At 37.5% G+C, this 53,459-nt stretch carries 44 protein-coding genes, 16 tRNA genes, 3 rRNA genes and 1 pseudogene; 12 read left to right on the forward strand and 52 right to left on the reverse strand.

Features of this window, described 5'->3' with window-relative positions; translation table 11 throughout:
• The 3 genes from ACVBAX_RS23770 to ACVBAX_RS23780 form a co-directional block, all read right to left on the reverse strand.
• Positions 1–590: ribosomal RNA gene (locus ACVBAX_RS23770) — 16S ribosomal RNA — on the reverse strand; the annotation flags it as partial.
• Positions 591–921: 331 nt separating this feature from the next.
• Positions 922–1,698 carry a TerC family protein gene (locus ACVBAX_RS23775; RefSeq protein WP_447119311.1) on the reverse strand — a complete coding sequence of 259 codons (777 nt, stop codon included), beginning with the start codon at positions 1,696–1,698 and terminating at the stop codon, positions 922–924.
• A 343-nt stretch (positions 1,699–2,041) separates the two neighbouring features.
• Positions 2,042–2,407 (reverse strand): DUF2294 domain-containing protein, encoded by a 366-nt coding sequence (locus ACVBAX_RS23780; protein WP_447119313.1) that lies wholly within the window; start codon positions 2,405–2,407, stop codon positions 2,042–2,044.
• 129 nt (positions 2,408–2,536) lie between these two features.
• Between ACVBAX_RS23780 and ACVBAX_RS23785 the strand changes: the two genes are divergently transcribed.
• Positions 2,537–3,322 carry a C39 family peptidase gene (locus ACVBAX_RS23785; protein WP_447119315.1) on the forward strand — a complete coding sequence of 262 codons (786 nt, stop codon included), beginning with the start codon at positions 2,537–2,539 and terminating at the stop codon, positions 3,320–3,322.
• Between the two features lie 90 nt (positions 3,323–3,412).
• Here the strand turns inward: ACVBAX_RS23785 and ACVBAX_RS23790 are convergent, their stop codons facing one another.
• From ACVBAX_RS23790 to ACVBAX_RS23800, 3 genes are all read right to left on the reverse strand, one after another.
• Positions 3,413–4,825 carry a SpoVR family protein gene (locus tag ACVBAX_RS23790; protein ID WP_447119317.1) on the reverse strand — a complete coding sequence of 471 codons (1,413 nt, stop codon included), beginning with the start codon at positions 4,823–4,825 and terminating at the stop codon, positions 3,413–3,415.
• Between the two features lie 111 nt (positions 4,826–4,936).
• Complete coding sequence (locus ACVBAX_RS23795) at positions 4,937–5,254, reverse strand: DUF3889 domain-containing protein (protein ID WP_447119319.1); 318 nt, start codon at positions 5,252–5,254, stop codon at positions 4,937–4,939.
• Positions 5,255–5,279: 25 nt separating this feature from the next.
• The gene (locus ACVBAX_RS23800) at positions 5,280–6,266 is read right to left on the reverse strand and encodes a M14 family zinc carboxypeptidase (protein WP_447119321.1); all 987 of its coding nucleotides are present in this window, start codon (positions 6,264–6,266) and stop codon (positions 5,280–5,282) included.
• Positions 6,267–6,438: 172 nt separating this feature from the next.
• Here ACVBAX_RS23800 and ACVBAX_RS23805 point away from each other — a divergent pair, with 172 nt between their 5' ends.
• Positions 6,439–6,696 carry a YhdB family protein gene (locus tag ACVBAX_RS23805; protein ID WP_119707080.1) on the forward strand — a complete coding sequence of 86 codons (258 nt, stop codon included), beginning with the start codon at positions 6,439–6,441 and terminating at the stop codon, positions 6,694–6,696.
• 53 nt (positions 6,697–6,749) lie between these two features.
• Here the strand turns inward: ACVBAX_RS23805 and ACVBAX_RS23810 are convergent, their stop codons facing one another.
• Positions 6,750–8,483, reverse strand: coding sequence for a phospho-sugar mutase (locus tag ACVBAX_RS23810; RefSeq protein ID WP_447119323.1), 1,734 nt, complete (start codon positions 8,481–8,483; stop codon positions 6,750–6,752).
• A 208-nt stretch (positions 8,484–8,691) separates the two neighbouring features.
• Between ACVBAX_RS23810 and ACVBAX_RS23815 the strand changes: the two genes are divergently transcribed.
• The 3 genes from ACVBAX_RS23815 (at position 8,692) to ACVBAX_RS23825 (ending at position 10,274) form a co-directional block, all read left to right on the forward strand.
• Complete coding sequence (locus tag ACVBAX_RS23815) at positions 8,692–9,294, forward strand: TetR/AcrR family transcriptional regulator (protein ID WP_447119325.1); 603 nt, start codon at positions 8,692–8,694, stop codon at positions 9,292–9,294.
• Between the two features lie 73 nt (positions 9,295–9,367).
• Positions 9,368–9,799: a disulfide oxidoreductase gene (locus tag ACVBAX_RS23820; protein WP_430776889.1), complete on the forward strand. Its 432-nt coding sequence runs from the start codon at positions 9,368–9,370 to the stop codon at positions 9,797–9,799.
• A gap of 4 nt (positions 9,800–9,803) precedes the next feature.
• Positions 9,804–10,274 carry a thioredoxin family protein gene (locus ACVBAX_RS23825; RefSeq protein WP_447119327.1) on the forward strand — a complete coding sequence of 157 codons (471 nt, stop codon included), beginning with the start codon at positions 9,804–9,806 and terminating at the stop codon, positions 10,272–10,274.
• A 36-nt stretch (positions 10,275–10,310) separates the two neighbouring features.
• Here ACVBAX_RS23825 and ACVBAX_RS23830 read toward each other — a convergent pair whose 3' ends face one another.
• The gene (locus tag ACVBAX_RS23830; RefSeq protein WP_447119329.1) at positions 10,311–10,703 is read right to left on the reverse strand and encodes a DUF5365 family protein; all 393 of its coding nucleotides are present in this window, start codon (positions 10,701–10,703) and stop codon (positions 10,311–10,313) included.
• A gap of 128 nt (positions 10,704–10,831) precedes the next feature.
• On the opposite strand from ACVBAX_RS23830, the gene ACVBAX_RS23835 reads away from it, so the two are divergent.
• Positions 10,832–11,743: an RluA family pseudouridine synthase gene (locus tag ACVBAX_RS23835; RefSeq protein ID WP_447119331.1), complete on the forward strand. Its 912-nt coding sequence runs from the start codon at positions 10,832–10,834 to the stop codon at positions 11,741–11,743.
• Positions 11,744–11,942: 199 nt separating this feature from the next.
• Here ACVBAX_RS23835 and ACVBAX_RS23840 read toward each other — a convergent pair whose 3' ends face one another.
• From ACVBAX_RS23840 to ACVBAX_RS23890, 11 genes are all read right to left on the reverse strand, one after another.
• On the reverse strand, positions 11,943–14,840 hold the full coding sequence (locus tag ACVBAX_RS23840) for an ATP-binding protein (RefSeq protein WP_447119333.1): 2,898 nt from the start codon (positions 14,838–14,840) through the stop codon (positions 11,943–11,945).
• Positions 14,830–15,192: a response regulator transcription factor gene (locus ACVBAX_RS23845; protein ID WP_447119335.1), complete on the reverse strand. Its 363-nt coding sequence runs from the start codon at positions 15,190–15,192 to the stop codon at positions 14,830–14,832. The genes ACVBAX_RS23840 and ACVBAX_RS23845 overlap by 11 nt, the downstream gene beginning before the upstream one ends.
• Positions 15,189–18,437 (reverse strand): hypothetical protein, encoded by a 3,249-nt coding sequence (locus ACVBAX_RS23850; protein WP_447119337.1) that lies wholly within the window; start codon positions 18,435–18,437, stop codon positions 15,189–15,191. Before ACVBAX_RS23850 ends, ACVBAX_RS23845 begins: the two co-directional genes overlap by 4 nt.
• Positions 18,434–19,846 carry a glycosyltransferase family 2 protein gene (locus ACVBAX_RS23855; protein WP_447119339.1) on the reverse strand — a complete coding sequence of 471 codons (1,413 nt, stop codon included), beginning with the start codon at positions 19,844–19,846 and terminating at the stop codon, positions 18,434–18,436. The genes ACVBAX_RS23850 and ACVBAX_RS23855 overlap by 4 nt, the downstream gene beginning before the upstream one ends.
• Position 19,847: 1 nt before the next feature.
• Positions 19,848–20,891, reverse strand: a complete 1,044-nt coding sequence (locus tag ACVBAX_RS23860) for a HEAT repeat domain-containing protein (protein ID WP_447119341.1) — start codon at positions 20,889–20,891, stop codon at positions 19,848–19,850.
• Positions 20,888–22,513 (reverse strand): diguanylate cyclase, encoded by a 1,626-nt coding sequence (locus tag ACVBAX_RS23865; RefSeq protein WP_447119343.1) that lies wholly within the window; start codon positions 22,511–22,513, stop codon positions 20,888–20,890. Before ACVBAX_RS23865 ends, ACVBAX_RS23860 begins: the two co-directional genes overlap by 4 nt.
• A 103-nt stretch (positions 22,514–22,616) precedes the next feature.
• On the reverse strand, positions 22,617–23,411 hold the full coding sequence (gene proC / locus ACVBAX_RS23870) for a pyrroline-5-carboxylate reductase (RefSeq protein WP_447119345.1): 795 nt from the start codon (positions 23,409–23,411) through the stop codon (positions 22,617–22,619).
• Positions 23,412–23,557: 146 nt separating this feature from the next.
• A complete protein-coding gene (locus tag ACVBAX_RS23875; protein ID WP_447119347.1) occupies positions 23,558–23,881 on the reverse strand; it encodes a hypothetical protein in 324 nt (107 codons plus the stop codon).
• Positions 23,882–24,004: 123 nt separating this feature from the next.
• Positions 24,005–24,328: an STAS domain-containing protein gene (locus ACVBAX_RS23880; protein WP_447119349.1), complete on the reverse strand. Its 324-nt coding sequence runs from the start codon at positions 24,326–24,328 to the stop codon at positions 24,005–24,007.
• A gap of 248 nt (positions 24,329–24,576) precedes the next feature.
• The gene (locus tag ACVBAX_RS23885) at positions 24,577–26,157 is read right to left on the reverse strand and encodes a response regulator transcription factor (protein WP_447119351.1); all 1,581 of its coding nucleotides are present in this window, start codon (positions 26,155–26,157) and stop codon (positions 24,577–24,579) included.
• A gap of 122 nt (positions 26,158–26,279) precedes the next feature.
• Entirely contained in the window at positions 26,280–26,897 is a 618-nt protein-coding gene (locus ACVBAX_RS23890) for an NUDIX hydrolase (protein WP_447119353.1), read from the reverse strand.
• Positions 26,898–27,068: 171 nt separating this feature from the next.
• On the opposite strand from ACVBAX_RS23890, the gene ACVBAX_RS23895 reads away from it, so the two are divergent.
• A complete protein-coding gene (locus tag ACVBAX_RS23895) occupies positions 27,069–27,878 on the forward strand; it encodes a uroporphyrinogen-III synthase (protein WP_447119355.1) in 810 nt (269 codons plus the stop codon).
• A 77-nt stretch (positions 27,879–27,955) separates the two neighbouring features.
• Positions 27,956–28,702, forward strand: coding sequence for a sirohydrochlorin chelatase (locus ACVBAX_RS23900; RefSeq protein ID WP_447119357.1), 747 nt, complete (start codon positions 27,956–27,958; stop codon positions 28,700–28,702).
• Between the two features lie 29 nt (positions 28,703–28,731).
• Here ACVBAX_RS23900 and ACVBAX_RS23905 read toward each other — a convergent pair whose 3' ends face one another.
• The 13 genes and pseudogenes from ACVBAX_RS23905 to queG all read right to left on the reverse strand — a co-directional run bounded on the left by ACVBAX_RS23905 (position 28,732) and on the right by queG (position 45,433).
• A complete protein-coding gene (locus tag ACVBAX_RS23905) occupies positions 28,732–29,817 on the reverse strand; it encodes a metallophosphoesterase (protein WP_447119359.1) in 1,086 nt (361 codons plus the stop codon).
• A 16-nt stretch (positions 29,818–29,833) separates the two neighbouring features.
• Entirely contained in the window at positions 29,834–30,499 is a 666-nt protein-coding gene (locus ACVBAX_RS23910; RefSeq protein ID WP_447119361.1) for an NAD(P)H-binding protein, read from the reverse strand.
• A 324-nt stretch (positions 30,500–30,823) separates the two neighbouring features.
• Positions 30,824–31,062 (reverse strand): annotated as a pseudogene (locus tag ACVBAX_RS23915) (transposase); the annotation flags it as partial.
• Positions 31,063–31,358: 296 nt separating this feature from the next.
• Positions 31,359–33,935: a diguanylate cyclase gene (locus ACVBAX_RS23920; RefSeq protein ID WP_447119363.1), complete on the reverse strand. Its 2,577-nt coding sequence runs from the start codon at positions 33,933–33,935 to the stop codon at positions 31,359–31,361.
• 162 nt (positions 33,936–34,097) lie between these two features.
• On the reverse strand, positions 34,098–35,510 hold the full coding sequence (locus ACVBAX_RS23925) for a 6-phospho-beta-glucosidase (protein WP_447119365.1): 1,413 nt from the start codon (positions 35,508–35,510) through the stop codon (positions 34,098–34,100).
• A gap of 30 nt (positions 35,511–35,540) precedes the next feature.
• Complete coding sequence (locus ACVBAX_RS23930; RefSeq protein WP_447119390.1) at positions 35,541–37,481, reverse strand: beta-glucoside-specific PTS transporter subunit IIABC; 1,941 nt, start codon at positions 37,479–37,481, stop codon at positions 35,541–35,543.
• A 137-nt stretch (positions 37,482–37,618) separates the two neighbouring features.
• Complete coding sequence (gene yhbH / locus ACVBAX_RS23935; RefSeq protein ID WP_447119370.1) at positions 37,619–38,788, reverse strand: sporulation protein YhbH; 1,170 nt, start codon at positions 38,786–38,788, stop codon at positions 37,619–37,621.
• A 681-nt stretch (positions 38,789–39,469) separates the two neighbouring features.
• A complete protein-coding gene (locus tag ACVBAX_RS23940; protein WP_447119371.1) occupies positions 39,470–39,772 on the reverse strand; it encodes a hypothetical protein in 303 nt (100 codons plus the stop codon).
• 19 nt (positions 39,773–39,791) lie between these two features.
• Positions 39,792–41,687, reverse strand: coding sequence for a PrkA family serine protein kinase (locus tag ACVBAX_RS23945; RefSeq protein ID WP_119707055.1), 1,896 nt, complete (start codon positions 41,685–41,687; stop codon positions 39,792–39,794).
• Positions 41,688–42,032: 345 nt separating this feature from the next.
• Positions 42,033–42,776, reverse strand: coding sequence for an oxygen-insensitive NADPH nitroreductase (gene nfsA, locus ACVBAX_RS23950; RefSeq protein WP_447119373.1), 744 nt, complete (start codon positions 42,774–42,776; stop codon positions 42,033–42,035).
• Between the two features lie 47 nt (positions 42,777–42,823).
• The gene (gene trmL, locus ACVBAX_RS23955; protein WP_447119375.1) at positions 42,824–43,300 is read right to left on the reverse strand and encodes a tRNA (uridine(34)/cytosine(34)/5-carboxymethylaminomethyluridine(34)-2'-O)-methyltransferase TrmL; all 477 of its coding nucleotides are present in this window, start codon (positions 43,298–43,300) and stop codon (positions 42,824–42,826) included.
• A 65-nt stretch (positions 43,301–43,365) separates the two neighbouring features.
• On the reverse strand, positions 43,366–44,235 hold the full coding sequence (locus ACVBAX_RS23960; protein ID WP_447119377.1) for an amidase domain-containing protein: 870 nt from the start codon (positions 44,233–44,235) through the stop codon (positions 43,366–43,368).
• A 67-nt stretch (positions 44,236–44,302) separates the two neighbouring features.
• Positions 44,303–45,433: a tRNA epoxyqueuosine(34) reductase QueG gene (gene queG / locus ACVBAX_RS23965; RefSeq protein ID WP_447119379.1), complete on the reverse strand. Its 1,131-nt coding sequence runs from the start codon at positions 45,431–45,433 to the stop codon at positions 44,303–44,305.
• 88 nt (positions 45,434–45,521) lie between these two features.
• Here queG and ACVBAX_RS23970 point away from each other — a divergent pair, with 88 nt between their 5' ends.
• Positions 45,522–46,190 (forward strand): B3/B4 domain-containing protein, encoded by a 669-nt coding sequence (locus ACVBAX_RS23970; RefSeq protein ID WP_447119381.1) that lies wholly within the window; start codon positions 45,522–45,524, stop codon positions 46,188–46,190.
• Between the two features lie 42 nt (positions 46,191–46,232).
• Here the strand turns inward: ACVBAX_RS23970 and ACVBAX_RS23975 are convergent, their stop codons facing one another.
• Positions 46,233–47,075 carry an aldo/keto reductase gene (locus tag ACVBAX_RS23975; protein ID WP_447119392.1) on the reverse strand — a complete coding sequence of 281 codons (843 nt, stop codon included), beginning with the start codon at positions 47,073–47,075 and terminating at the stop codon, positions 46,233–46,235.
• Positions 47,076–47,081: 6 nt separating this feature from the next.
• On the reverse strand, positions 47,082–48,272 hold the full coding sequence (locus tag ACVBAX_RS23980) for an MFS transporter (protein ID WP_447119383.1): 1,191 nt from the start codon (positions 48,270–48,272) through the stop codon (positions 47,082–47,084).
• A 166-nt stretch (positions 48,273–48,438) separates the two neighbouring features.
• On the opposite strand from ACVBAX_RS23980, the gene ACVBAX_RS23985 reads away from it, so the two are divergent.
• A complete protein-coding gene (locus tag ACVBAX_RS23985) occupies positions 48,439–48,801 on the forward strand; it encodes a winged helix-turn-helix transcriptional regulator (RefSeq protein WP_430776918.1) in 363 nt (120 codons plus the stop codon).
• 87 nt (positions 48,802–48,888) lie between these two features.
• On the opposite strand, the gene ACVBAX_RS23990 is transcribed toward ACVBAX_RS23985, so the two are convergent.
• Positions 48,889–48,962 (reverse strand) — tRNA-Gly (locus tag ACVBAX_RS23990).
• A gap of 182 nt (positions 48,963–49,144) precedes the next feature.
• On the opposite strand from ACVBAX_RS23990, the gene ACVBAX_RS23995 reads away from it, so the two are divergent.
• Together ACVBAX_RS23995 and ACVBAX_RS24000 are read left to right on the forward strand one after the other, a co-directional pair.
• A complete protein-coding gene (locus tag ACVBAX_RS23995; RefSeq protein ID WP_447119386.1) occupies positions 49,145–50,410 on the forward strand; it encodes an ATP-binding protein in 1,266 nt (421 codons plus the stop codon).
• A gap of 584 nt (positions 50,411–50,994) precedes the next feature.
• Positions 50,995–51,393, forward strand: a complete 399-nt coding sequence (locus tag ACVBAX_RS24000; protein WP_447119388.1) for a nuclear transport factor 2 family protein — start codon at positions 50,995–50,997, stop codon at positions 51,391–51,393.
• A gap of 61 nt (positions 51,394–51,454) precedes the next feature.
• On the opposite strand, the gene ACVBAX_RS24005 is transcribed toward ACVBAX_RS24000, so the two are convergent.
• The 17 genes from ACVBAX_RS24005 to ACVBAX_RS24085 form a co-directional block, all read right to left on the reverse strand.
• Positions 51,455–51,535, reverse strand: a tRNA-Leu gene (locus ACVBAX_RS24005).
• Between the two features lie 43 nt (positions 51,536–51,578).
• Positions 51,579–51,667, reverse strand: a tRNA-Leu gene (locus ACVBAX_RS24010).
• A 42-nt stretch (positions 51,668–51,709) separates the two neighbouring features.
• Positions 51,710–51,783 (reverse strand) — tRNA-Cys (locus ACVBAX_RS24015).
• Positions 51,784–51,789: 6 nt separating this feature from the next.
• Positions 51,790–51,864: transfer RNA gene (locus ACVBAX_RS24020), tRNA-Gly, on the reverse strand.
• Between the two features lie 3 nt (positions 51,865–51,867).
• Positions 51,868–51,942: transfer RNA gene (locus tag ACVBAX_RS24025), tRNA-Gln, on the reverse strand.
• Between the two features lie 20 nt (positions 51,943–51,962).
• Positions 51,963–52,038 (reverse strand) — tRNA-His (locus tag ACVBAX_RS24030).
• Between the two features lie 13 nt (positions 52,039–52,051).
• Positions 52,052–52,125 (reverse strand) — tRNA-Trp (locus ACVBAX_RS24035).
• 4 nt (positions 52,126–52,129) lie between these two features.
• Positions 52,130–52,213 (reverse strand) — tRNA-Tyr (locus ACVBAX_RS24040).
• Positions 52,214–52,259: 46 nt separating this feature from the next.
• A tRNA-Phe gene (locus ACVBAX_RS24045) sits at positions 52,260–52,335 on the reverse strand.
• Between the two features lie 6 nt (positions 52,336–52,341).
• Positions 52,342–52,417, reverse strand: a tRNA-Asp gene (locus ACVBAX_RS24050).
• A 32-nt stretch (positions 52,418–52,449) separates the two neighbouring features.
• A tRNA-Met gene (locus tag ACVBAX_RS24055) sits at positions 52,450–52,523 on the reverse strand.
• Between the two features lie 58 nt (positions 52,524–52,581).
• Positions 52,582–52,657 (reverse strand) — tRNA-Val (locus ACVBAX_RS24060).
• 35 nt (positions 52,658–52,692) lie between these two features.
• Positions 52,693–52,767 (reverse strand) — tRNA-Glu (locus ACVBAX_RS24065).
• Positions 52,768–52,780: 13 nt separating this feature from the next.
• Positions 52,781–52,873: transfer RNA gene (locus ACVBAX_RS24070), tRNA-Ser, on the reverse strand.
• A gap of 3 nt (positions 52,874–52,876) precedes the next feature.
• A tRNA-Asn gene (locus ACVBAX_RS24075) sits at positions 52,877–52,952 on the reverse strand.
• Between the two features lie 23 nt (positions 52,953–52,975).
• Positions 52,976–53,091 (reverse strand): 5S ribosomal RNA (rrf, locus tag ACVBAX_RS24080).
• A gap of 239 nt (positions 53,092–53,330) precedes the next feature.
• Positions 53,331–53,459: ribosomal RNA gene (locus ACVBAX_RS24085) — 23S ribosomal RNA — on the reverse strand; the annotation flags it as partial.

Genomic DNA, 53,459 nt, shown 5'->3' on the forward strand with positions numbered 1-53,459 from the left:
CTGCGCGCGCTTTACGCCCAATAATTCCGGACAACGCTTGCCACCTACGTATTACCGCGGCTGCTGGCACGTAGTTAGCCGTGGCTTTCTGGTTAGGTACCGTCAAGGTACCGGCAGTTACTCCGGTACTTGTTCTTCCCTAACAACAGAGTTTTACGATCCGAAAACCTTCATCACTCACGCGGCGTTGCTCCGTCAGACTTTCGTCCATTGCGGAAGATTCCCTACTGCTGCCTCCCGTAGGAGTCTGGGCCGTGTCTCAGTCCCAGTGTGGCCGATCACCCTCTCAGGTCGGCTACGCATCGTCGCCTTGGTGAGCCGTTACCTCACCAACTAGCTAATGCGCCGCGGGCCCATCTATGAGTGATAGCCGAAACCATCTTTCAGCTTTTCTACATGAGTAGAAAAGAATTATCCGGTATTAGCCCCGGTTTCCCGGAGTTATCCCAGTCTCATAGGCAGGTTGCCCACGTGTTACTCACCCGTCCGCCGCTAATCTTGGGGAGCAAGCTCCCCAAGATCCGCTCGACTTGCATGTATTAGGCACGCCGCCAGCGTTCGTCCTGAGCCAGGATCAAACTCTCCAATAAAGAGTAAGATTTAGCTCTTAAAGTTAAAACGTTGGCTAGTGTATTTTTCAACACTAATCATTTTTGTTGATGTATGATTTGTTTAGTTTTCAAAGAACAAAATTCAGTTCCATTCTCGTTTCATCGCTCGGAAGCAACTATATTAGAATAACATTTTCCACTTAACTCGTCAACAACTTTTTTTAAAAAAAGTTTGTGTATCAACTTTTAAATTATGTTGTTTCGTAAGCAGATTCTTATAATACCATCCGTCTTTTTTATCGTCAATAGATTTTTATCATTTTTTGTCGAAAAAGCGTTCATTAGAAAATTCTAATGAACGCTCTTTAAATTATGCTGCATTTTCTACTTCCTTCACTTCTTTTGAGAAAAACCAACCAGCTAATGCAATCAGAACTAATACTATATAGAAAGTAATTTTCCACTCAGGTGATTTCGCAAATGTACTAGGAAGCACGGATAGTGAAGGGTGTGATAATGTGTATACTGCAAGTTTCACCCCTACCCAACCTACTATAGCAAAGGCCGCGATTTCTAATCCAGGGCGCTTGGCAAGAAGTGTTACAAAGAAATTTGCAGCAAAACGCATGATAATTAACCCAATTAAACCACCAGCAAAGATGACTAAGAACTTACCTCCATCCAAACCACCGATAGGAGGAAGTGGAGTATCCGGTAAAGCTACGGCTAATGCAACTGCAGCTAAAATTGAATCTACTGCAAAAGCTATGTCTGCTAACTCAACTTTGATAACAGTTGTCCAGAAACCCGAATTCTTTTCTTTCTTTTCTTTTTCATTTGACTTCTCTTCAAGTTTCTTCTTAAAAAGTTTCCTCGCAATATGGTTAATTGCGATAAATAAAAGATAGATCGCACCTATTGCCTGTACTTGCCATACATCCACTAAGAATGAAATAATAAATAAGGAAGCAAATCTAAAAATAAATGCACCTGCTAAACCATAAAATAATGCTCTTTTTCTTTCTTCTTCAGGTAAATGCTTTACCATAATAGCTAATACAAGGGCATTATCTGCCGCAAGTAAACCCTCTAATGCAATAAGTACTAATAATACCCAACCATATTCTAATAATAAACTAATATCCAAATTCCGTTTCCCCTTTCAATTGAGAACTCTCCACCCAGCACTCTTTTCACGTTCCATATATCTATAACAATTAAATCGGATGTAATTATTTACTTGTTCATATACTCGCCCCTTCCCAAATACTATATTTTGGTAAAGGTTTGAGACGCAAAAAAGACCTTTACCATTGTAGGTAAAGGTCTTGCTAACAACTAGTACCGTTGCCAACAAAGCCGAGAGCGCGTGTCTCCGAAATGACGACTTTGTTGTAAAAGCTACTCCCCTTTAAAGGAATATCTTATTAAATTCTTATCATTATCATATGATGTTATTGAATAAACGTCAATAAAAAAATACTTATTGTTCAAATAAACTCTTTTTCAAGATCACCCTTTAGTCGGAAAACCATCATTCTTTCTCCAGTCCGAGTACTAATATCTGTATGAAAATTAAGGACATTTTGACCTGTTATATTAGAAATTAATTGTTTTAAATCACCCGTACCAGACTCAACTAAATCAGCACGCGTACGTTTTATGGATAACATCCCGTCTTTTGTTTCACACACTGAATACTCAGCAGGAGTTAGGATTCCTTTTAAAGATACAATGATCATGTCTCTTAGAATATCAGCCTTTACAGATATTGACCCTCTACCTAAGTAGTCCTTTTCCCATTGAGTAATAGCTTTACTTATTTCTGCTTCGATTGAACCCTTTGTTTTCTTCATAATTCACCTCTTACCACATTATAATTGTTCCTTAAACATTCCTCAATTCTTCCTACCCTAGTAATAGTTTGTTCATAATTTGATTCTATCATTATGAAATCTATTACTATATTAAGAAGGAAGGTTTCCATGAGCTATAAAATCCCTGCAATCATATTATCTACCACTTTATTTGCAACAGCATTGTTTCTCTCTAACGATGAACATGCTCAATCTACCACGAACAAGGAATCAACAACGGCAGATGTTCAAACTACATCTAGCACTTTTACTGAAGGGACTGCTTCCACAGCAACTATTGTTGAAGAGACTGTGGATGTGGAAAAAGAGCAAGAAATTACAGAGATTCTACTTGATGTTCCTTTATTGAACCAAATGGATAGTCCGAGATTATACAATGGTTGTGAAGTAACAAGCTTAGCAATGATTTTACAATACAATGGTCTTGATGTAACAAAAAATCAATTAGCAGAGGAAGTAGTTCGCACACCACTTCAATATTCTAGTGGTCAATATGGAAATCCTAATATTGGGTTTGTTGGTAATATGGAAGACGGGCCTGGACTTGGAGTATATCATGGTCCCATTTATGATCTTGCAACAAATTATTCGGATCATGTTATTGACTTAACCAATCAATCATTTGATGAGCTATTAAAACAAGTAGCTCAAGGTCATCCTGTTTGGATTATTACCACCTCAACCTTTTCTCCTATTGACGAATTCGAGACGTGGGAAACACCACAAGGAGAAGTTACTATCACATATAAAATGCATAGTGTCGTCATAACAGGATTTGATAATGAATCTATCTATATTAACAATCCTTACGGAGAGAAAAATCAGCAACTTGACCGAGAATCGTTTATTCAAGCATGGGAGCAAATGGGAAGCCAAGCAATCGTCGTTTTATAACCTCAAATACAAATTACATTTGAGGTTATAAGATTAAATAAATTTAGAAATTAACAAACCCCATTCGATTTTGAATGGGGTTGCTTCACTCTATAAATACTTTCTGTGTATACTTTTACCGTCATACGTGTATAGCATATTTTTCCCTTCAATCACGGTTTCCATATGAATACTTCTTCCCCATAACTGATGAATATACGGCATAACTTTTTCCAAATACTTAATATCAAGTTCAATTCCTTCGTATCCATGCTGGATATAAAGCTCACCGTTTTTCAAATAATCGCCATCCGTTACCGTTAAGTATGGGAAACCACCGTTTACCCTCATACTTACTAACTGATCTCGAACATTTTCCCATGCTTTATCAACAATCTTATAATCCTTCCCTTGCTTTTGGAATAAATACATATCCTCTCGCATAACAAGATCTTTCGTTAAATAGTTGCGGAGGAAGGAGATATCTGATTCTATTTCACGTACCTCAAACATCTTTTCTCGACCTGATCCAGGCTGAACTCCTCGACGTTTCATTTCCTCGGTCGGATTATTATAACGTTCTTCAATATCCTCAAATATCTTCAACCCAAGGTAATATGGGTTTATTCCTGTTCGCGAAGGTTGAACCACACCAGCATTCAGTTTAGCAAACTCTAATGCTTCACCACTCGTTAAATCCATCTCACGGAGTATTCTTTGATGCCAGAACGACGCCCAGCCTTCGTTCATAATCTTTGTTTCTAACTGTGGCCAGAAATAGAGCATTTCCTCGCGCATCATCGTTAAAATATCACGTTGCCAGTCTGATAATTCGCGACTGTAACTTTCAATAAATAACAAAAGATCTTTCTCAGGCTGTGGAGGGAATTTCTTTTTTCTTTTTACTGGTTCTAGTTTCTTTTTATTCTTTTCATCCAAATCCCACAAATCATCATAAGGACTTAACGCAACAACTTCCTCTTCGTATTCCACATCCTCCATGCTCCAAGCAAGTTTAGGCCTCATTAACGAGGGATCAATATGTTCTTCAATGGCAAGAACGGCATCAAGAAACGTTTCAACCTCATGTTTCCCATATTGTATCTCATACTTTCTGATTCTCTCAGCTGTTGCGGCCATGCTTTCTACCATGTCTCTTTTTGTATTTTGGAATCGAACATTATTTTTAAAAAAGTCACAATGAGCTAAAACGTGGGCAACAATTAGTTTGTTTTGTATAAGAGAATTAGAATCCAGTAAAAACGCATAACAAGGGTCAGAGTTAATAACAAGTTCATAAATTTTAGACAACCCCAGATCATAGTGAAGCTTCATTTTATGAAACTGTTTCCCGAAGCTCCAATGGGAAAATCTTGTTGGCATGCCATATGCACCAAAGGTATAAATTATTTCGGATGGACAAATTTCATAACGCATTGGATAAAAATCGAGTCCAAAGCCAACCGCTATCTCCGTTATCTCTTCAATGGCATACTGTAAATCTTTCTGTTCTTGTTCACGCATTAGCTTTCTCCCCCTTTTTGCTCTTATCACAATGTATGAAACGAGAGAGAGAATGATGTACTTAGAAATAGAAAAAAGCAGAACCCTATTGTTTTAGAGTCCTGCTTTTCCTTATTTTTCTTCTACTAATGTAATCGTTAATTCTTTTCCTGCACTATTGTCATGCGTAATCTTGACTGTCACAAACTGTTCCTTGCCATTCACCATCACTTCAAAACGAAAGGAATCCAATACCTTATTTTCAGCTAATTTTTCTCTACCGACATACTTATATTCTACTACTTGCTGTCCAGGATAGTCTTCAGTTACAACTGCAGTTGCAATTCTCCCAAACTTTTTATAATCCAGACCAGGCTGTTCAGCATAAGTAGAAGAAAGTGAACCAAAAATGCATAAAAGAGTTATGATTGGAACAAGTATCTTTTTCAAACTTTTCCCTCCTTGTTTGTGGTTATTATTTTTCCATATGCCCATCCCTTTTATGTAACTCTATGACCTCATTAACTAATTTCATCCCAACATATTGATTCCTTTTCCACACCTCTGGAAAGCTTGACAAAGGCGGTGCACGATTGATCATTGGTGGACATATTTCTATGGTTAATGCTGGGCGATGGTAAGTGGTAATAAACCAATCAGTAAATCCACCACCAGTTGCCTTTTTAGGGGGCTTTCCTAATTTATATCCGGTTGATTGAGCGATTTTTTCAGCGATTGAATAATCCCTTTGTTCATTCTTCCCATTTTTATACTTCCAATAAATCTCCTGACCCGTTGAGTGATAGGCTACGGAAATAGAGGGTTGGATTTTATCAATAAAAGCAGCTAATGCTTGAGTTTCCAATGCCTCAAATGGTCTTTTTCCTTTATAAAATTGGTAAGTAGGTGTACTGGGCCCCTTTAACTCTCTCCAACCTGCTGGATATTGGCGATTTAAATCAATCCCAATCCCATTTGCCTTCCAACGTGAAAAATTGGAGTCTCCTTCATTCATTAAAAATAGTTGATCAACAAAAAATACAGGGATGTCCCGCTGTTGAATTTTGACTCCATCCGGATTAAGCATCGGAACAATCCAGATGGACACATCATTCAGCATGTTAGGATAAAACGGTCCAACTTTTGCACCGGTTGTTAAAGCTCTAGCATAATTTTCAAGCATGACCATTAGAAGAGAGCTTGTTAGCCACTCTCTACCATGGTGGGCACCAATGAGTACGACGTTTTTCTCACCTTTTCCAATTTTTATTGCTGGAATATCATTTCCATAATAAGATTGACCAATTACTGTTACTTCTAATACTCCATCATAGGTTTCCTTTAGTTTTTGTATATCAAATTGCATTTGTTCGTATGTGTAGATTTGGTCTGAGTTAACAATATTTGCAAAAGCAGATGGGCAATACAGTAAAAAGCATATAAGAAATATCAATGTTTTCATTTCATCCATTCCTAAAATTAAAATTTCCATCTTTAATGTGTCTTGAATGTCATAAACCTATTCAGGAAAAAGATGAAAACATTGATATATCAACAGTGACAAGTTTTTCTGAGATTGTTTTTAAAAGAACATCATACACTATACTCAACTCCTTAAGAGGAGGAGAGAGAAAATGAATCATGTTGATTATGATCGAGCCTTGTACTATACGCATCGCTCTGAATGGGATAACTTATTAATACTGATGGTACGAACGAAGGACCAATTTTTAGCCAAAAAAATTGAACACTTCCTTCATGCGTACAATTTTGAAAAAGACTACCAAGTGATTGAGAAACATTTATATTCTTTACTTCGTTACATCGACCATGCAAACGATCTTGTTGAAGCAAATGACGGCTTGCTTGATACAGTGATAACCATGGGGTAACTACCAGAATTCCACCAAAAAAACACGGTCAAATTGACCGTGTTTTTTATGATTTATTTAGATAGTGCATTCATTTTATTTTCAACCGCTTGCATAAATGCATCTTCAATTGATTTTAATTTCCCTTTGCTTTCAGTCAAACTTGATCCCTTTACGCCAAAATAAAACTTAATTTTCGGCTCCGTTCCTGATGGTCGAAGGCAGACCCATGATCCATCTTCAAAAAAGTACTTTAATACGTTTGAGGCAGGAAGATCAATTGATTCTTCCGATCCATCCTCATATCTTTTACTTGTCAGGTAATCCTCTGTTTTTGTTACCTTTAGATCAATGAGTTCTTCAAGCGGTTCAGCCCGGAAAGATTCTAGTGTTTTATTTATCGTTTCTGCACCTGATTTTCCTTTTAATGTTAATGAACGTAATCCTTCTTGATAATATCCATACTTATCAAATATCATTAACATTGCCTCATATAGAGACTTGCCTTGCTTTTTGTAGTACGCACACACTTCAGTTGCTAAAAGAGAAGCTTGAATAGCATCCTTGTCTCTAGCAAAGTCTCCAATTAAATAACCGTAGCTCTCTTCATATCCAAATAAGAAGCTATGTTCATTTGTGGAATCATATTCGTTAATCTTTTCTGCAATAAACTTAAATCCTGTTAATACATCAAGTGTTGGAACACCATAAGAAGCAGCAATAGTTGCACCTAATTCAGAGGTAACAATTGTCTTTAAAACAACTGCATTTTCTTGTAAGGTTCCCTTTTCCTTTTTATTTTCTAGTAAGTAATGGAGTAGTAAAGCACCTGTTTGATTTCCTGTTAGGATTTCATACTCCCCTTTTTCATTTTTTACAGCAATCCCAAGACGGTCTGCATCAGGGTCAGTGGCAATCAATAAATCAGCGTTTACCTTTTTACCCGCTTCTATTGCCAATTCAAACGCAGCATGTTCTTCTGGATTTGGACTTTTCACAGTAGAGAACTGAGGATCAGGTAATTCCTGCTCCTTTACAATCGTTACATTTTCGTATCCAAACGCCTTAAGTCCAGAACGCACTGGTTTATTAGCTGTCCCGTGCAGCGGTGTAAAAACTACCTGTAAATCCGTTTCTTTGGCTAATGTTGGATTCTCAGAAATCGTTACAAGCTTCTCCAGATACGCTTGATCCACCTCTGCACCAATCATCTTAATTAGCCCTTGTTCTTTTAACTCCTGTTCGTCACTAACCTCTATAGTTAACTCATTTGAAATCGCATCTACTTTTTCAATAACCTTATCTGCCCCTTCTAAAGGAAGCTGCCCACCATCTGGACCATACACCTTATAACCATTATATTCAGGCGGATTATGGCTTGCTGTAATCACAATTCCAGAGAAAGCATTTAGATGTCTTACTGCAAAAGATAATTCTGGAGTTGGACGAAGCTCATTAAAGACATATGCTTGAATTCCCTTTGTAGCTAATGTTTTGGCTGCCTCCATTGCAAACTCACTTGATTTATGGCGAGAATCATATGCAATGACCACACCTCTATCCTTTGCTTCCTGACCAAATTCTTCTATATATGTTGCAAGGCCTGCGGATGCCTTCCTAACCGTGAAGATGTTCATACGATTTGTACCAACACCTATTTCCCCACGCATCCCACCTGTACCAAACTCTAAATTTTTATAAAAAGCATCCTCTAATTCCACATCGGATAGCTTTTGTAGTTGCCCCTTTAACTCTTCTGGGAGCTTATCAAATTGATTCCATGTATGTACTTTTTCTTTCCAGCTCATTTCGTCTCCTCCTGAAAGTGTTTTCTAACTTTTATTATTCAAGCCAGACTGTGCGTTTCCCTCTTTTTCGTCGTTAGTTTTTGTGACAACTTAAGAAACCATTTTCATTATATATGTTTTTTGTAAAAAATACACATCTCTCCAAATTTTAAAATGTTACATTTGTATTATTTCATCATTTTTTTTAAAATTGGAAAGAGGTGAAGATATGAACGGATTTGAACGAAGAAGGCTTCAAAAAATGGAACAGATTCGCCAGGCAGCTTTTTCTTTATTCACAAAGTACGGAATTCAAAAGGTAAACATTCATGAAATAGCAAAAAAAGCGAATGTTTCGCAAGTAACGATATATAATTATTTTGGAAGTAAGGACGAGCTCGTCTATGATGTGCTAAAGGATTATCTTGAAGGGCAAATTAACTCGTTTCAACAATTAATTTATAGTGAACTTCCTTTTCAAGACAAGCTAATCAAATTGATTGAATTGAAGCTTTCATCCACAAATGACCTTAGTACAGATTTTATTGAAGCGATTGTTTCAGAGAATAGTGTTATTGCGAATTTATTTCAAGAATTCGCAAACGAAAAATCTATGCCTCTCATTGTTACATTTATTGAAGAAGGACGAAAAAGCGGGGATATATCCAGCAGTCTATCAATGAATACGATTCTTTTTATCCTCCAAGCAATGACAGACGCCATTCAAAAGCATTCAGAAATCTTCCAATCTAGATCAAACAAGGATCAATTCATAAATGAATTCATTCATTTCTTTTTTTATGGAATTGTAGGAAAAAAGGAAGACTTGTGAGTAGATTATTATACATTTTTGTCCTTTGTAATTATAATAAATTCACGGTCAATACGCTTAAGGAGAATATTGTATGAAAAAAAATGACAAGCGCGAAAACTTGCTTTTCCTTGCTTTCGCTGCAGCACTGCTAGCCATGTTTGGCAGTTTATATTTTTCGGAGATACGCCAGTACGAGCCTTGTGAACTTTGCTGGTATCAACGCATCGTTATGTACCCATTTGTTGTATTATTAGGTATTGCAACTGTGAAAAAGGATTATGGGATTGCCTTTTATACGATGATTCTTTCGGCTGTTGGTGGGATGATCTCCCTTTACCATTATGGACTACAGAAGGTTTCCTTTTTAGCGGATACAGCTCCAGCATGTGGGCGTGTCCCTTGTACGGGGCAATACATTAATTGGCTTGGATTTATCACGATCCCTTTTCTGGCCCTCACCGCGTTTATTATTGTTTTTGTTTGTAGCTTTCTAGTATGGAAGCAAACGAAGGAGGAAAAATAATTTCATGAAAAAAGTTCTAATTTTTATTGGTATTATCGTCCTATTATTTGGTGCATTAGCTATTGTTACAAAAATGCAAAATGAAGAAAAAGTCAGTGAAGACAACCCTTATAAGAAGGATAGTCTGGATCAAGCAACTATTGATCAGTTAGACGATCCTAATTACCAAAACCTCGTTCTTCCAGAGGATTTACAATCAAAACTGGACAATGGTGAAGACGTGACCGTGTATTTTTACAGTCCAACTTGTTCACACTGTCAACGAACAACTCCAATCGTTGCTCCTCTTTCTGAAGAAATGAATATTGATCTACTTCAGTATAACTTACTTGAGTTTGAGCAAGGATGGGATGATTACTTAATCGAAAGTACTCCTACCATTGTTCAATACAAGGACGGGAAAGAAGTAGCAAGAATCGTAGGATATCACGAAGAGCCTGATTTTGAGAGCTGGTTTAACGAAAATACAAAATAAGTTTTGAAAAAAGCCGACTACATATGTAGCCGGCTTTTATACTAATAATTGATTAGCAGCTTGGGTGTATGTGCTGAAAAAGGTAGTTTTGTTTTCTCTAGCATAGATAAATTCATCATAAGAAAAAGGGAAAATAAATCCATACTCATGCAATGTTTCCACATTTTTATCATACAGCGCTTGGTGATTGTATGATAAGATGCGTGATTCTAGAATAGATAGCAAAGTTTGAAGTGAAGCAATCACATGATACGCTTCCTTTAACGTTCCATCAAGCTGTGCTGTTTCATTATTCAGTACATTTTGATCCTCAAAATTCTTTATGTCTTTATCAGAGAAATACATAGGGAAAATATCTCGATAAAACCTTTTGACAAGCTCCTTTATTTTCTCTTCTTGGTCTGGTGTCGACGCAAAAACAATCTTCACTTATAACCCACCTTTAAATATCCTTTAGTTCTAATGTAAAATATAAATTAAGAATACCATAAAAAAACCTGTCTCTATGGTGGTAATTATCACCACGATTAAAATGATAACTAAGAACGGAGAGTACAATGTTACAAACAAAAACAGTTGGAAAACAGTACAATATTTGTATTCCAAAAGATTGGGAGAAATACACAATCGAAAGCTTATTTAAAGATTATTGGAAGGCCCCAAAAAAACTAGTCCATGAATTGAGAATGGAAAAAAGTGTGTTAATAAATGGACAAGAAGCAAACTGGACTTCTCCTTTCCAATTGGGGGATACTTTATCTATTCCATTTTTTCAACCTGAGCCCCCAATAGTCCCACCTACTTATATGGAGATTGACATCCTTTTTGAAGATGACCACCTTCTTATCGCTAATAAGCCCGCCGGGATGGATACTCATCCAAATTCATTAAATGACCATTTAAGCCTCTTAAATGGCGTAGCATTTCATCTTCAATCAAAAGGAGAACTTCATTATATCAAGCATATCCATCGTCTTGATCGGGATACTACGGGTGCCGTTATTTTTGCTAAGCATCGAATGTGCGGGGCAATCTTAGATAGACTCCTTGAGGAAAGAAAGATTAAAAGGACATACTTCGCTTTAGTCGAAGGGAAAATGAAAACAAACTCAGGATCGATTTCAAAGCCCATAGGAAGAGATCGTCACCATCCAACGAGAAGAAGAGTATCTTCTACTGGTCAATCCGCTGTTACACACTATAAAGTAGAAGCTTACAATGCAAAAAAAAATACAACGCTAATCAGCTGCCAGCTTGATACAGGAAGAACACATCAAATTCGAGTACATTTAAGTTCAATTGGTCACCCTCTTATTGGTGATACGCTTTATGGAAGTCGTGTTAAGCAGAAAAGACAAGCACTGCATGCTTTAAAGGTAGAGTTTTTTCATCCTTTTACCGAAGTAAATATTGTATGTAAGGCTCCTTTTCTTGATAATCCATCTATTTTTCCTGAAATGGATATTTAATTAATGTAATCATAGAAGCGCCTACCCATTAGGTAGACGCTCCCTTTATATAAACGGCAACCCATGCCGATATTTTCTTTGTACTCTTTCCTTTCCCGAAACATTTTTGTCCAAAACAAATGATCAAGCCTAAGTTTAAAAAATAAATATAGAAAAGGACTAGAGCGAATGTCCTAGTCCTTTTCTGCACAATCAATCATTATTCTTTTGTTTTTTCATTATCATGCTCTTCAACAAAGGGCACAATCACTTGCCCTTCTTTTCCAATCTTGAGTAATAATTGCATCACAATTTTAGATAAGTGGCTTGTTTTGTATGGTTTAACAAAGTACTCCTCGGCTCCATTCGCTAAACCTTTGTCTCTCTCATCTAGTGCACTGGAGATTATGACTGGTATTTCCTTCAATTCCTCTTTCTCTTTCATAAATCGCATAATATTCCAGCCATCAACGTTTCCTTTATCTAACATGATATCTAGAATAACTGCATCTGGTACCTCTTCCTTTAAGGCATCCATTGCATGGTCACCATTTGTAAATTGAGTAACTGTAAATCCGTTATCAAGTAACTCTTGTGATATTAGATCTAGCAAACTTTCGTCATCCTCAATGACAAAAACTTTATAAGTGGAAGCTTCTTCATCTCTCCTATCTGTAATCCTGGTTGCCTCTTTTTTAACCATTGGGAAAGAAATGGTGAAGGTACTTCCCTTTCCATAAACAGATGTAAAAGTAACATCCCCTTCATGGGCGTTCATTATTTCCTTTACAATGGCAAGACCTAGTCCAGTCCCACCAATTTTTCGTCGATCTGAATTGTCAACTCGATAAAACTTTGTAAAGATGGAGCCCCCTACATTTTCAGGGATACCTAAGCCTTCATCTGAAATATCCAACTTCAATATTCCCTTTGCTTCAAATAGATTGAGTGTAATATTCCCTCCATTCGGAGAGTATTTAATTGAATTTCCAACCAGATTGGTAAGTACTTGCTCAATCTTTTCACGGTCTCCTAAAATCCAATCGTTTTCAGCATGGGAGGTAATAGTAATTTCATGTATTGATGTTGTACTTCTTAATGTATTTGTCACTGACTCAATAACGGGCAATAGTTCAAAATATTTTTTTTCATACGTATGTTTCCCCGCCTCCATGCGTTGGACATCAAGAAAATCATTAATTAATGCGGTAAGTCTCTTTGCTTCATTGTATACAGTGGTTAAATACTTTAATCTTCGGTCTGGCTTTAGCTCACGGTGTAACATGAGCTCTGTAAATCCTAAAATACTAGCTAATGGAGTTCGCAACTCATGACTAACAGTACTAACAAACTCAGACTTCATTTGGTCCACTTCAAATTCTTTTGTAATATCTCGATGAACAATTATCGTACCAATGCGTATTTCATCCTGAAATAGTGCTTCACTATATACCTTGATCACTTGATGCTTATCTAGTCGTTTATATATAATTGAATTTGAATTATTTATATGGTTGGTTTCTATTGCAGATTGGACAAATTGTAAAAACTCATCCTTTTCCTCCATATCTTTTTGCATAAAGGATGTCCAATCCTGAAGGTCAAGTCCTACTAAATCTCTTCCATCCACTACGCATTCGAACATCTCGCAAAGAGCCTTATTTACTAGCAGAACCACTCCGTCCTGATTAATAAGCTGAATTCCCTCATGAGTTGTATTTAATATAGACTGATTCCTTAGTCGTTCCGTTTCAGTTAACTCATGAATATATACCTTCTCTAATGAATTACTCATTTGTTTTGTGATCGATTGTAATTCTTCAATCTCTGACTCTTGAAATGCATTTCCAAACCTGCTAAACACCATTATTGCGGTTACCACATCATTTGAGGAAATGACTGGCAAGTATAAATCAAAAGAATACAATTTCCCCTCATGGTACCCCTTCTCAGATTCCACTATCTCCCTCTTAATCGTGTATGGTTGCTTATGTTTAATAAGGATGCTATTCAAGCCATTGTATATGTTCTTTTTAAACTGTTCTACACCAGAAGTAGAAATTCCATATGAACTATACGCTTGGTCCTCAAGCAATATGATTAACCCTCGATCCGCCTTAATAATTCGTGTCATGTGTAAGACAATGCTATCAAGTAGCGTATGCTTTTCAAGAGTGTTTGTTAATTTATTTGTTAATTCATTACGATTTTCAATTTTGTTCTTACTTTCTTTTACCACATAAAGGGCATTTTCTAGCTCCGATTGTTGCGCGTAAAGCTCATCTTGCTGTGCTAATAACTCCTCATTCTGTGCTAATAGATTCTGTTCTTTTTCTTGTATAGAATGGAGCATCTTCTTTAACGCGAAAGAAAGAATACCAATTTCATCTTTACGATGTGGATCAATAAAAATTTCTGAATCCTTTCCCTCTGTTATATCTGTTGCTGTCTTTGCTAGTTGGGAAAGTGGTGCACCAATATTTGTTAGCATTACCCTGATAATTCTAAAAAGGAATACCAAAAGAAATATGATAAAGGCAAGAAATACATTTTGATAAATGGTTTGAGTTTTCCTCATATCATTTATGGCTGTATTTAATTCGCTATCAATTACATCCATGTATTCGTGAGTCAAATCCAAAAATTCATTGGTTCTTGTTGTAGCGCCAAGCTGAGCCAAATTGATTAAATCATCCTGTCGCCCAGCCTCATAATACTGGATTGCTTGAGGAAGAGTCTCAACAAAATAATAATCCACAAAGCTGTTAATCTCTCTAACATACTCCGTATCATCATCATTAGTCGCACTCGCCTCTAATTTTTTCGCTAGTTTTCTAATCTCAGGCTGTTGTGAGTGTGCTCTTTTTTTTAACTCTTCATTTCCGTAAGCAAAATATCCCCTAACATCGAATAAAGCCGTATTCAGTGTGTAATACAAATCTCTCGTAATTTTCTCTTTCTCCACAATAAGGGCTCTTTTTTCAACATAGTCATTGCTTCGCTTGTACTGAAAATAGAGATTTAAAGACATACCGATAAGAATTAAAGAGAGAAAAATGATCATTAACTGAATAAATTGTTTTAATATGCTTTGCTTTTTATTCGAGCTATCTTTCATTTAAGATATCCTCAATCTTACCTTTTAGCTCCATTGGACTAAAAGGTTTGGCCATAAAGTAGTTAGCTCCTGCCTCAATTACCTTTTCCTGTTCATATTGTTGACTCTTAGCTGAGAGCATTAAGATTTTTACTTCCTTATCTTTTAGTCTTACATATTCAATCACTTCTAGCCCTGTTAATCCTGGCATCATATAATCAAGAACCAGTAAATCATAGCTATTCTCCTCAAATAGCTGAACCGCCTCAGTTCCATCTGCCGCTTCATCCACTTCATATTCCTCTTCTTCAAGAGTGTCTACAACAAGCATTCTTAATACTTCTTCATCCTCAGCTAATAATATCCTTTTCACTCTTTTGTCCCCCCGTATGTTTCCTTCATAATATAATAAGAATCCTTAAGTCGTTCACTGTATACTGGCTGCTCCCATTTATTCCATTTATAAACTACCGTTTTAGATATCGTATCAGTTATCCCTTCCATTTCTGGTAAAACTGACAGACCATTTTCTGTTGGTACAAAAGCAGATAGATAAATACCTTCAATATTTCTTGTACCCTCTAATCCACTTTCCCACATATCCCCAATAATTTCTTTTTCACTCGGATCCTTAATATTTAACATTAACCATGGAATACGTAACTCGACCATCTTTCCATCCTCGCTAATGCTTACATCTGTCAATGAGTTATAATTTTCTTCATCAGGGTTACCCATGCCATATAGAAGTTTTCCCGTTTCATATGCTTCAAAAGGATAGGTTTTCCCTGTCGAAGGAATCGTTAATGGTTTATTTAGCGCCAAGCGAATCGGATGGAACACACCATTTTCCTTTTCTGAAGGATACGTTTCTTTTGGTATCAGCTTTAACCGCTCACCATATTGATAATAAAAAGAATCATAGTAGCTATCGACTGTCATCCGCGATTCCTCTTTGCCCGCCAATGTGACTAAGAAATCCACACCAGAGGTTGTTGACAGTGATTGACCAGTACGAAGCGGAATCTTTTTTTGCCCCTGATCTCCTATCGTATCAAATGTGATATATGTCGGTGTTTCTTCTAAATTTATAGATTGTTGGTAATCGAGACGCACATAGATATTTGCTGCATCAGAAGTTACATACATACCTGTCAATAAATTATCTTCATCCTTCGATTGTGTTAAAGGTTCAATCAACGACTTTCTCCAGTCATTGTCTTTTCCGTCTAAAGTCATTTCTTTTCCCAATAAAGAAGGGGAAAACCCTAGCATCCCAAACATTTGTTCATTCGTCTGTAAATTAGACCAATACGGCCTGCGGTCTGGATTATCAAAGTCCATTGTATTCCATGTTCGTTTAAACCACTCATCCTGCCAAGAAAATACCATACCTCCAGCAAAATTCTCTGAAACTATAGTCTGGAAAAGCTTCTGATTAATTCCACCTTGATCCTGTTCGCTATGATTACCTTGATCCATTCCATGAACATTTTCATGAGTTAATCCCCTTGACGAAGGCACCCCGTACTCAGCAATCACGACTGGCATTTCATGTGCATTTTTCAAATCATGAAGATACCCGGCATAGTTATTTTTCTCTCCACTGCTATCTACATAATTCACATAATCTTCCTCAAAATTTAGGAAGTCTGGAAAATACGGATAGACGTGATAAGAGGCGAATAAACCCGCATGAAATTGATGCGTTTTTTTAATATGATTGGGATCAACACTCACCATATCCTCTTCTTCAGCAGGCTCAGCCGGATGAGATAATAGGTCGGTTGTTACCCAGTTGGTAAAGCTCATGGAATGTTGCCAATTATACGTTTCTGCCTCATAGCTCGCCATGTCATTCATTCGGACCGCTAACCATGCTTCAAATGGCGTCGCATTCTCAGTAAAGAAGTAGTCTCCTTTATACTGCTCCATTCCACTATGAACAGCGTCAGTATTTAATACCATACTTGGATCCCACTCAATTCCAATAATATACCCTAGTACATAAGGGGAAATATCGTGAGTGTAGGAACCTGAGGCATGCCCTGGCTTTTCTGGTATGAGAGCATTGCCATGAACGATGTCAACGATGTCTCTCATTTCTTTTTGAAACTCTTCCACAACGGACGGATCATAGGCATCCTGTTTTTCTAGCAACGTTTCTTCTGTCACCCAAGCACCGTGAAATAAATATAAAGGCTTCTTGGCTTGTTTATTATATTCGTAGAAAGCTTCATAAAATTGTGGAGGGTGAATGGTATAAATACGAAGGGCATTCGCATTCATGGCGCCAATCATTTTAAACCATCTAAAGTATTCATCTTTAGAGATGGCCGTCTCACCCGGGAAGTAACCTGGTTTAGCAATCCCCATGTTAACCCCTTTAATAAGAAGATCCTGCCACTTACCATCCTTTTGGATTTGAATAGACTCTTCATCTGTTTTACTATTAATAGAGTTCCCATTTTCCGTAACAAGCTCTACCACTTCCTGCTCATCGGATGGCTCTAAGCCGTGACGGAGAATTTGCTTCATCATCGGAACGTACACACGCCAGTAAAAAGAATCTGACTGAGCGATTTCTCTCCAATTCGATATTCCCCTTGTCTGATAAATCGAAGGAACATCTCCCTCATCGGCATAATCACCAGCAAAATAATAGGCAGAATAACTCGCATTTTTATGGCTGATAACTGCGGGGAAAGTAACTGGAATCCCATTTTCTGCAAGCTTTGATTCAGCTTCCTTTGTTACAGATAAATGGTATGTTGCTAAGATTTCATCTGAATCTCTTGCGGAAATAATATCAAACCAATAAGAATAATCAGTATCCGTTTTCTTATTATTTAAGAGCTTCTCACCTAGTTCAGTATATTGGAAACTTGGTCCCTCACCCTTAAACTCATTTTTTTCAATGACCACAATATAGTCATTGCTATCCACAAATACTAACCCTTCACCTGAAAAATTCCATGCTCCGTTCAATTTTTCGTAATTTTCTTTCACCCAAGTTGGAACCTCTTCCCCCTCAAGCTTAGGAAAATACCTACCAATCCAGCCTGTCCAATCGACATTTAACAGGTTAGAAATTTTTCCACGAGCTAAAGCTGAAGTGGGACTAGCAAATGTATTAAATTCAGCGATAAGGGTCTTCCCCTTATTTGAAAGTAATTCCTGATGAATGGCCTCCACTTCTTCCTCTTGTAATCCACCATACAAGTGCTCAGACCGTTCTCCCTGTTGGTTTTCACCATAGAATTCCTTTTCATTGACCCCATATGAATCCGCCAAGTAATAGACATCATACTGTTCTAATTCTTTTGGAAGATTGCGAATTTCATACTCTTCCCCCTCTTTAGGAACAAATCCATTATAGCTAGTTTCAATACTGTACCTTTCACGATCGCTAGTGACATATTTCTCATTATTCAATAGCCAAGTTAGTCCGCTATGTTCTCGGTACGTTTGGTCAGGAACAGTCTTATCGAGAATTAATACATTTAACTCTTTATTTGATTTTACTGCCCATAGCCAGAAAGGACTTGTTATCCCTACTACTAGGATTGCAATAAATGCAAAAACAAGCATTTGTTGTTTCGAAAACCAACTCTTCATTCCGATACACCTTTTCTTTTCATTTCTCCCCAGCCCTTTTCACCAACAATAATTTGCCAAATCCCCTCGCAACGCCAAAAGACGGTTAATGGGCGGTACCATAATGTCTCTGTCATAGAGTAAAAAAATAACTTTACGATATGTGATACTTTTGGATATTTGCGTAAACTCCACTCTTCTAATAAAACAGAGGCCATGGAGAACAATGATCCATACAAACAAGAGAGAAGAAAAATGATAATAGAAAACTCTAAATAAATTCCGCCAATAAACAAGGAACATAAAACATAAATATATCCAGAGAGCTCAATGATAGGACCAAAAAACTCAACAATCCAAAAATAAGGAAAGGAAATCATACCGATCGAACCGTATTTCGGATTAAACGCTAACTTCCTATGTGCCCAAAGACTTTCAAACAAACCTCGATGCCATCTTCTTCTCTGTCTACGAAGAAACTTAGTTTCTTCCGGAACTTCAGTCCAACATACAGGGTCTGGTACATATACTATTTTTTTCTTTACACCCTTCTCTTTAATAAGTCGGTGCAAACGAACCACTAACTCCATATCTTCACCTACGGTCGTGGTCTTATATCCCCCCGCTTCAGCGACCCAGCTTTTTGAAAATACGCCAAATGCTCCTGATACAATCAAAAGAAGATTATGACGACTTAAACCAATTCTCCCCATTAAAAAGGCACGGAGATATTCAATGATCTGCATAATCACAAGGGGATGTTTTGATAATCCTACTTCAAGTAAATTCCCATTTGATATTTTACAACCATTGGCAATTCTTACACTTCCTCCAGAAGCAATAACATCTTCATTTGAAAGCATAATTGGTTTCATTACCTTTAAGAAGGCATCTCGTTCTAGAACGGAATCGCCGTCTAGAGAACAAATATAAGGATAGTGAGAGAAATTTAATCCTACATTCAATGCATCTGCTTTGCCGCCATTTTCTTTATCAATCAGATAAAGGTTCGGTAAAGTACTGGACTGATATATTCCTTTAATATTTTTTGTTTCAACATGCTTTCGAATGACCTTTTTAATCTCCCTCATCTCATAATGTCGAATCATTTTATTAAGACTATTATCTGTAGATCCGTCATTAACAACAATAATTTCATAAGTGGGATAATTAATCCCCAGCAAGGAACGGACACTTTGAATCAATCCTGCCTCTTCATTAAACGCAGGAACAATAATAGAAATTGGCTTTGTATATAAGTCATTAAGATATTCATCGTACGCTTGCTCTTTATCAAGTTTATATTCTCTTCTAAGCTGAAGAAGTGATAGTAGTAAAATCACTGAGTAAAAACTAATCACTAACACCATGTATACAGTGATAAAACTACCGAAAACAACCCCAATATACTCTCCAATCAGTTGTAGCATATTAAATTTCCCCTTTTTGAAGCCACTCTGCCGCAATATCTCTAGCATACGGATCATGCGAGATTTCCATTATTTTTATTAATCGTTCTTTTCCTTTTGGTAGCTTTGTATATGATTGAGCGGCTTGGGAACGAACCCACCAATTGCGATCATGAATTAAAGTTGCTAAAATGTCGTACGAGGACTCCGAAGGAAAAAAATGAATTAACTTAGCAAGTAGCATTCTCTCCTGCCACTCTGAACTCTCCCTTAAAGGGTAAAACTGTTCAATATCGGTGGTAAATCCTATAGATGCAATGGCCTTAAGTGCACGAATTCTCGTCTCTCCCTTATACGAATGGAATATCTTTTCCACAAAAGAGAGATACGAGAGTTCTTTTCTAATTGAAATGATTTCAAGTGTAGACCATTGAAGGGTTGAATGACATTCAGAAAACCTCTCAACGAGCAAACGGAAGGAATTTTCATCTAATTTGAACAAAATACTTCTATAATCAAAATCTGTTAAATCAGTGTACCTTTTATTCACAAACTCAAAAACTTCTTCAAACAGATCCGTTGCTGCTAAAAAACGAATACTGACAATCACTTCTTCTTTCGTTATAGAACGCCTTTGCAAAAGCTGTCTCACATCAGCTGAGAGCCTATGCATATGAAAATCTTCAATATGATAGAGGGCATTGATTCGTTTGCTCCAACTTCTACCTTTTAATACTTTTCTGTACCCTTCTAATAAATATCTATCTGCCAAAGCAGTAAGAGATTGGAGCTCCATTGTTCCAACGACTGTATCTGAGTAGCTTTTTAATAACTCCTCCATTGCTTTCAAGGAAAAACGGTCTCGATTAGTCATCTCATATACTTTACCTTCAGAAATGCTTTCAAACAGAGAAGTTTCTAACTCCAGTTTTATTGTTTTAACCTTAAGATTTCCCTGATTTTCTACCGTTTTCCGAATAATTAAATAAAGTAAGATGAGTAGTAGTAAGATAAGTATAAAAATGGTTGCATAAAAGAGAACAATTATTTCATTAGAAATCATCATTTAGTTATCCTTTGAATAAAGCTATAGATTCTCGCTTGAAGATCCTGAATACTAAAAGGTTTTGTCACATAGTCATCCGCTCCGAGTTTAAGTGAACGAGCAATATCTTGTTCATTTTTCCGTCCCGTAAGCATAAGTACATGGAATTGTTTTCTTTTCCTCCCTGACTTCACTCGTTGAAGTACTTCAGTTCCATCCATCACAGGCATTACTCCATCGAGAACAAGAAAATGCTGACCGGAAATTTCATGCCTCCCTGAGTCAAAAAATCCCACCCCATTTTCAAAAGAACAAATATCTAGATCAACAAATTCAAATTCCATACTTTGAAGAATTTTTGTTATCATCGTCCGAATAATTACATCATCATCAATGAGGGATACATGTAGAGTTTTCTTGGCTGCTCCAAGGTTTAATTGATTAGCACTTTCAACTCTTGCTCTCCCATTTTCTTTTGCTAAATACAGTGCTTGATCAGCTGTTTGAATCACAGTCTTACTGTCCATTTTTTCATCTAAAACCATAAAAACTCCAGCTGAGAACGAAATATAAAAAGTTTTTCCGTTTTCGGTAAAAGGGGTGTTAAAGAATTTTTCTAACAACCTAGTAAGAACGTTCTTTACATCCGTATCATTGGTTCTAGGAAATAAAATCACAAATTCCTCTCCCCCGTATCGAAAGACCGAATCCGTCCCTCTTACATGTTCCTTTAGGAATTGAGCAAATGTCTGTAACACTTTATCTCCTACGCTATGTCCATATGTATCATTTACCCTTTTAAAGTAATCTAGATCAAGTACGGCTACTGTAAAATAAGTGCTAGATCTCTCAATATCAACGAGACACCTCCTTAAAGAATCGTTTAAAAATCTGCGATTATACACCTGTGTAAGTTCATCAATCATGACGGATTGTTCAAATAACTTTTTTCTATTTAGTTGACGCTTTACTCGCAGAACAAACTCCTCAAGGTCTAATGGCTTTTCTATAAAATCATCTGCACCAGATTTAATAGCCTTTATTCGTGTCTCCCGGTCGTTTGCAATACTAATCATGACAGTCGGAATAAACATTTTTTCAAGGTGGTGATTAAGACCTTCCAAAAGCTGAAAACCATTTGTTCCCGGAAGATTAACATCTATGATTAAACAATCAGGTTGCAGTTCATAAAACAATTCTTTTCCTACTTCCGCATCTGTATGCGCAACTACGATCCATCCCTTTTCTTCAAGTGTATCCTTTAATAAGATGAGCATGGAAATATCATCATCAATCACTTGAATAAGAGGTGTCCCCTCATCTCTAGTAATAGGCTGAGAAACATCTACCGTCTCAAAATGTTCATACTGATAACTTAAATCCATTAACTCGTAAAGGAAATCATGTAGCTCCTGTTTCTCCCATTGAAGCTTTGTATCATTACGTTCAATCTCATTCATTAAATTTGTAACAAGAGTAAATAATCCACCTAAATCAATGGTGCCTGCTGTACCTTTAATGGAATGTAGAAAAAGAAAAAGTTCATCTTTCGTGGCAGGTTTATTAGGTTCCTTCTCAAACCAAATGGAAAGCTGATCCTTAATTTTTTTGAAAAGAAGGAGTTTATATTTGTCCATATTCATTACAAACACCCCCCTAAAGGATAATCAGCGAGATTATGCTTATATTCCCCATTTTCAATCCTATTACACATCCCTAAACTCCTCTTCATTCGTTTTCTGTTAATTAGATAACTTTTTCTGTGCAACTCTCCATCGCTGAAAGAATGGAGGCACGAAAGCCTGTTTCTTCTAAGGCTGCTACTGCTTCGATGGTAGCACCACCTGGGGTACAAACCTGATCCTTCAATACACCTGGGTGTAGTCCTGTCTCTAAAACCATCTTAGCAGCACCAAGAACTGCCTGAGCAGCCATTCTATAGGACTTGTCACGTGCTAGCCCTTGCTTAACAGCACCATCTGCTAATGCTTCAATCATCATGTACACATAAGCAGGTGAAGAACCACTAATCGCTGGAACACTGTTCATTAACGACTCTGGAAATACTTCAACCTTTCCTAAAGACTCAAATATATGGGAAACCTGCTCTCTTTCATCGTTTAAAACAAGATGATGAAAACACAGCGCTGTCATTCCTTCTCCAACAAGGGAAGGAGTATTGGGCATAGCTCTAACAACCTTTACTTGTCTTTCAAATAATTGCTCTAAGAACTGTAATGTAATACCTGCTGCAATGGTAACGACTATCGTATTAAAGGATATCACTGTTCTAATTTCCTCAATAACCTCTTTATGTAAATCTGGTTTTACAGCTATTACTATAATATCGGCCCATTTTCCAATTTCTTTATTATTGGTAGTTGTTTCAACCCCAAACAACTCTTTTACCTTAGTTAATGTAGTTTCTGTCTTCGCACTTACCCGGACGATATTTTTTTCCATATTACTTTTACTAAGTAGCCCCGTTAATATTGCTTGTCCCATTTTCCCACAGCCAATAAATCCAATTTTATTACCCAATATATTCACACCTTTTTATCTATAATTTACTTGTTATTATACGTTACTTTCACTTTGACCACTAAAATTAATGTCGATTTTTCTGTAGTTTTGAACAAAAAAATATCCTGACACTTTTGAGTCAGGATGGGTGTTTCTTCAATTATTTATATCGTAAATGTTAGGACAACATTTTGCGGGATTTCTGCTATAACTTGATTATTTTTTTTGATGGTACCACAAGCTGGCATTTCAAAGGAAAATTCTGTTACACCTGGAGGAATCACACCATTCCCTTTTAATTGTTCAAAAACCTTTTCCATTGCTAGTTCCGGCTCAATCTTTTCTTCTGACCCTTCTACAGTAAAGCAATCTACACAGGTATGAATGATCTGTTCAGTAATTTCCTCTTGCACAAACACCATCTTAGCTCCTGCCATCTGTTCTACTTCTTGATTATTCAGTTCAATTATCGTTGTAATATTCATCAATAATCCCCTCCTATAGGTCCACTATTATTATAGAAAATGTAGTGGTTATAGGGTGAATTATTTCCATTCATTCACTATTTTTTCAAATGTTTTTGACAAAAAAATGGCGATTGATAAAATTACTTATTGATTAAAAAATTGAGTCGCCTCTTCTTCCGTAACAAAGAGATGAATAAATGAGCCAAACTTAACAATTTCAAAGATCTCAGAAATTGGTTCCTTTATGTTTGCTACAACCAGCTCTTTCCCCTGCCTTCTTGCTTGCATAACTGCATCAGCAATCACTCCAAGTCCTGAACTGTTTATATACCCAACACCCTTTAAACTTAAAATAAGTTTTTTCTTTTCAGTCTGAATAAACGATTGTAACTCCTCTCGAAAAAGGTCAGCCGTTTTTAATGTTACATCCTGGTTCCAATCATAGGTGATAATTTCTTGATTAGCCATTGTCAAAACTCCTTTGAAAAAACTTTTTCACTCAAGCATTCTATATCTATTATAAATCAATCACTATAATTCTCCATTCCCTATCTCTCCTATCTTTCTTCCAAACGCAACTCATCTCCTAGAGCAACACTCCTAAAATTCTTATTAATAAAATAGCTCTTTTTTAATAGATAGGAGAAGAATGCTATAAATAATTTTCTTTCATAGTCTCTTCTTCTTATAATAAAGAAAAACTCCCAACCGGGAGCTTAGGTATAAAACTGAAGCTGATAAATGGTTGAAAACAATTGTCTTCGATCCGTGATGTTTAATTTTTGGAATATATTTGAGATATGGTTTTTCACGGTGTGTGCACTAATAAAAAGTGCATCAGCAATTTCTTGATTGTTATAACCTTTTAACATCCATTGTAGGATTTCATTTTCTCTATTAGTTAGCAGGTTCTTAATGGATTCTGGAACATTCAATGATTGGCCATTTTCAGTTTGTTCCTTATTTGTTTCATGAAATTTAGCCATTCCAATGCTCAATAAATTGGAAAGTATCTCTAAATAGACCTCTAACTCATTTGTAACATTCTCCACTTTCACACATAATACTGCTTCTACTTGCTGATTAACAAGAATGGGACATTCAATCATTGAACCAAAAGAGAAGTTTCTTATGCGGTTATGTGTTTCACCCTGTCCCCGAAACAAACTTTCAGATACATCTTTTTTATATACTTCTAGTTGATTCTTTGATAACTGATCACCATTAAGACTTTCATACGTCTCGTCCCTCAGTACTACAATTGCAAATGAATCTTTTACTAAATGATCTGTCATATCTAAGATTAAGAACAGCAACTCTCTGACACTCTTCAAATCAATCATTAACTTACTCATATCAATGACTCTAGAGAGCTTTGTTAAATGGTGAAAACCTACTATCTTTAATTGACGTTTCGCCTGATAAACAGCAAACATTCCTCTTATAACATCTATTGTTTGAAGATTTTTACGGGAAATTCTGTCTTTCTGTTCACTAATTAAAATAATGGCTCCTTGTGAATCAAGTTCATTTTTAACAGGAAAAAAATAAACAGACTTAGGCTTAATTTCATAAGCATATAGAAAAGAAAGTCGAGGATCAAACTGTATATTTTCAATGCTTTGGTAGTCGCCTTTGTCTAGAGCACTTTGCAATAAATCTGTTATCATATCTAGCTTTAGATTACCGAGCCGCTCTTCATTCTTACCCTTTGAATGTTCCAGTACCCATTGCTCGTTCCGATTTTGTGTAACATAACAAAGCAAATCAACATCGTCTATATTTTCATAAAGCTGCTCAAACAGACTTGCAATTTGAAGATTTTCTCGATTCATATGTAAAAGTAATTGTTGCAGTGAATGAAAGCGTTGTGTTTCCAGTTCTTTTACAAAAAAAGCACAGCAAACGGTATCCATCTTTTGTAATGTATCTAGTAATACATCTGTTTCATCTATAGTAAGAACTTTTATTACCTTTACGGCTTCTTCCCATTTTCTATCGTTAAAAATAGATACAAGATGTTCCTTACTAATATTTCCTTCTACAAATACTGAGGTTAATATATAACCATAAATCGTTCCATCTACTTTAACTGGTACAATTGCTATTTTTAGACCTGTTGCCTCCCCATTATGAAGGAGTAAGTAGGTGATAGGTTTAGTAATAGTTGAAGAAGTGACAACTTGATTAATTTGTTGACGAAAAGCAATATCCTCATTGATAAATAGGTATTCTGTAACCGGATCAATCCCGGATAAGGATGTCAGATACTCTCCTTTCGCACTTACAATAACCAAACCCATCCTCGACAGAGAGACATACGCTTCTTGTACATGTGATAATAGCTCTCTCGTTTTCAGTTCTTCGTCACCTCCTGAGGTGTTTTTTTATTTATGATGTGACTACTGGTGTGGTGCCATTATTCTTCAATTACCTGAATAAAATGTCTAACGACCCTTGCAGTCAACCCCCATATCACCTTATCTTCAAAATAGTAAAAACACTCTTCCATTCTTTTCATTTGCCAATTATAGTCTTTCCCACCAACAATGGAATCATAAGGAAAACCTGGTTCTGGTTCTAACCGAGCATTTACATAATGAATATCAGGTTGCGTCTGTTTAAAAAATGCAAGTGGTACAGTGAAGATATGGTCTACCTCTTTATGATTTACATGCAGGTCACCAATTGTATCTATGACTCCAACAAATGGATAAATAATATTGCCGTACGGAGATACGATGAAATCTAGTGGTACAACCTGAGATATACTTCCTTCCTTTAAGCCTAATTCCTCATATGTCTCCCTCATGGCAGTTTCCGTGTGGTCCTTATCTGTTTCATCCTTTTTCCCCCCAGGAAAACAAACCTCACCCGGTTGTCTCCTTAATGAAAAAGCTCGGACCTCAAATACAAGATGTATTTCATTATTTATATATACAAGAGGAAGCAAAACGGAATAGGTGGAGAAGTTCTCACTTCCTAAAACAAAAGGACTTCTTTCCGACAACTTTAATATAATTTTTTCAAGGTCCATCACCCTTCACCTCCAAGTCAAAATCATTTCTATATTATAACGAACTTTTTTCGAACAAGAAATAAGCCTGCTTATTGCAAATATCTACAAAAAACTTTGTTTTAAGGAGGCTTACTTTCGTTATTGATGCTAAAATGATTCTAACTATTCTAACAGAAAGAAGGGATATACATGAAAAAACTAGAGAACAAGCGAGTGGTTATTGCAGGTACGAGAAAAACGGATGAAATCAGTAAGATTATTATCAATCAAGGGGGAATCCCCGTTCTTCGCCCCTCACAAGGTACAACTAGATTGGATGATTCAAATATAGAGGGTGAAATCTCGAAATTACTTGGTGGAAGCTATGATTGGCTTATTTTCACTACAGGTATTGGGCTTACCATTCTTTTAGAAACAGCTGAGAAGATGCAAAAAAAGAATGAATTTATTTCCAAGCTCAAAGAAAGTAAAATTGCTGCTAGAGGATATAAGACGGTAAATGTTTTAAAAACGCTCGGTATTACTCCCATTGTGAGAGATGACGATGGAAGTACAGCTGGACTGGTACGTTCCCTTTCTACAAGTGAGAAATTTGTTAAAGGGACACGAGTAGCACTTCAACTGCATGGTGACCCTGCTCCACTTCTTATAAAATTTCTTGAGGATAACGAAGCCACATACCATGAAATTCTTCCATATATTCATACACCGCCAAGTGAAGAAGTCATTGATTTATTACTCTCAGAAATTATTGAAGGGAGCATTGATGCAGTAAGCTTTACGAGCACCCCACAAGTACGGTTCTTATTTGCCCATGCGGAAAAAAAGGGACAGACTACGACACTGCTTAATGGGTTTGAAAATAAAGTTGTGGCTCTAGCTGTTGGAAAAGTCACCGCTCAAGCACTAAAAGAACATGGTGTTAACCGTGTCATTTTCCCAGAAACAGAACGAATGGGAAGTGCCATTATTTGCTTAGCAGACTATTATTCTAAGTAACATACAGTTGCTTGCTCACTATCCCAGCAACTGATATACTTCGAAATAATTATCAACTTAGGGGTGTGGAGTAAAAAATGGAAGCCGTCGTTTATATAAGTCATGGTAGCCGCTCAAAGAATTGGAATGAACAATTTATTTCATTTATAACAGAAACGATGAAAGAAAATATTGCTCCTATACAAGCATATGGTTTTTTTGAACTTGCTACGCCCTCTATTGGGGAAGCGATAGAGTCTTGTATACAAAAGGGAGCCACGACCGTGACTATCGTGCCTGTATTATTATTATCTGGTAATCACGCTTTAATAGATATACCAACCGAAATTGCTGATTCTCAAGCACAATTCCCTACAATACCCATTATGTATGCAAATGTTCTAGGAAGCGATCGTTTGTTTCTACCAGCAATCATGGATAAGCTTCAAGAAAAAGGCTATCAACAAACACAGGATGAACTTGTTTTACTAGTTGCCCATGGAAGTGGTCATGAAGAAACTATTCAAGAACTTTCACAATTAACAAAGGTAGTTAGAGAAGAATTAGAGACCCCTGTTGAATGGGGATATTTAAGTAGAGATCCGCATTATTTGAAGAAGCTTGAAATGACTTTATTAAAGGAGTATCAAAAGGTTTATATTGTCCCACACTTTTTATCAAAAGGTGGATTCACGGACAAAATCGAGAGACAACTGCAAGAAGCTTTTCCTAAAGAATTTGGTAACCAAATTCTTTTATGCAATCCAACTGGATACCATGAACTACTTCATACCATGATTCAAAGTCGAGCAAGAACCCCAAAGAAACCGACTATTAAACAATAAAAGGATAGCAATTAGCTATCCTTTTCATTTTACCTTGTAAAAGTAAGATTAATTACAAACACTTCCGATTGACTCCCTAGTCTGAGTGGCGGACCCCATATACCAAATCCAGATGAGACAAAGGTATGTAATTGTTCCATTTTTTCATACCCATAATCATTTTCGTAAAGAAGATTTGTCACAATACTTGCAGGAAAGAGTTGCCCTTTATGTGTATGTCCTGACAGCATAACATCAATTCCTTGTTTACTAGCTTCCGAAAAGTCAATTGGTTGATGATCAAGCATGATGAGAGGCTTACTTTTATCAAGCCCGATTAGGTATTCCTTTAACTGTTGTCTACTTTCGTCAGTAGGATCCTTTCTACCAATTATATATAGGTTTTCCACTTGCGCCCATTCATCCATTAATACCTTTATACCAACCTTATCCATTTCAGTCAGTATTTCTTTTGTGTCCTCACCGTAATAATCATGATTGCCAAGGACAGCGTATACTCCTAGGGGTGCATCCAGCTTTTCCATTACTTCACCCATATTTTGTTTTAAATATGGTTCAATATAATCATCGATTAGATCTCCAGGAATTAATATAATATCAGGATTTTCCTTTTCTGCAATTGACACTAGCTTTTCTAAATGGTCCTTTCCAACAAGAACACCCGCATGGATATCTGAAGCCATTAACAACTTTAATTCTTTTCGTTCCCCAACTGTTTTATCAACCTCGATATCAAAAGTATGTATAATCGGGTTCCATGCAAGATAGGAGCCATATATTAATACAAATAAATAAAATAGTCCAACTAAATTACCAGCCCATATTATTGATCTTTTACCCAAAAAATAGACAAGAAGATTGGTAAGCGGAAGAATAATTAAGCTGTACCCAACAACAGCTAACCATAATCCACTTACAATCTTAAATAAATAGATAGGTAACAACTGCCCCGCAAAAACGGACAATGATAAACAAATCACAATGACAGTGTAGATTTTCTTCCATTGAAATAGATTTCTTGCTTTTAGCCAAACCCAGCCAGTATATCCAATATAAAAACAAATGGCACTATATACAAGAATAGCTAAAACAATGGCACCAATCATTAAAAGCATATGTATAAATCCTTTCTCATGTAGTTATCTTTCTTTGAAGCATATCAGAAGGATAGATATTCACACCCTGCCGATTAGTTTGTGCAATTGAATACATTGATTGCGCTACCTGTCTTCCTTCTATTGCTTTTACCTTTAATAAAGGACCTACAAACACAAATGATACCGCTTGGAAAATCGTTGCAGCGATTTTCTCTCCTAAGCGAAACTCGTGTCTATTCCCCAGCAATAGTGATGGGCGAACAATTGAGATTGTTTGGAATGGTACGGTTGACAGCTCTTCCTCTAATTTCCCTTTCATTTGTGAATACCATATTTTCGAAGAAGGATTGGCATTCATGCTACTGATTAAAAGAAAATGTTTGGCACCCAGTCTCTGTGTTAGTCTAGCAAGGGCAAGAGGATAATCAGCATCTATCTTTTTCATCACTTCTTTTGTTTTTGCTTTTTTAATGGTTGTTCCTAAACAACAAAAAACATCATCTGCTATCATCTGTTCGGAATATTGTTCAAGATGATCAAAATCAATTATTACTTCATTAAGTTTTGGATGTTTTATGGAAAGAGATCTTCTTACAATAGCAGTCACTGTTTCATATTCCTTTGCCTCAAGCAATATATGTAAAAGTTCATTCCCAACAAGTCCTGTAGCACCAGCTATTAAAGCCTTTTTCGCTTCCATGATAACACTCCTTTCTATCGTACCTCTCTATTATCGTAGGAAAAGAAAACAATTATCAACTTTTAAGCTGTAGAAAAAGCCCTTCTCACTACCTTTTGTCATTTTTTTGCTTGGAATGGTGGGAAAAAGGCTGATTTCCGCTCCGGGTGCTTGCTTTCCGGGGGGCGGGCGTTGAGCCTCCTCGTCGCTGACGCTCCTGTGGGGTCTCAACTGTCCCGCTGATCCCCCAGGAGTCAAGCACCCTCCGCTTCAATCAGCAGGTTTACTCTTAAAACTTTGACTTAAAAATCATGAAATGACATAAAGAGTCATCGTCAAGCACCCTCCTAAAAACCATCTATAACCCACGTTTGTTTCAATCTCTTTGTTGGTTTGACGTATAGAACGTATAACGAATATGTATTGGATAAAGACCATCTTAAACAAAACAACAGGATCAATATTCGAGCGACCGAGGTCTGATTAGAGATCTTTAAACAGTGAATAGATGAACGAAAAATCAATAGAAGATTCAACTTTTCGTACTATACGATCTTCTGAACTAACTGGTATATGACTAACACTTCTAACTGTTGTGTTCGTTAAAAGGTAATCTCTAGATTTTTATAATTAATGAACTAAACTTTATTAGATTGGAGCGGAGGTTGGCGACTCCTGCGGGAAAAGCGGGACAGCCGAGACCCTGGACTGAGCATAGCGAGGGAAGCGGCTCGGCCCCGCCCGCGGAAAGCGTCCAACCGGAGTGGAAATCTACCAGTACCGTTAACTTTTTCCAAATGAAAATAGACTTTAGTTAGACTCAATATTCATTGAGTTTGTCTAAAGTCTGAAGCCCTCGTAATGGTAAGAGGGCTTTGATTTAACTGGATATTTTCCTTATTTGTTGTTCCGGGATACTTGTTTTCATTGCTCTTAAAAACGCTTGAACAAGCTCTGGGTCATACAGTGAATTCATTTGGCTGTGAATTTCAAACAGTGCTTTTTCAGTTGGAATCCCTTTTTTATACACTCGTTCTTCTGTCATAGCTGAGAAAGAGTCAACGATTCCTAATAAACGAGCGTTCAATGGAATTTCCTTTTCTTTTAATCTATGGGGATAACCAGAACCATTCCATCTCTCATGATGATAAAGGACTCCCTCTAATATTTCCTTTTTAAATGGGAAATCTCCATGTCTTTGCAATTTTTCTACACCTAAGATGGGATGCTGTTTAATAATAGTATATTCCTCTTCTGTTAATCGACTAGTCTTCCGTAGAATACTCTGCGGAATATCCAATTTCCCGATATCATGGAGCAAAGCTGTCAAATAGAGCTTTTCCCGTTCCTTCTCACTAACACCTAGCTCTTTAGCAAGTAAAATTGCATAATGAGCCACACGATTAGAATGCTCCCAAGTATGAGTATCCTTTGAATGCAATAAATTGATATATTCCTGGACTGGGTCTTTTACTATGACCGATTCCATTATTCTTTCACTAACGTCAACCGTGCGTGTTTCTTCATCTTTATAAGACTCTACTCGGTTCCTACCATTTCTCTTGGCAATATAAAGTGCTTTATCCGCATACTCTAACAGTTGTTTTGCCGAAGAGTCTTCTGAAGGTATAATGGACGCAACACCCAGACTAGCAGTAATCATTGGAGACACCTTAGATTTTTCATGCTTGATTTGTAAAGAGAGAATTCCTTTTCTAATCTCTTCAGCAATAGTGGTTGCCTCTAATAATCCAGTATCGGGAAGTAATATAACAAATTCCTCTCCGCCATATCTTGCACCAAAGTCCGTTGTCCGTGGCAATTCTCGAACCATTAACCTGGCCACCTTTTTCAAACAGTCATCCCCTTGTTGATGACCGTAATGATCATTAAAAAGCTTAAAGTGGTCAACATCTAATAAAATGGCAGACAACGGAGATGATGTTTGGGCCATACATCCTTTATCCCACTCAAAAGCAAGGCGCTCATCAAATGAACGACGATTATTTATCCCTGTCAATCCATCAACAGAAGATAGCTTTAGCAACAAGTCATTGGCCTCAACCAGTTTCTGTTCAGCCAACTTACGTTTCGTTATATTACTTTGTATCGTGACAAATTGGTGGACTTCTCCTTCCTCACTCAATAGAGGAACAATTACAGAATCAACCCAATAATAACTTCCATTTTTTGATTTATTGCGTAACTCTCCACGCCAAACTTCTTTTCTGCTCAACGTTTCCCACATCGTTTTATAAAAACTCTGTGGATGATAACCAGAGTTTAGAAGCTGCTGTGGTTTTCCTATAAGCTCTTCCTTTGTATAACCTGAAATGCTACAAAATAAATCATTAACCTTTAAGATAACACCCGTCGGATCGGTAACCATTACAACAACAGATTCATCCATAGCAAATTTAATATTTTCTAATTCCTTTAGAGTTTTGCTCAGTATTTGATCTGATTTATGACGTTCTGTTATATCTGTCATTGTTCCAAATGTGCCTAATAAGTTCCCCTCATTGTCATAAGAAAATGAAATATTCAGCTCCATCCAAAGTACGTCATGCCTTTTGGTGTAAAATTTAATTTCCAAACGTGTCCGAGCTTGTTTTTCATCTATCAACTTACTAATTTTATTAATGTTCGTTGTTCTTTCCTCGGGAACAACATAATAAAGATAATGTTTGTTTAAACTATCCTCCACCTTAAATAAGGTTAACTCCTCCCAAGCAGCATTGAGAAAAACAATCTTTCCCTCCCGATTCGTTTGGAAAATCACCTCTCTAACACTTTCTACTACGGTTTGAAATTTTTGTTTGGTTAGTGAAAGTTCACTCTGTTTAAGAAGGATTTCATCATGCTGTTCTGAAAGTTTTTGATTCTTCCTTTCAAGCTGGGTATATGCAACTCTTGATCGATGCACATGTAAGATTAAGTACATGGTAAAAGTACCTGTTAATGCACTTAGCATGGCAAAAGCCCAAAAGGGTGTTGAATCTTGATTTACATATCTATAATAATCGGAGTAGTAGCATAGAATGGTTACTAATGTAATGGAATACATCCATCTGTTCCAAATATTATCAATCTTTCTATTAAGAATTGAAAGTAAGAACCACATTCCTACTAAAAAATATACTGAGGGTTCATCAATAATTGCCCATCCTAATTTTACAGACAATCCCCCAAGAACAATGGTCATCGCACCGATTAATGCTGCTCCTCCACCGAATAATCCAATGATAAGAATAGGTAGATGATAGAAAGATAAGTCCACTTCCTGCGGTCCAGGTACAAACATCCATAGGAGTAGAGAAAATGCACCTGCCAACCCACCAGCAATTATTTTATGAGGCATTGGAGAAATTAGTGTAAGAATGTTTTTACTTAATTGGGCTGCAATAAAAAAATACGCTACTACCATTACTCCATCGAGAATTAAGTGATAAGGCATAAGCTGTTCCTCCTAAAAGTCAAACAAGACTTACTATTTATATCGGATGAACATGTTGGTTTTTGATGTTTTTTGTCGAATTAAACGAATTAAATAATGCTGTTTAGTGAAATAACGTTAAAAGGAAAGCTCCAGCTAACGAGCTTTCCTTTCCTATTTTGTCTATAAGTCTTCTCCATTGCTAGCAATGACTTTTTTATACCAATTAAAGCTTTTCTTTTTATATCGTTTGTTTGAGCCTTTTCCTTCACTGTCTCGGTCGACATAAATAAATCCGTAACGTTTTTTCAGTTCTGCCGTTGATGCACTAACTAAATCAATTGGTCCCCAAGAGGTATAGCCCATAATTTCGACGCCATCACCAATTGCTTTTTTCATTTCTTGAATATGTGCCTTCAGATAGTCAATTCGATAATCATCATTAACTGCCCCATCCTCTTCAAGCTTATCTACAGCGCCAAGGCCATTCTCAACAATAAACAAAGGCTTTTGATAGCGATCATATAATTGGTTACAAACAGTTCGAAGTCCTACAGGATCAATTTGCCATCCCCACTCGGAAGATTGTAAATATGGATTTTTTACGCCTGCCATTAAATTACCTGCTGTTTTCTCATTTTGATGTTCAGGAGCAGTACTTGCTACGAAAGACATGTAATAGCTGAAACCAATATAATCTACCGTATTCTCTTGGAGAAGTTTAAGGTCACCTTGTTCCATTTGAATAGTAATCCCCTTTTCCTCTAGATCATTCATCATATAGGTAGGGTAATAGCCTCTTGATTGTACGTCAGAGAAAACCAATGTTTTTCTATCCTGAGATAAAGCAGCAAACATATCCTCCGGCTTTGGACTATATGGGTACGTAAGCATAGAAGCAATCATACAGCCAATTTGAGCAGTTGGATCAATTTCGTGACCAATTTTTACAGCTAATGCACTTGCCACAAATTGATGATGTGCAGCTTGATAAAGCTCCTGCTCATTCCTCTCACCATTTTCAAATAATAATCCCCCACCTGTGAAAGGGGCATGAAATAGAACATTGATCTCATTAAAAGTCATATAATACCTTACTCTACCCTTAAAACGATTAAATAAGGTCCGTGCAAAATTCTCATAGTAGCCTATCAATTTTCTGTTTTTCCACCCACCATAATTTTTTACAAGCCCCAGTGGCATCTCATAGTGGGATATCGTTATTACGGGCTCAATATTATACTTTAACAATTCGTCGATCATTTGATCGTAAAATTGAAGCCCTTTTTCATTTGGCTCTGTTTCGTCCCCATTCGGAAAGATTCTGGTCCATGCAATAGAAAAACGGAACGCTTTAAAGCCCATTTCTGCAAATAAAGCGATATCTTCCTTATACTTGTGATAAAAGTCTATTCCCTCATGGTAAAGATTAAATTCCTTCATTGAAAAATCAGGTGGAAACATGATTCCTTTTGGAGATACATCAGCTGTTGATAGCCCTTTCCCATCAGCTTGGTAGGCCCCTTCTAGTTGGTTAGCAGCTACAGCGCCACCCCATAAAAATCCATCTGGAAACTTAATTTTCTTTACATTCAATATATCCACCTCAAATAATTAATTGTCTTATCACTCACGGTTTAGGTCTATTAATTGATCCCCTGACTTAATTTGTGTTTGATTGGTTTTTTCTAATGTGAATTGAGCATGGTTCGTTACAACTACAGGCGTAGTCACACTTAGTCCCTCTGCTTTAATTTTTTGTATATCAAACTCAATAAGAAGTTGTCCTTTTTCCACGAGTGAGTCCATTGATACATGAGAAGTAAAATATTTCCCTCCAAGTTCAACGGTATCCATACCAATATGAATTAATAACTCTACTCCTTCATCTGTTGTAAAACCAATAGCATGATTGGTAGGGAATAACGCTGTTACTCTTCCAGAAACCGGGGCAAATAACTTTCCTTCTGACGGTTCAATCGCCACGCCATCTCCAAGTGCACCAGAGGCAAAGGCTTGATCTTTTATGCTAGAAAGAGGCAATACTTCTCCAGTAAGTGGACTGAAAATAGTCACTTGTTTACTTTGAACTGCTACGGTTTGTGAAGCACTGGTTTGACTATCATTTTTCTGACTAGATGTATTATTTTCAACTGCTGAATTTTGTCCTTTTCCTAAACCAAATAAATAAGTTAAAATAAAGCCCAGCACAAAGGCAACAACTATAGATAAAATTAATCCCCAAATAGTAATGGCGGCTCCACCCTCAGGGTTAATGTGAGAGGGAATCCCAAAGATGCCCAAACCACCGATCATATAAAGCTTAACACCAGTTACTCCAATGATTCCTCCACCAACAGCGGCTGCAATACAGCTAAAAATGAAAGGTTTCTTCAGGGGTAAGGTGATTCCATATATAGCTGGTTCCGTTACGCCGAATATACCTGATATAAAGGCTGGAATACTCAAAGATTTTAACTTTTGCTGTTTCGTTTTCATCCATACACCTAAGACTGCTCCAATTTGGGCAAAGGAAGCGGCAAAGGTAGTTGCTAGTACCGGATCTGAACCGAGTGTAGTCAGATTGTTAATGGCAATAGGCACAAGTCCCCAGTGAAGTCCAAAAATAACAAATACTTGCCATAACCCACCTACAAAAATACCAGCAAGAATTGGACTTAAATTGTAGATAAATAAAGTAGCTTGTCCTAATATATTTCCTGCCCAAGTAGCCACTGGTCCAATTACGATAAATGTGATTGGAACAACTATTAGTAAGGTAAAGAATGGAACTAAGAATGCTTTTACTACATCTGGAATAACCTTTCTTAACCCTTTCTCGACCTTTGCTCCAAACCATGCCGCTAATATAATTGGAATAACAGAGGATGCGTAACTCATTAATATAACAGGAACACCCAGGAAGGTTATAAAAACCGGTGATTGGAACATGGATCCTGAAAATAATGTAAATAATGGATCTCCCCCTGTGAGGGTAGTTAAGGTCGGATAAACTAACGAAGCACCAATCGCCATCCCAATAAATGTGCTACCACCAAACTTCTTAATAGCGGTGTAGCCTAGAAAGATTGGGAAGTAATAAAATAACGAATCTCCAATCGCATTTAATATTTGATAGGTTCCAGAAGTAGTGTCAATCCATCCGAAAGTAACAAAAAGAGCATTAAACCCTTTAATCATCCCGGTCGCAGCTAACACTCCGAGAATTGGTGTGAAGATGCTTGCGATTATATCAATGAAGCGAGCAAATCCCCCTCCCTTTTCTCCTCCACCATCTTCTTCTACAGGGGATTGATTTTGAAATCCGCCTACCTCAACAACCGTTTTATATACATCAGGCACATGGTTTCCAATGACCACTTGATACTGCCCACCGCTTTTCATCACGGTAATGACGCCTTCCATATTCTTTAACGCATCGGTATTTGCTTTCCCCTCGTCTTTTAGCTTAAAGCGCAATCTTGTAATACAATGCACCACACTATTAACGTTTTCTTTCCCGCCAACATTTTCGATAATGTCTTTGGCCAATTGCTCGTACTTAATAAGGATCCCTTTTTTCTATCCAAAATAAAAACAAATGCACAATCTCCTTTGATATTTTGTTCAAATGGAAATAGCTTATACGAGTACCCATATTTTGCATTTATTCACTAAATAAAAAACCAGCCACACGGCTGGTTTTAAGCAAATTGTTTATTTTCTTCTTTCTTGAAGAAGCTTTTCATCGCATGGAACACATCGGATTTCTGTTTGAGGATATAGTATCTGAAGTCTTCATGTTTGATGTTTTTATACGCGGACATTAGGGTCGAGTGGCGGTTATATTGATTTACTTCTCCGTATCCAAACATATTGGACACTTTCATTAATTCCTCTACCAACTTCACACAACGTGCATTATCAGAGGTTAAGTTATCTCCATCTGAGAAATGGAATGGATAGATATTAAATTTCGCAGGATCGTATTTTGTTTCAATTAGCTCTAATGATTTTCGGTAAGCTGATGAACAAATCGTTCCTCCACTTTCTCCTTTAGAAAAGAAGTCCTCTTCAGAAACTACCTTAGCTTCAGTATGATGTGCAATAAACTCGATCTCTACTGTTTCGTACTTTGTTCGTAAAAATCTTGTCATCCAGAAGAAAAAGCTTCGAGCCATATACTTTTCCCAAAGGCCCATTGAACCACTTGTATCCATCATTGCTAACACAACTGCCTTGGAATCAGGCTTAATAATCTCATTCCAGGTTTTAAATTTCAAATCTTCTCTATAAATAGGATGAAAGCTGGCCTTACCTGTCATTGCATTTCGCTTATAAGCGGTCATCATCGTTCTTTTCTTATCAATGTTACCCATTAATCCTGTTTTTCGGATATCATTAAACTCAATATCCTCTACAACATTTTCGGACTTTTCCTTCTTTTTTAGATTAGGCAGTTCCAATTCCTTAAACAGTGCTTCCTCAATGTCCATTAAAGACACTTCTGCTTCAAAATAGTCTTCTCCCGCCTGATCTCCTGCACCTTGCCCTTTTCCAGGTCCCTTTTGATTTGCGGATCCATCTCTAGCTACGACATCACCAACTTGGCTTTCTCCATCTCCCTGGCCTACATGTTTGTTTTTATCATAATTATAACGAATTTTGTATTCATCCAGTGAGCGGATCGGGATTTTCACCACTTCTCGACCATTCGACATAACAATATTTTCCTCTGTTACTAGGTCTGGTAAATTGTTACGGATTGCTTCCTGAACCTTCTCCTGATGCCTCTGTTGGTCGTCATAGCCTTTTCGGTGGAGGGACCAGTCTTCTTGCGAAATCACATATTGATGGTTATTTACATCTGCCATAGTTTTAACCCTCCTAATTTTTTTGTCACCATTTTCACAAAACGCTCATACAATATCCCGAGTGTAAATTTGAGTGGGAAATGTTGATTACTCTATCATATGCAGGAGGACGCAATAATTTACAAATAATTTTGACAATGAGACATTTGCCCATAGTGACGGACAAGCCTATTTATTGCTATTCAAGTACATTAGAGGGGCTCTCCTCACCCTAAAAATTCACTGTAAGAAGATCTGACTGATTATATGAATAACTCTCCTGACTCCAAAATAATAAAACTTACTAATATTAATATTATTTCGAGAAAGAAAATATGTTTGTCTTTAAATGTGAAAAAAGAGCTAGTCTTTTAACTAGCTCAATAGTTCTTGAAGGATTCTATTAATTGACGCATGGTCTTCTGGAGTTAAGCACCTGAGCTTATAAATATACGGAGGTATTCCGTTTAATTAGTAATTTTTTTTAAAAAAAGCATAAATAACCGGAGATATTCCGCCTATTGACTTGAAAATTTTTAAAAAAGGACTTTTTGCTTTGCATAAGCGGAAAACCTCCCTTTATTTACCCCGAAACGAGCTCCATTCTTCATTTAACCGGAAAATCTCCCCTTACATTTACTTGCGCTGACAACTGTCATCTCTGTACTTTAAAATGGAACCCTTTAGAACAGGCTGTATGCTTTAAAATTTTGCATCTAAGAAACGATGCTTACTTTTTACTTGTTCGATTTTTTCTTTTGTTTCGTTCGCTTGGTCTGAATTCGTTTCCTGCAGTGGATCCTGAACTTTATTATCTTTTTTAAGCTCTTCATTCGTTTTCATTTGTTCTACTTCTTTTCCAAGGTTCTTCATTTCTTTCATATCCTCAGCCATGGAACTGTTTTGAGCAACATCGTTTTTAGCTTTTTGATTTGTTTTCATGACTATCACCTCTGGTAATCTATACCCGAGATGGACAAGCAGTAAACATAAAAGGACTGGCACATAGCCAGCCCTCCTTTTATTACCGGTTTAACAAGCTACCAACGTAACGAAGTAGTTCGTTTGCAGAGGTAGAATTATAGCCGTGCTCGTCAATTAATCTTGCTACTACTTCATTAACCTTTTTCAACTGTTGCTCATCTGGTGTCTTTGTGGAGGTTGTAATTTTCACAACATCCTTTAAGTCTGCAAACAGCTTCTTCTGAATAGCTTCACGTAGACGATCGTGAGAATTGTAGTCAAAACGCTTGCCCTTTCTTGCATAGGCAGAAATACGAATTAAAATTTCTTCTCGGAATGCTTTTTTCGCATTTTCGGAAATACCAATTTGCTCTTCAATGGAACGCATAAGTTTCTCATCTGGATTGATTTCTTCACCAGTTAGTATATCGCGCAGCTTCGCCTTATTACAGTATGCCTCTACATTATCCAAGTAATTGTCCATAAGCGTTTTTGCTGACTCTTCATACGAGTATACAAATGCTTTTTGGACTTCTTTTTTCGCAATGTCGTCGTATTCCTTTCGAGCAAGCGAAATATAATTTAAATACTTCTCTTTTAACTCTGGAGTAATAGATGCATGTTGATCTAAGCCCTCTTTTAAAGAACGAAGAACATCCAGTGCATTAATAGACGACATTTCTTTTCTAATAATTGTAGAAGAAATACGATTGATCACGTAACGAGGGTCAATCCCACTCATTCCTTCATCCGCATATTCCTTCTTCAATTCATCCACATCAGCGCTTGAGAAGCCTTCAACATTCTCACCATCGTAAAGACGCATTTTCTTCACTAAATCAATGTCACCTTTTTTCGGTTCCTTTAATCGAGTTAGGATGGTGAACATCGCAGCAACTCGTAAAGTATGTGGGGCAATATGAACATGTGACACATCACTTTCACCAATCATTTTCGCGTAAATTTTCTCTTCCTGACTTACTTTTAAGTTATAAGGTACAGGCATAACAATAATACGCGAGTGTAATGCTTCGTTTTTCTTATTTGAAATAAACGAGCGATACTCCGTTTCATTCGTATGAGCCACAATTAACTCATCTGCTGAAATGAGTGCGAAGCGACCAGCTTTGAAATTTCCTTCTTGTGTAAGAGAAAGTAGGTGCCATAAGAACTTCTCATCACATTTTAACATCTCCTGGAACTCCATCATTCCTCGATTGGCTTTATTTAATTCTCCATCGAATCGATAAGCTCTCGGATCGGATTCTGATCCGTATTCAGCAATAGTTGAAAAGTCAATACTGCCTGTTAAATCAGCAATATCCTGTGATTTTGGATCGGACGGACTGAATGTTCCAATCCCCACACGCTTATCTTCTGAGAAGAAAATACGCTCAACAATTACATCCTCAATTCTACCGCCATACTCCTGTTCGACTCTCATCGTATTTAATGGAGACAAATTCCCTTCGATTCGAATACCGTATTCATCGTAAAAATCTTTTCGTAAATGGTGTGGAATAAGATGTAATGGATCTTCGTGCATCGGACAGCCTTTTATCGCAAAAACAGCGCCTCGTTCTGAATGCGAATATGCCTCTAATCCACGCTTTAGCATTGTAACTAAAGTTGATTTCCCTCCACTAACTGGTCCCATAAGCAAAAGAATTCTCTTTCTAACATCTAAACGTTTGGCAGACGGGTGAAAATACTCCTCGACTAATCTCTCTAACGACTCCTCTAAACCAAATAACTGGTTACTGAAAAATTCATATTTTTTACTCGTCCCGTCTTTTTCAATTCCAGCATCTTTGATCATATTATAAACGCGAGAATGTGCCGACTGTGCTACCCATGGACTTTCCTTCACAATTTCTAAATACTCTGCAAATGTACCTTCCCACTTTAACTTTTCCTCTTCTTGTCTAAACATTTCGATCTTTTTTAAGATATCCATATGGACCTCCCCTGTTTGAATGATCAGAGACGATTAATATAATCTATGCACCCGTACAAACGAACATGCCTAATGAGGAAGAGTAATGTTGTCCTTTTTTAGAAACTCTTTCGGAACTTGGCTAAAAAATATTTCTTCAATTATTCACACTATGTTTGAAATAGGCTATAATAAGCCTATATGTAAACGTAATCTTTTACAGAGGAGGCTACATACATGGGATTGCTTCTTATTTTAGGTGTTATGGTTGCATTTCTAGCTGCAATTTTTACTGCAGGATACGATGATAAGCCAGGTGTAAATAAGTAAGAAAAAGAGCTGCCTATTTCTTTGGCAGCTTTTTTCTTATTGTTTATTAAATTTTTGTCCTTCTACATAATTCTTCATATACATTCTTGATTGCTTCTCTAGCATATTGGCCATTTGTTCAGTCCACGTGTCAGTACGCTTTCCACCCGTTCTTTCCTTATAGTAGCTAGAAATTACGTTATTATAGCTTTTGAGTTCCTCTTCATAATTATCGATATTATATTGCTCTTCATGATACACATGTGAAAGTGGCAATCGTGGCTTCTTATCTGTTACTGTTTTAGGATAACCGATTGCTAAACCAAATAACGGAATCACCCGCTCAGGTATATTCAATAATTCTCCAACTTCCTCCAGGTTGTTTCTTATGCCACCAATATAACAAATTCCAAGACCTAAAGATTCTGCTGCTAAACTTGCATTTTGAGCAGCTAGTGAAGCATCAATTAGAGCTACCATAAACTTTTCTGTGCTTTCAATGGAAGAAATCACATCTCTTCCTTCCATTTTCCCAATGTATTCATGACGGTATAAGTCCGCACAAAAAACGAAAAAGTGCCCATTTTCCTCCACATAGGTTTGATTTCCTGCAAGCTCTGCTAACTTTTTCTTTTTCACACGATCGGTTACACCAATGATGCTGTATGCCTGTATGTAACTAGAAGTAGATGCTGCTTGAGCACTTTCAACGATAATCTTAATCTGTTCACGAGTTAATGGCTTGTCCTCAAAGCTCCTTATTGACCGATGATTTAAAATCGTTTCAATGACTGTATTCACTTGTTTTCCTCCTTTTAAAAAGGCCGTTCTATAATAGAACGGTCCCTTTATGTTAGGTGTAGATAGTTTTGCTGCCTTAATGCCTCATACACTAAAATAGCTGCCGTGTTTGATAAATTTAATGAACGTACATGCTCATCATTCATTGGAATTCTTAACGCCCGATCAAGGTTTTTCTCTCTGACCTCTTGTGGTAATCCCGTTGTTTCTCGCCCAAAGATAAAATAATATTCTTTTTCTGAATCGCTATAATCAAAGGACGTATAGTTTATCTTTCCAAATTTCGTTAAGTAAAAAAATTCCCCGCCTGCATTCTTTTCATAAAATTCACCTAATGAGTCATAGTAGTGGATGGTTACCGCATCCCAATAATCTAATCCTGCACGCTTTAATTGTTTGTCATCTGTTGAGAAACCAAGCGGTCGAATCAAATGTAGTGTTGTATCTGTTGCAGCACATGTACGTGCAATGTTCCCCGTATTAGAAGGGATTTGTGGTTGAAATAGTACGATATGGTTTGGCATGGTGTCACCTCTATAGTTAACTGTCAGAGGATATTATACCATTACTCTTTACTAGTAGCCAAAGCTCATACATCGTCAATAATTTGCAAAAAGATATATTTGATATTTGGTGTATAGGCAGTTGAATCTTTATACGCCCAATATCTTTTTCTACTATTCGTTGTATGTGCGTTTACGAGCGGCATTCCGTCTGCATCCTTCGCTGTTACAATGGTCGTATGATTAAACCTCCCATCCCCCTCGAAGTCATAGCAAATAATATCACCTAGCTTCAATTCTTCTGGTCGATTCACTTCAACTGCCCGCAAGCCTATCCTTGCATTTGGCAGATACCACCGGAAAGAGTGAGCAACTGTCCAGCTATACGTCCAACTACTGTTCTGCATCCACCAGCCCTTGGAACGGTTCGGATATCCCGTCATCGGTGCTCCTCCAGCTCGAAGACATTGAGATATATAATTCGTACAGTCATTCGTAAACTTACTAAAGCGTGGATTATAATTGTTCCACCATGTTTCCGCATATTTCACTGCACTTAACCGATCGTATTCAAAGCTCACTCGTTCATCAAATGCCTCATTAATGCTTGCTTCTGCTTTTTCTACTGTAAAGTCTGGAAGTATTTCCTCTTCCTCAACCAATGTTCCTTTATAAAACTCAGCTTTTCTTTCCTCAATTTCTTCCTCTATATATAAAGTTCCTTTATGGTTAATCAAATACTGAAAGTGAACCTGGTAATAAACGTGAGCGTTGTCTGCTACATGCTCTATGTTCTGTATTTTGCCGCTAGCTTTAGCTTTAACAATTTCTCCTTCTCTCTCTGCTAGCCCTTGTTTCTTCATCTTAATTTTCGTGCATTCCTCGTTCATATCTCGTGTTTTTGCTACACATTGCTTGACCCTTTTCTCGAGTAACACTTGAAGTTGTTTTCTCACCTTTTTCACTCCCTTCAAGTACAACATATGAAGGAGTTGAAAAAAAAATGAGAGTAACGAAGTACTCTCACTGAATGAATGATAATCCTTTATTTATTTCGTCAAGAACCTCTTGGTCTTCTTCTTTTTGCTTTGCATTATTTAAGGCATCCAGTGCCTCTGTCCCACCAATTTTCCCTATAGCCCAAGCAGCAGTTCCTCTTAACACTGGTCTTGGATCCTTTTTCATGACTTGAATTAAATCCTCAACAGCTGTCTCATCCTTGTAATGAGCAAGTGAGATAATCGCATTTCTCTGAATTGGCTTTTTCCCACGCCAAGAGCCCGATACATGTCCAAACTTTTCTTTAAACTCCCGATTACTCATGAAAAGTAAAGGACGTAAAAGGGGTTTTGCAATTTCTGGATCAGGTTCCATTTCTTCATGAAAGTGAAAATCCTTTCCTTTATTTTCAGGACAGACCGTCTGACATGTGTCACAACCGTACAATCGATTTCCAATCTTTCCTCGAAATTCATCTGGAAGAAATCCTTTTGTTTGTGTTAAAAAGGCAATACATTTGTGTGAATTTAGTTGTCCGCCTTGAACAAGTGCTCCTGTTGGACAAGCATCTACACATTTATTACAGTCTCCACAGCCATTTTCAACTGGTTGATCTGGTTCTATTGGGAGATTCGTAATCATTTCTCCTAAATATACATAAGAGCCAAACTCTGGAGTAATAATGGCACAATTCTTCCCGCTCCAGCCTATTCCTGCTCGTTCCGCAACTGCTCTATCAGCAAGCTCTCCTGTATCGACCATTGATTTTACAAGAGCACCTGGAACTCTCGAATGGATGTAGTCCTCGAGTTTTTTTAACCGATCACGAAGAACGGTATGATAATCTGTTCCCCAAGAAGCTCGACAGAAGATGCCTCTTCTCTCTCCTTTTTTGCTTTCCACTCTCGTCTTCATTTTAGATGGATAGGCAAGTGCAATGGAAATAATGGAAGCTGCCTCTGGTAACAGTAACAATGGCTCGACTCTTTTATTTATATCTGGCTCTTCAAAACCCGACTGATACTCTAACTCTTGTTGCCTTACTAGACGGTTACGTAACTCAGAGAAAGTCGATGCAGATGTAAATCCAATTTTATCAATTCCGATCGTTTTACTATATTCAATGATATCTATTTTTAATTGCTGGTAATTCAAACGTCATTCACCTCGTTCCATACTTACAAATACGAAATCACTGCATTCTATGATAAACTATTTTAAACACTTTTTGGAGGTGGAAAGTTTGGAAATAACAATTTCTCCTGAGCTTCTATCACTGGTACCAGGTTTTAAAATGGGCGTCATAACATATAGGGACATTGAGGTTGGAACCTCCCCACAGATGCTTAAAGGTAGACTGCAGCTTTTCCAAGAATCATTATTCTTCGACTTAGAAGAGAAGCAACTATCTGACCTTAATGGAATTAGTGAGTGGAGGTCAATTTTCAAGAAAACCGGTAAGGACCCTAATCGCTATCGACATTCCGCTGAAGCTTTATACAGACGTGTCAAAAAACAAAATTACATACAAAGTATTAACAGTGCCACAGATTTAAATAACTTTCTCTCAATGAAGTATGAGATTCCTTTAGGTATCTATGACACAAGTCAGCTTGCTGGCGACATAATGATCAGGATCGGAACAGAAGATGAAGTATATGAGGGTCTTAATGGCCGCAGCAATTCCCTTCATCAGCTAATCATTTCCTCCGATGAAAAAGGCGGGTTTGGCAGTCCTTATGTTGATTCTATTAGATCTGCTGTCACAGAATCAACTAGAGATGCACTACACCTGATTTATTTACGTCCGTCTATAACAGTTGATGAAGGACAACTTTTGACACAATCCGTTATGAATATGTTTACACAAATTCATGGTGGAGTTGGAGCTTGTCGAGTGATTGGTGAATAAAAGTAATTTAACTCCCCTGTGATTAGCAGGGGAGTTGTCATTTTAAAAATCAAAATTATCAGGGTCTGGACCAACTCTTTTATTTTGATTTAATTCATTGATCCGCTTCATATCTTCTTCAGAGAGAACAAAATCAAATAGTGAAGCATTTTCAATGATTCGCTGTGCTTTTGTTGATTTTGGAATCGTCACCACACCGTTTTGAAGATCCCACTTTAAGATGACTTGTGCAACAGTCTTATCATACGTTTCTGCCATTTCCTGAAGAACAGGGTGGTCTAGCAACTCTCCTTGCATTAAAGGAGACCATGCCTCAAGTTGAATATGATGCTTTCGGCAAAATTCTTTTAGCTCCACTTGCGTTAATCGAGGGTGGTATTCGACTTGGTTAATTACAGGTATAATGTTAGCTTCTTTCATTAACTCTTCTAGATGATGAATTTGAAAATTACTTACTCCAATTGCTTTAACTTTACCTTCATTATAAATTGTTTCAAGTGCCCTCCAAGCCTCTTTATATTTTCCTTCTACAGGCCAATGAATCAAGTATAAATCCAAATACTCTAAACCTAGTTTCTCTAAACTTTCTTCATACGCCCTAATAGTAGATTCATAGCCTAAATCCGCATTCCATACTTTTGAGGTAATAAATAAATCCTTTCTAGAGATCCCTGCTTCTTTCATTCCTTCTCGGATACCCTCTCCAACACCAGCTTCGTTTCCATAAATTGAAGCTGTATCAATACTTCTATAGCCATGACGTATAGCTGTTTTTATTGCATGAACCAACTCTGGCCCCTCTTCTACTTTAAACACACCAAGTCCAAACCAAGGCATGTTTACCCCATTATTTAAAGTAGTCGTTTTTTGTAAATGTTTATTAATCATCTATTAGCCCTCCATTAGATCTTTTTTTTCAAGTATTAGACTTACGCCTGTTAAAATAACAGCACCAAATACCATTAACGAACCAATCCATGCCGTATGGATCAATCCCATCTGATCGGTTATTATCCCGCCAACATAAGAACCAACGGCTATCCCTGCATTAAAAGCAGCTATGTTTATCGCTGATGCCACATCTACTGCCCCAGGAACGAAGCGTTCTGCAAGCATAACTACATATACTTGAAGGCCTGGAACGTTCATAAAAGCAAAGATCCCCATGAATATAATCGTGAGTATTCCAACCACTTTGAACGGAGCAGTAAAGCTTAAAATGAGAAGAATCACTGCCTGAATGAGAAACATATAAAATAAGGACTTGAGCGGCTTATGATTTGCTAGGCGACCACCTAAGACATTTCCAAGTGCAATGGCAATCCCATATACAAGTAAAACGACAGCCACTAATTCCTCTTTAATACCTGTAATGCTTTGAAGCAAGGGAGTTAAGTACGTAAAGACTACGAATGTCCCTCCGTATCCTAATGCCGTAATAATGAACATTAGTAACAAACGTCCATTTTTAACTAAGTTCAACTGTTCACGGAATGTTGTTTTATTCCCTCTAGGTAGTTCACCCGGAACAAGAATGCTATTTGCAATCAAGGCTATTATTCCGACAATAACAATAGCAACAAATGCTGATCGCCAACCGACCTGTTGACCGATAAAGGTACCTATTGGAACTCCGGTAATCGTCGCAACCGTCAGCCCTGTAAACATAATAGAAATGGCACTAGCACGACGGTTTTCTGGAACTAAGCTTGCTGCAATTGTTGAGCCAATTGACATAAATACACCATGGGAAAATGCTGATAATACTCTTGCTGCAAGTAAAACACCTATTGAGGTTGCTGAAGCTGCTAGACTATTCCCGATTATAAAAACCAGCATAATCCAAAGCAGTAGCTTCTTTTTCGACATACTCGAAGTAATCGAGGTTAAAATCGGGGCACCTACTGTGACTCCTAGTGCATATAAAGAGACCGTTAGGCCAGCCATTGTAACAGATATTTGCAAATCCTTTGCGATAAGAGGAAGCAACCCAACACTAATAAATTCGGTTGTCCCTATCGCAAAAGCACTAATTGCTAATGCTAATAAAGCAAATGTACTTCTCTTTCTATCTATATTCATTTCATTTCCTCCTATTTATTTCCGTTGAATGATTCCTTGGTGTATTTCATCAACAAATGCTATTATGATTCATAGAGTTCTAATTGGGAAGAACGCACTTTAAAGTGATATAGGTACCTATTAGTAAGGTAGGTACTTTTTAGTACCTATGGAAAGGGGTATGAAAATGGAGAAAAAGAAGTACAACATTGCTGTGGAAGCAACATTAGAGGTGATCGGGGGCAAATGGAAGTGTGTCATTTTATGCCATCTTACACATGGAAAAAAGCGAACTAGTGAGTTGAAGAAATTAATGCCAAATATAACTCAAAAAATGTTAACACAGCAATTACGAGAGTTAGAGGACGACGGAGTGATCAACCGTATTAGTTATAATCAGGTTCCTCCTAAAGTAGAATATGAACTCAGTGAGTATGGTAAAAGTCTACAATCAATTTTGGATTCGCTATGTGCTTGGGGAGAATCTCATATTACAAAAGTGTATGGAGATAAAAATGATGTTTTAGAGGAAAGTATTTTAAATCAATAATAGCAACAAATACCCTCGTTAATATGAGGGTATTAAAAAACGCAGTACATCGTTTTTATAAACGGCATACTGCGTTGCATATATGTATGGAGCGGGTGATGAGAATCGAACTCACGACATCAGCTTGGAAGGCTGAGGTTTTACCATTAAACTACACCCGCAAATATGTGATTCATATTTGGTACTTTTATATAATACAAAGATTCCTAAAAAAAATCAAGTATTTTGTCGAACTTTTTTTCATGTAAGGGAAAAGTGTATTTTTTCCTATTGTCCTTGTTAAAAAATGTACATTCTCATAATATAAGAAATAGAATATATTCGCGCTAGGAGGGAGCCAGGGATGAGTGAGCTTTTTCAAGGACTACTGATTAATTTATTGTTTATTCTTCTATCCATTTTACTACTTAACTTATTAATCCTAGCAAAACATAATATATATACCTATCGATTTGGTAAGCTCCACCTCTTCCTTTTGTCTTCCCTCTTAATGATTGTTAGTATTCTATTGTCTGTTCGAGTTGATGAAGGCTTTGTTTATGACTTGCGCTTTATCCCATTTCTACTTGGATGTATTTATGGTGGCAGACCCGTCATATTGGGTTTGGCTAGCGTCATGATCCTAATCCGACTTCCATTCGGTGGAAACGGTATTTGGTTGACCATTATTCTTGGAGTCATCTATGCAGCTGTTATGATTTATATGTATCCAAGTTTATTAAAAAAGCCTCTTTATAATCGACTTTTGCTTTTTACTTTTCTATCCTTTTTATATTCAGTGATAGGGTTTTTAATTCCATCTATTTTATTTGATTTTGAACAGACCTTTTCTTATTTCATTTATGTTATGGTTTTAACAGCTTCTACATTTTTTGTTTGTTACTTGTGTGAAGTACTTCGAACCTTTCATCTTTTGCAAATGGAATCGATTAAGTTTGAAAAAATGGAAACTGTCAGCCATTTAGCTGCTAGTATCAGTCATGAAGTACGAAACCCATTAACGGTTGTGAGAGGATTTTTACAATTGGTTCATGAACATTCGGAAACGCCCGAGGATTGTAAAACCTATACTTCTCTTGCCATTGCCGAAGCAGATCGTGCATCGGAGATTATTAATGAATATCTAACCTTTGCCAGACCACATCCTGAAGTTGAATTGCCACTCGACTTGGAGCAAGAGATCCAGAAATGCGTTGAAATCATCCGTCCACTTGCCAACAAACAAGGAATAATGATTGAAACAGCTTTTTTACATAATCACACGATAACTGGTGATCCACATAAATTCCAGCAAATACTTCTGAATATCTCGAAAAATGGTATCGATGCGATGAAGTCTGGAGGTATATTATTTTTGTTCACGAAAGAGGATGAAAATGGAGTCCATCTAAGTATTACAGACACCGGTATTGGTATGACCACAGAACAAGTAGCTAGATTAGGGGAGCCGTTCTTTTCATTAAAAGGCAACAATGGGACTGGTTTAGGAATGATGGTCGTATTTCGGATTGTCGAAAGCATGAGAGGCACTGTGCATGTGGACAGCAAACCGATGAAAGGCACAAGAATTACCCTTTCCTTTCCTATTAAAGAATCCTTTAATACATAAAATGAGCTCCTACCAAATGGTAGGGGGAGATCTGTTTTGAAGGGGTTTTCTTAAAATACATGTCGAAATGACAGTCGTATGGCATCTTTATTGGTATATTAAAAAGAAATAAATATTCGATATATAAATCACATCATTTTTACACAAGATGTGTTGTCCTTAATCGAGTGATCAATAAAAGGTAAATAAGCGGAGAATTTTCGGTTAATTGCAGAATGGAGCTCGTTTCGGGGGGAAATAAGGGGAGGTTCTCCGCTTATTCAAAGTAAAATCTCCTATTTTCGAATATTTTGAGCAATTAGGCGGAATATCTCCGCCTATTTAAGCCTTTTTTAAGCTTGATTACTAATTAAACGGAATTTCTCCGTCTATTTATCAGTTCGGGTGCTTAACCTGATCCTCCAACCGAAAGTGCGGACCCTCTTGTAATTATTTTAGAAAGCACCTGAAAAATGGAACCCTTTACCCTAATATTAGAAGCTCTTTATATATGCAGCACGCAACCAGATGCTTTCAAATACATTGACTTAAATATATATATCCCTTAAACTTCTATTAATTCTAACAAGAAAGGATGTTTGAATTTGAGTTTGGAACAGCACTCTATTCCCACCTACTCTCTTAAAGAAAAGGCCATATCTTTTCTTCAGCTCGTAGCCTCTGGGAAAGTTAGTGAAGCATATGAGAAGTACATAGAAACTGAGTTTCGTCACCACAATCCCTATTTCCGTGGTGATGCAGATTCACTTAAGCTTGCAATGGAAGATAATGCAGCTCAGTATCCCCACAAGATATTAGAAGTCAAACTAGCTATTCAAGAAGGGGATACTGTAGCAGTTCACTCCCATGTAAGGCAGAATCCAGATGACCTTGGAGGAGTAGTTGTACATATCTTTCGTTTCCAAAATAGCCGCATCGTTGAAATGTGGGATATAGGTCAACCTATACCAGAGGATTCCCCTAATGAGAACGGGATGTTTTAAACAAAAAAATCCTCACAAATCATATTTACAACAAGATTTGTGAGGATTTTATCTTTTTAGATACCGGTGGCCGGGGTCGAACCGGCACTCCAGAGGAACACGATTTTGAGTCGTGCGCGTCTGCCAATTCCGCCACACCGGCATAATTCAATTGTAAGGATCGCTATTCGCTTCGCAAAAAACATTGGTGCCGAGGACCGGAATCGAACCGGTACGGTAGTCACCTACCGCAGGATTTTAAGTCCTGTGCGTCTGCCAGTTCCGCCACCCCGGCGTATCTTAGCTATATTAAATAGTGAATCATAGATGCAATAATTGGAGGCGGCAACCGGATTCGAACCGGTGGTAAAGGTTTTGCAGACCTCTGCCTTACCACTTGGCTATGCCGCCAAAACTTGGAGCGGAAGACGGGATTCGAACCCGCGACCCCAACCTTGGCAAGGTTGTATTCTACCACTGAACTACTTCCGCAAATGGCTGGGCTAGCTGGATTCGAACCAACGCATGACGGAGTCAAAGTCCGTTGCCTTACCGCTTGGCTATAGCCCAATGAAGAATTTTATATATAATGGGGCGACTGATGGGAATCGAACCCACGAATGTCGGAACCACAATCCGATGCGTTAACCACTTCGCCACAACCGCCATATTAAAAAGTTGGCAGGGGTAGTAGGAATCGAACCCACACCAAAGGTTTTGGAGACCTTCGTTCTACCTTTAAACTATACCCCTAAAATGGTGGAGGGGGACGGATTCGAACCGCCGAACCCAAGGGAGCGGATTTACAGTCCGCCGCGTTTAGCCACTTCGCTACCCCTCCATATGAATTTAATATATTCAGATACAACGAGATTGTTCATGAATAATGGTGGCTCAGGACGGAATCGAACCGCCGACACAAGGATTTTCAGTCCTTTGCTCTACCGACTGAGCTACTGAGCCACAATATGGCGGTCCCGACCGGGATCGAACCGGCGATCTCCTGCGTGACAGGCAGGCATGTTAACCGCTACACCACGGGACCAAAGTTTTTCAAGTTTCCTTGAAGTAACTTAATTGCGGGGACAGGATTTGAACCTGCGACCTTCGGGTTATGAGCCCGACGAGCTACCAGACTGCTCCACCCCGCGACAATAATATTGTTTCACTTTCGTGAAAGATAAATATTTTCGCTTTGCGAAAATATTTTGGTGGAGGATGACGGGATCGAACCGCCGACCCCCTGCTTGTAAGGCAGGTGCTCTCCCAGCTGAGCTAATCCTCCGATATGGAATGTTTTTTTCACTTCGTGAAAAAACATGGTGACCCCTACGGGATTCGAACCCGTGTTACCGCCGTGAAAGGGCGGTGTCTTAACCGCTTGACCAAGGGGCCAGTATAATAATTATGGCGGAGAGCAAGGGATTTGAACCCTTGAGACAGGTTTTGCCCGCCTACACGATTTCCAATCGTGCTCCTTCGGCCACTCGGACAGCTCTCCTAATGGCTCCACAGGCAGGACTCGAACCTGCGACCGTTCGGTTAACAGCCGAATGCTCTACCAACTGAGCTACTGTGGAATAATTAAAGTATAAATGTTACCGTCTGGCGACGTCCTACTCTCACAGAGGGAAACCCTCAACTACCATCGGCGCTGAAAAGCTTAACTTCCGTGTTCGGTATGGGAACGGGTGTGACCTTTTCGCTATCGCCACCAGACTATTTATGCGACACTATTTTATTATAATAGTTTTTCGCATTTTTTCAAGAGAAATTTTAACCATTCTCTCAAAACTAGATAATATTTTGAAGAAGAAGAAATACAGAGAGTTCTCCAAGCGGAATCCAGCTCCAACGGCTAGGGACTCGGGGTCATAAGCCAAAGCCTTCCAGAGGTCAGGACCTCTTTCAGTCTTCGTCTTATGCCTGTCGTCCCTGACCAAGCCGTTTCCGCTTTTTAGATTAAGTCCTCGATCGATTAGTATCAGTCAGCTCCACACGTCGCCGCGCTTCCACCTCTGACCTATCAACCTGATCATCTTTCAGGGATCTTACTAGCTTGCGCTATGGGAAATCTCATCTTGAGG

It is taken from the genome of Robertmurraya sp. GLU-23 (genome assembly GCF_052983275.1).

Bases quoted from the DNA above. Each gene is read 5' to 3' on its own strand.
- ACVBAX_RS23780 (WP_447119313.1), bottom strand. From the start codon at position 2,407: ATGAAGAAAACAAAGGGTTCAATCGAAGCAGAAATAAGTAAAGCTATT.
- ACVBAX_RS23785 (WP_447119315.1), top strand. From the start codon at position 2,537: ATGAGCTATAAAATCCCTGCAATCATATTATCTACCACTTTATTTGCA.
- ACVBAX_RS23790 (WP_447119317.1), bottom strand. From the start codon at position 4,825: ATGCGTGAACAAGAACAGAAAGATTTACAGTATGCCATTGAAGAGATA.
- ACVBAX_RS23800 (WP_447119321.1), bottom strand. From the start codon at position 6,266: ATGAAAACATTGATATTTCTTATATGCTTTTTACTGTATTGCCCATCT.
- ACVBAX_RS23805 (WP_119707080.1), top strand. From the start codon at position 6,439: ATGAATCATGTTGATTATGATCGAGCCTTGTACTATACGCATCGCTCT.
- ACVBAX_RS23810 (WP_447119323.1), bottom strand. From the start codon at position 8,483: ATGAGCTGGAAAGAAAAAGTACATACATGGAATCAATTTGATAAGCTC.
- ACVBAX_RS23815 (WP_447119325.1), top strand. From the start codon at position 8,692: ATGAACGGATTTGAACGAAGAAGGCTTCAAAAAATGGAACAGATTCGC.
- ACVBAX_RS23820 (WP_430776889.1), top strand. From the start codon at position 9,368: ATGAAAAAAAATGACAAGCGCGAAAACTTGCTTTTCCTTGCTTTCGCT.
- ACVBAX_RS23825 (WP_447119327.1), top strand. From the start codon at position 9,804: ATGAAAAAAGTTCTAATTTTTATTGGTATTATCGTCCTATTATTTGGT.
- ACVBAX_RS23835 (WP_447119331.1), top strand. From the start codon at position 10,832: ATGTTACAAACAAAAACAGTTGGAAAACAGTACAATATTTGTATTCCA.
- ACVBAX_RS23840 (WP_447119333.1), bottom strand. From the start codon at position 14,840: ATGAAAGATAGCTCGAATAAAAAGCAAAGCATATTAAAACAATTTATT.
- ACVBAX_RS23850 (WP_447119337.1), bottom strand. From the start codon at position 18,437: ATGAAGAGTTGGTTTTCGAAACAACAAATGCTTGTTTTTGCATTTATT.
- ACVBAX_RS23855 (WP_447119339.1), bottom strand. From the start codon at position 19,846: ATGCTACAACTGATTGGAGAGTATATTGGGGTTGTTTTCGGTAGTTTT.
- ACVBAX_RS23860 (WP_447119341.1), bottom strand. From the start codon at position 20,891: ATGATGATTTCTAATGAAATAATTGTTCTCTTTTATGCAACCATTTTT.
- ACVBAX_RS23865 (WP_447119343.1), bottom strand. From the start codon at position 22,513: ATGAATATGGACAAATATAAACTCCTTCTTTTCAAAAAAATTAAGGAT.
- ACVBAX_RS23880 (WP_447119349.1), bottom strand. From the start codon at position 24,328: ATGGCTAATCAAGAAATTATCACCTATGATTGGAACCAGGATGTAACA.
- ACVBAX_RS23890 (WP_447119353.1), bottom strand. From the start codon at position 26,897: ATGGACCTTGAAAAAATTATATTAAAGTTGTCGGAAAGAAGTCCTTTT.
- ACVBAX_RS23895 (WP_447119355.1), top strand. From the start codon at position 27,069: ATGAAAAAACTAGAGAACAAGCGAGTGGTTATTGCAGGTACGAGAAAA.
- ACVBAX_RS23900 (WP_447119357.1), top strand. From the start codon at position 27,956: ATGGAAGCCGTCGTTTATATAAGTCATGGTAGCCGCTCAAAGAATTGG.
- ACVBAX_RS23905 (WP_447119359.1), bottom strand. From the start codon at position 29,817: ATGCTTTTAATGATTGGTGCCATTGTTTTAGCTATTCTTGTATATAGT.
- ACVBAX_RS23910 (WP_447119361.1), bottom strand. From the start codon at position 30,499: ATGGAAGCGAAAAAGGCTTTAATAGCTGGTGCTACAGGACTTGTTGGG.
- ACVBAX_RS23920 (WP_447119363.1), bottom strand. From the start codon at position 33,935: ATGCCTTATCACTTAATTCTCGATGGAGTAATGGTAGTAGCGTATTTT.
- yhbH (WP_447119370.1), bottom strand. From the start codon at position 38,788: ATGGCAGATGTAAATAACCATCAATATGTGATTTCGCAAGAAGACTGG.
- ACVBAX_RS23945 (WP_119707055.1), bottom strand. From the start codon at position 41,687: ATGGATATCTTAAAAAAGATCGAAATGTTTAGACAAGAAGAGGAAAAG.
- trmL (WP_447119375.1), bottom strand. From the start codon at position 43,300: ATGCCAAACCATATCGTACTATTTCAACCACAAATCCCTTCTAATACG.
- ACVBAX_RS23980 (WP_447119383.1), bottom strand. From the start codon at position 48,272: ATGAATATAGATAGAAAGAGAAGTACATTTGCTTTATTAGCATTAGCA.
- ACVBAX_RS23985 (WP_430776918.1), top strand. From the start codon at position 48,439: ATGGAGAAAAAGAAGTACAACATTGCTGTGGAAGCAACATTAGAGGTG.
- ACVBAX_RS23995 (WP_447119386.1), top strand. From the start codon at position 49,145: ATGAGTGAGCTTTTTCAAGGACTACTGATTAATTTATTGTTTATTCTT.